This is a genomic window from Kandleria sp. (assembly GCF_017934775.1).
In the GTDB taxonomy this organism is placed as follows: Bacteria; Bacillota_I; Bacilli_A; order Erysipelotrichales; family Coprobacillaceae; genus Kandleria; species Kandleria vitulina.
The window spans coordinates 1-57,671 of sequence record NZ_JAGBIX010000097.1 but is presented as its reverse complement, the minus strand read 5'-3'; the positions used below and the strand labels follow the sequence as shown (position 1 = coordinate 57,671).

Sequence of the window (57,671 nt, the reverse complement as noted above, 5' to 3'; positions counted from 1 at the left end):
CTTCTCTGAATCAAAGAGCTGTTCAGCCAACGCTTTTGCAATTTCAGTCTTACCTACACCAGTAGGACCAAGGAATAGGAATGAACCAATTGGTCTTGCTTCATCATTGATACCAGCTCTGCTTCTTAAGATTGCATCAGTAACCTTAGAGATTGCTTCATCCTGTCCAATGACACGCTGTCTTAAGACATCTTCAAGATGAAGAAGCTTTTCTTTTTCAGAAGCCATCAATTTAGAAACAGGAATATTTGTCCATCTTGCAATAACTTCTGAGACAGTATCTACTGTTACTTTTTCTTGTAGTAAAGCATCATCATTTTCTTTTTTCTGTAAAGAGGCAATTTCCTTTTCAATAGCAGGAAGCTTTTCATATTTAATACGTGAAGCTTCTTCTAGATAACCTTGTGTCTCTGCCTGAGACATCTCTGTTTCAAGTCTTTGTTTTTGACTCTTTAACTCTTTAATACGATCAAGACCTGATTTCTCTACTTTCCATTTATCAGTCAAGCCTTTGATCTTTTCATCAAGAGACGCTATCTTCTCTTTAATTTCAGCTAAACGATGTCTTGTATCATCATTCTGATCTTCTTTTTCAATAGAAATACGTTCCATTTCTAGACGATTCTTATCTCTTGTAATGGAATCAAGTTCTTCTGGTAAAGAATCAATATCCATTCGAATAGAAGCACATGCTTCATCAATTAAATCAATCGCCTTATCTGGAAGATAACGATCAGTGATATAACGATCACTTAGATGAGCAGCCGCAATAATCGCATTATCGGTAATTTGTACCCCATGATGAGATTCAAATGGTTCCTTTAAACCACGCAATATTGCGATAGTATCATCTAAATCAGGTTCATGAACCATGACATTCTGGAAACGACGTTCCAAGGCTGCATCTTTTTCAATATACTGACGATATTCATCCAATGTTGTGGCACCAATACAATGTAGTTCACCACGAGCAAGCATTGGCTTTAACAAGTTAGCCGCATCCATTGCCCCATCTGTTTTACCAGCTCCGACAAGCTGATGAATTTCATCAATAAAGAGGATAATATTTCCTTCTGCCTTCTTAATTTCCTTAAGAACAGCTTTTAAACGTTCCTCAAATTCACCACGGTACTTTGCACCAGCTACAAGTGAACCTAAATCAAGTTCAAACAATGTTTTTCCTGCTAATGTTTCAGGAACATCATTCTTGAAGATACGCCATGCCAAACCTTCTACAATGGCAGTCTTACCAACCCCAGGTTCACCAATAAGAATTGGGTTGTTCTTTGTTTTACGAGAAAGAATCTGAATAACACGTCTGATTTCTTCATCTCGACCAATAACTGGATCAAGCTTACCTTCTCTTACATCCTTGATAAGATCTCTACCATATTTCTCTAATACTTCATAGTTATTTTCCGGATTAGGTGAATCTACCTTCTGTCCACCTCTCATTTCCTTGATGACCTTTTCAACTTCTTTTTCATTTAAACCAAACTTCTGAATCAATGATTTAATATCAGTTGAATTTGTATGGAAAAGTGCCAGAATGATATGTTCAATACTTAAATATTCATCACCATAAGATGACATGATCTTATTTGCTTCTCCAAAAAGATTATTAAGATCATAGCTCATACGCAGATCATTTTCACTAACGTGATTAACAGAAGGCTTCATATTAATACGATTATTAAGTTCGTCCATAACCTGATCTACAGGTTTATTAAGCTTCGTCAATACACGATAGAAAATACCCGAACTATCCTGCAATGCACTATATAAAACATGCGGTACATCGATGACCTGCTGAGAAAGATTCATCGCCATGTTAGCAGCATTGCTGATGGCAGTTCTTACTGCTTCTGTCATTTTTTCATTCATATCTATCACTCCTTTTAGCACTCTATATCTCTTTGTGCTAAATACAGTATAACATTATTTTTAGCACTGTCAATATAGAAGTGCTAAAAATAAGAGTGAAAAAAATACAGATGTTCCATCTGCATTTTTAGAGTTCTTTGATAATACGTTTTACCGGTAGACCAATGACAGTATCAATGTCCCCTTCGATATGATCCACAAACTTTGATGCTTCTCCTTGAATCGCATAAGCACCTGCTTTGCCTTTCCATTCATCATGGGAAAGATAGTCATCAATTTCATCTTGAATATCTTTAAAATACACCGCTGTTTCATCAATAAAGGAAATAATCATATCTTCCTTAAAGATTGTAACTGAAGTAAAGACAATCTGCTTATCATTTGATAATGATAATAAGATTCTTCTCGCTTCCTCTTTATCACTTGCTTTACCGATAATCTCATCATTATGAAAGACTGTCGTATCCGCACTGATCACGATGTCTTTAGGATATTTCTTATGAATAGGTTCACCTTTATCATAAGATAATTTCATCAGTCTGCTTTTTAGTGGCAGACTCTCATCTAGAACCTCATCTATGCAAGAGGCATCGACCATAAAGTCGATGCCTTCTCTTTTTAAAAGTTCTTTTCTTCTAGGAGAGCTGCTCGCAAGAATAATCTTACTCATCAGCTGCTTCTTCTTTCTTTTCTTCTTTTTTAACTGGACGAGGCATTAAGGCTTTCTTTGAAACATTGACACCCTTGTCAGTGATCTTTGTAACCTTAACTTTTACAATGTCACCTAACTTGATAACATCAGATACTTTTTCAGTACGATCCCATGCAACATCTTTTACATGTAAGAAACCGTTTGTTCCTGGGAATAATTCAATGAAGGCATATTTGTCTTCTACTCTGACTGCCTTACCATCATAGATTTCACCAACATTAGCTTTTCTAGTGATATCTTCAATCATCTTGACAGCCTTATCGATAGCTTCCTGGCTATAATGATAGATTGTTACTAAACCTTCATCATCGATATCAATCTTGACATCATCACATTTTTCAATGATATCATTGATTGTTTCTCCACCTTTACCGATAACATCTTTGATCTGGTCAACTTCAATACGCATAGTTGCATATTTTGGAGCATATGGAGATAAATGATCTCTTGGTGCAGGAATAGCTTCCAAGATAACATCCATGATTTCAGCTCTTGCCTTCTTAGCCTGAGCTAATGCTTCTTCTAAGATTTCTTTAGTGATACCATCGATCTTGATATCCATCTGTAAAGCACAGATACCTTTTGATGTACCAGCAACCTTAAAGTCCATATCACCTAAATGATCTTCCATACCCTGGATATCAGTTAAGATTGTATAGTTGTCACCCTTAGTGACAAGTCCCATAGCGATACCAGCAACTGGGCTCTTGATTGGTACACCAGCAGCCATCAATGCCATAGTAGAGGCACAGATTGAAGCCTGAGATGATGAACCATTAGATTCCAATACTTCTGCAACCGCTCTGATTGTATATGGGAATTCTTCTTCAGAAGGCATAACCTGACGTAATGCTCTTTCTCCTAAGTAACCATGACCGATTTCACGACGTCCTGGTGCCCCCATTCTTCCTGTTTCACCTACTGAATAAGGTGGGAAGTTGTAATGATGCATCCATCTTTTTTCTGTTTCATTTCCAAGACCATCGATCTTCTGGATTTCACTTAATGCACCTAATGTCACAACTGACATAACCTGTGTTTCACCACGAGTAAACAATGCGGAACCATGTACTCTTGGCAATAAATCAACCTGTGCATTTAAAGGTCTGATTTCATCAAGCTTACGACCATCTGGTCTAACTTTATCTTCAGTAATTAAACGTCTTACTTCTTCTTTTTCAAGATCATCTAAGACCATCTTTACCTGCTTGATTGTACTATCATGTTCTGCGATATCCGCATATTCTTTTTCTTCATAAGAAGCAACAACTTCTTCTTTTAATGCATCAATTGCGCCATATCTTTCAAGCTTACCTGGAATAGAGATAGCTGCTTTCATACGATCATTGGCAATTTCTGTTACATCATGAACAATTGTTTCATCCAATGTGAATAGAGGAATTTCCATCTTTTCTTTACCGCATGCTGCAACGATTTCTTCTTCAAAAGCAATTAATTTCTTAATTTCTTCATGACCAAATAAAATCGCATTTAACATTGTTTCTTCAGAAACTTCCTTAGAATCTGCTTCTACCATGTTAATCGCAAATTTTGTACCAGCAACTTCAAGGTTCAATTCGCTCTTTTCCATTAATTCAGGACCAGCATTGATTGTGTATTCACCATCAATTAAGCCCACATTAACACCAGCGATTGGACCATTAAAAGGAATATCAGACACTGATAATGCAATAGATGCACCAAGCATAGCTGCCATTTCTGGGCTCGCATTAGGATCTACTGACATAACAGTATTGACAACCTGTACTTCATTTCTAAACCCATCAGCGAACAATGGTCTGATTGGTCTATCAATCATACGTGCTGTTAATGTACCATGTTCACTTGGTCTACCTTCTCTTTTTAAGAATCCGCCAGGAATTTTTCCGACAGAATACATTTTTTCTTCATAAGTTACAGTTAATGGGAAAAAGTCTACATCTTTAGGTGTATTACCTGCACAAGCTGTAGAAAGGACTACTGTATCATCGTATCTGACAAGACAGCTTCCATTAGCCTGTTTTGCTAATTCACCTACTTCAACAGTAAGCGTTTTTCCATGAAATTCTGTACTAAATACTTGTTTCGCCATTTTCTCACCTCTACTATCCTCACCCCATGGTGATGGATTTCCACAAAATTAATTTACATTTATTAGAAAAATAGGAACATTGGATCTCCAATGTTCCTATTTTAATAATTATCTTCTTAAACCTAACTTGTCAACTAATGTTGTATATCTATCAAGGTCTTCACCTTTAAGATATTTTAACATATCTCTTCTACGTCCGATTTTCTTTAATAAACCACGGTTACCGTGTTTATCCTTTGGATGCTGTTTGAAGTGACCGTTTAATTTATTGATATCTGCAGTCAATAAAGCGATCTGTACTTCTGCTGAACCAGTATCTCCTTCTTTTCTTCCGTATTCTTTGATAATTGCAGTTCTTTCTTCTTTAGTTAACATGAATATGTCCTCCTTAATAATTATTACTTAGCTATTTCCAAGAACCGCGCTTGGAGGTGCGTGAATCCTAGCAATAGCCGCACTTGTAATTATATAGAATATTTCGTTATTGTCAATGTTTTTTTAATTTGTTCTTCATCCTTTTTAAGCTGAAGCTTGAGTTCTTCAATATTAGAAAAAGTCTTTTCATCTCTTATAAATTTTATAAATTCAACCTTAATTGTTTTACCATAAAGATCTTCATCTAAATCAAAGATATGCACTTCCAATAGATCATTAGAAAGTTCATTGAAAGTAGGATTGATTCCCACATTGCCCATTCCGTAATAAACGCGATCATTGAGTTTAACTCTTACGCCATAGACACCTCTTCTTATTACATAATAACTATCAAAATCAACATTGGCCGTAGGATAGCCTATCGTTCTTCCTCTCTTCTTGCCATGTACTACTTCTCCCCTGATTGAAAACGGTCTTGTCAAAAGACGATTCGCTTCTTCGACATTCCCACTTGTAAGCAGTTCTTTAATAAGCGTAGAAGATACTTTTCTCTTCTCATCATACATGATCGGTGCAATAACTGAGACTTCAAAATGCTGGTGGGATAATGATGAAACATCTCCCTTGTTCTTATGTCCAAAATGAAAATCAAATCCTACGACAAGATGATCCACATGTTTAAGATACTGATCAATAAAAGCCTGTGGTGAAAGCTTCGCTACATCCATTGTAAAGCGAATCACAAACAATGTATCAATCCCCATATCTGCTAATAGTTCAATACGATCATTAGAGGAAATCAATGACTGACATTTTTCATTCTTTAATAATGATAAAGGATGACGATCAAAAGTCATGATTGCACTTTTTAAGTGTTTCTCATCCGCAATCTTTTTCACTTCATCAACTAAAGCAAGATGACCTTGATGCAAGCCATCAAAAAAACCTAATGCCAGTGCATAATGTTCATCAGTAAGATACTCTTTATCAAGATATATGACATTCATTAAAAAAGACCTCTCATGCTTTTAAGATTTCCTTTTCCATCTGGACCATAGATTGCTAAAAGGGCACCGCTTTTTGAATAGACGGCAACCTGATGATCAATATCGCTCTTAATCTTTTTTCCAGTTGTGACAATACTATCATCTTCTACGACTATCTTATCAAAAGAAGAGAATGCCTCTTCTAATGAGATGATCTTGTATTCTCCCTGTTCTAACTCTGACAGCGTGATACAATCATCAATTCTAAAAGCACCTGATTGTGTACGGATCAGCTTTTTCATATGTCCAGGATAACCCAATGCTTTAGCAAGATCGACACAAAGAGAACGAATATAAGTTCCTTTTGAACATTTGACACGGAAGGTAATTTCATGTCCTTCTTCTTTAAGAAGTTCAATTTCCTTGATGTCTATATCACGCGGTTCAACTTCAATCTTCTTGCCTTCTCTTGCATATTCATAAAGCTTCTTCCCATTGACCTTAATAGCAGAATACATTGGTGGGACCTGCTTTTGTTTACCGATAAAAGAAGAAAGTACTTCTTCTAGATGATGATATCCTGTAAACTCTTTTTCACTAGTGACATCACCGCTTGCATCATAAGTTGTAGTTGAAGTTCCTAAACTCATTGTCGCAATATATTCCTTCTCATCAGCAGTTAAAAACTGCAAGGCTTTTGTAGCTTTATTGATACAAAGAACCAGTACACCTGTTGCATCTGGATCCAATGTACCCGCATGACCGACTTTTTTTGTATGCATGATTTTTCTTACCCGATTAACAACATCGTGGCTTGTCATGCCTGCTTCTTTATTAATAAGTAGAATTCCATTTTCCATTTTTTATCACCGGTGTCATTCTATCATAATCTTTCATTAAACAAAAGAAAGAAACCCTAAGGTTTCTTACTTGTGATTAATAACGAAATATTTTTTCTTTCCTCTACGGATAACTGTTGCTTTTTCGCCATAAGCGTTAGCTTTCGCTACTACAAATTTTTCATCAGTGACTTTTTCTCCATTGACCATCACTGATCCACCTTTTACAAACTGACGTGCTTCTCTGTTTGATGAAGCAGCTCCCACTTTTACTAAGGCATTTAAGATCATTAAGTCTTCATCTACTTCTACTGTTGGTACACCATTGAAGCATTCTTTTACCTGATCATAAGTTAAATCTTTAATTTGTCCGCTAAATAGCATCTGTGAAATAGCAACGGCTTCTTCATAGGCTTCTTCTCCATGAAGGAAAGTGATAACTTCTTTAGCAAGTGCTTTATGCGCTTCTCTTTTATGTGGTTCTTTCTTATGACTTTCTTCTAATGCTTCAATTTCTTCTTTTGATAAGAATGTTAAGAATTTAAGGTAATCAATAACCTTTTCATCTTCACTGTTAATAAAGAACTGATACATTTCATATGGTGAAGTCTTTTCACGATCAAGCCAGATTGCTTTTCCTTCAGACTTACCGAATTTAGTACCATCACTCTTAGTCAATAATGGCATAGTGAATCCTAATAATTCACTACCATCTTTCTTTCTTGCAAGTTCAATACCAGCAGTGATATTACCCCACTGATCCTGTCCTGCAACCTGCATATCTACGCCTCTTTCTTTATGTAATACGTAGAAGTCCATAGCCTGTAAGATCATATATGAGAATTCTGCATATGTGATTCCTTCATCTAGACGTCTTTTGATGATATCTTTATTTAACATGTAGCTGACATTGAAATATTTACCATAATCTCTTAAGAAATCAATGAAGTTCATATCTTTGTACCAGTCATAGTTGTTAACAACTTCGAAGCCAAAGATATCTTCAGCCTGTTTTTTTAGACAGTTGAAGTTATGTTCTACCTGTTCATAAGTGATCATTGGTCTTTCAGCAGTTGGCTTAGGATCACCAATTAATCCAGTTCCTCCTCCAACAAGAAGAATAGGATGATGTCCTGCATCCTTAAGTCTCTTACTAATCAAGAATGATGAGAAATGACCAATATGAAGACTATCTCCAGTTGGATCAGTTCCAATATAGAATGTTAATCCGCCATTGTTTAATTTGTCTTTAAGTTCTGGAGAAGAAACATCCTTGATTAAGCCTCTCCACACTAACTCTTCATAAATACCCATGTTGTTCCTCCTGTATATAAATAAAAAGAGAATTCCTCCTAAAGGACGAATTCTCGCGGTACCACCTTTATTTGTACATCTGTACACTCTCTTAGTTGATAACGAAGTCTCTCTCCGTCTAAGCTTTGCACTTAGCTGCTCCAAAGTGTATTCATCATATCTCCTGGCTTATTTGCACCACCCATAAGCTCTCTTGTTCATTCAATATGACTACTTGTCTTTTTCATCGCTTGCATTTATCTTATAGCACAAAAAAGCTGTTGTCAAATAGATTTATTGATATTTATACCAATCTCCCGTGTGATATAGATTGGTCTTCGCATCTACCTGTTCACTTGTCACCTTTGAAAAAACAATCATCTGTGAAGAATATAATCCCGAATATCCTGAATAGATATAACAGATGATACAAGCTAACGCAAAGAAGATAATGCCTGTACCACTAAATACTTCTACCGATAAGAAAAGTGGTGATAGGAAGGAATTGGTTGCCGCCCCAAAGACACCGATCATTCCAATGGCTGCCCCAAACTGTGGTGGAATCTGTAATAATGTAGAGGCAAAACATCCAAATGTTGCGCCGATAAAGAAAGTAGGAACAACTTCTCCACCTTTATATCCCGCTTCAAGTGTGATGGCTGTAAATAAGATTTTCCAGATGAATGCAACAGGGGAAGCTTCTCCTTTAAGAAGCGCCTTGCTGATGACATCCATTCCTGCCCCATTATAGTCTCTTGTATTTAACAATAAAGAAAGCAAGACAATGATACATCCACCTACCAGTGCTCTGACATAAGCATTCTTTAGATATTTTCTCATTAAATAATTAAAGAAAGATAAGCTCTTAACAAATAATACTGAAACTATTGCACAAAGCATCGCCAAGATCGCAATCTTAATGATCATGATGGAATCAAGTGAAGGAACTCCCACATTGAATCTCACTGGTGCTACACCACAATGATAAGAGATTGAAGAAGAGACAAGAGAAGCAATCAAGGCAGGAAAGATTGTTAAATAAGGAATCTCTCCGACATTGATAACCATAGTCCCAAAAGCTGTCGCTGCCACCGGTGTACCAAACAGTGCTGCAAAGAACGAAGACATACCTACACGTGTAATCATGCCCACCTTTCTTTTCTCCAGCTTAAAACATTTTCCAATAGTATTGCCAATATCTCCACCAATCTGTAAAGCAGCTCCCTCTCGTCCAGCCGATCCGCCAAACAGATGGGTAATGATTGTACTCACGAAAATAGCAGGAATTAGCAAGACAGGAAGGAAGTTTCCTTCTCTTGCGGCCGCAATAATATCATTCGTACCTCTTCCCGCTACATCTAAACGATGATAGATCCAGACAATCACCGGCCCTGCCAAAGGCAGGAAATAAAGAATAAACCCGTGATTCATACGATATGATGTCGCATAATTGATACCTAATGCAAAAGCTGTACCAACAATACCACATATACATCCTACAAACAGTCCAATCAAAATCCATTCAGCACCTGATTTTATGTACCAGATGATTCTTTTTATTAAATTACATATTTCTTCATACATAACATTTCCTCTTTTCCAGGACATATATTATCACTAATAAAACAAAAAAAGAAGACAAAGAAATTTGGATAATCTTCCAAACTACGGGAAATATACTTTCTGTTACTTTCAGTGGGACTCTGAAATTGTTTTTCAGTCACGTTCTTTTTTAACCTGCGGGAAAAGTATGTATCATACCGATCCTCAAGAAAGAAATAGTGATAACTCTCTCCAACGAAAGTTTGATTCATCACTCGTCCTACGACAATACGACGGACAAATTCATATTTATTGAGGAATTCAGAAAAGAATACAGACCTGCAGAGATCATTGAGCAGCTCCGCAAAGAAAAGAGTGAATTCAGATAGCACATCCATTTATACATACGTGGAGAGAAGTTGCTACTAAGGTGAAGAACGAACCATGTTGGAGCTCGTAAGAGTCAAGTAGAGAATGGATAAACGAGAAAAGGACTGATATCATCACCGATATCAGTCCAAACCGATAATTTTGATTTTATCTTTCCACTTCCGTGGAAAAGGCATACCCCATCATTCAGAATACAGCGTCATTTGGAACTGTGCCAAAATTTGTCTTTCACTTTATTTATTAATTATTTTTTGAATAATTGTAATTAACCCATAAACAGCTAAAGTAAGAATAATAAACAATACAAGAAAATTCATCTTTATTCCTCCTTCACTTAAACCAATATTTTGAAAATTTTAGTATTTTATTTATTTTCAGTTATTTTTTTAATAATTGTAATTAATCCATAAATAGCTAAAGCAAGAACAATCAATAATATAATAGTAAAAAGCATCTATTTCCCCCTTTACTCAAATGCAGCATGCGTTTTTGTTGTAATGTTATATTCACCTGATTTTGTTTTGAAATCCAATTTTCCCCATGTTTTTAGATAACAAGCATAAACATATGAATATTTATTCGTTTTATCAAAAGTAAAATTTCCTTTTATTTTACTACTAATCGATCCGTTATACACAATACCAAGTGATGGCGTACTACCATTTGAACCAAGTAAACCATAAGCAGTGTGATATGTTTTCCATCTTGCCCACTTCAAATTTGATTTTCCTGAATATACAGTTATCTTTACATTTGTTTTATATGTAGCTCCAGTGAGTTTAGCATATGTTTAAAAAGTACCTTTATACCCGATTTTTACTCCACCCTTATTTTTTGTATTACCAATATTATATTGCTTCCAAGGCACTGTATACCATTGTTAATACTTCTTTTCTTATGAAATCGCACAATTTGTTTCTTTCCGAAGGATTCATTTTGGAAGAACCTCGAATTCTTTTAGTTCATTTTGGAATTGTGAACTTAAATAATTTACAATGTCTTTCCAATGATCAATGAGAATTGTGTAATCATTAATTTTTGATTTAGTATTTTCAATGATATCTTGCTTATTATCTTTAATATACTCTAATATTTCGTCATACTTTTTATCATTGATGCTTAGATAGGTATCATAAAAATCATTGATCATATTCATCAGCAATTGATCGATATCATCTTTCTTGAGTATTTTCTTGTATGCGTCAGAAACCGCTACATCAATATTATTTAAGTCAATCTTTTTATCCATGAGATCTTTTTTCATTTGACTGTTAAAAATCTTCACAAGTCTAGAATAGAGCTTTGCTTTTGTATAGGATGTATAATCAATAGCATTATAGCGATTGTCATTATATTGGTGTAAGACTCTTCTATTGTGGTAAAGTCTTCCTTTTTTTAAGATATCAATATAATCATGATAAATATAATCTGTACCAGAAGTACATACTGCGGGATTTACTGGAATATATTTGAATATGTTTTGATAAGAAAAGTTTCCTGCATCAATATAATCAGACTGCAAAAACGAGAAGAAATCTTTTCCTTCATATTTTTCTTTTGAACCCATTACATATTTATCATTGATATATTTTGTTAATTGTTCATCAGAATAATAAGGCTTTGAAAGACGGAAAAGCTTTTTTAGGATAGAGAAATCTTCAATATCTGAGTAGTCGATGCCCCAATTTCCACAATAGCTGCTTCCTACCATCATGATCTCCTTGTCTTCAAATTGAGAACCCAAAAAGATATTTTCTATTTCTAATGGAGAAGCATCCTTTTGAATAAATGTATCAGAGTCTCTTCTGTGAATATAATCAGCATCAAGTATAATAGCGAGCATACTGATTCTATTCATCATCTTTCCATAGGAAAACTGGTTTCCTATCAATAAGTCAAAGATTCTCTGATCATGTATTACTGTCTTGATGACACAATCAAATTCATCCTGAATGATATGATAGATTCTTAAATCAGGCATTTTTTTCTTGCATTCAAGAATCGCTTCTTCATTGATGTGACGATCCTCTTTGCTTGAACTGTCAAGAATAACATAAGCCCATTCATCTAAATGGGAGATATCCCTTAACTCTTGAACATGATCAATAATGGCATCTTTTGCTTCTAAATGAGTAGGAATGATTAGAATATGCTTCAATTTAAATCATCTCCTTTAATTTGTAAAATTGAATCCTCCTCATATTCAATTTCACCTCTCAAAACTTTAGAGTAAATATTACTTATCTTCTCGGAATAAGTTGAATCTCCTTCGATTAAATAGTGATCAATACTTCTCACAGTTCTTATTAATTTGGCTGTATTACATAGAAAAACTTCTTTTGCAACATATAAATCAGTTCTACTAATTTTTTTCTCAAGAACTGGTTTTCCCGTCATTTCATGCCAAATTTTAATTATTAGTCTTCTGTTCAAACTTTCTAATACATCATCTTCTACTCTTGTTGTAATAAGGTTATCATTTTGATCGATAAGGTTACAGACTTCTGGTTCAGTGACAGCTGCACATGTGCAGCTGTCACTGGAGACTAGAATTATGTTTACTGCAGAGATGCAGTAAACAAATCAGACAGAAATCAAAAAACAGGAATCAAGAATTTACACAAAATTCTTGACACTATTCATTTCTAATACTCAACAAATTCTATACTATATATTTGTAGATTTCTTATATATATAATATAGTATAATACTAGAAAAGATATCTCAATATTTTTGAAAAGTTATAAAAAATAAAAGACCACCTTTCTCACTTTGCTAGTAGAAACTGCTTTTCATAAGCACGTACTGAATTAGCAATTTGCTTAAATGTAATTGGCCATGACATATTGATGTATTTCATCACCTTTTTCATGATGTTCTTCCCTGAATAGCGGTGATTTGTTCTCCATTCCTGTTCAGCTAAGAATAGCGACAGATCTCTTTTCTTTACGGATCTATAAATGTGATATATATTGGATTGAATATTTCCTGCAAATGTATTTAGCCATCTTAATTTATGGTTTTCATCTGTATAATCTACTACACTGTTTTCTAACTGTGTTAATTTTTCCGATAATCTTCCAAACTAAGAGAAATCGACTTTCTGTTACTTTCAGCGGGATTCTGGAATTGTTTTTCAGACCGCTCTTTTTTAATTTGTGGGCAAGGTATGAGGTAAAATAGTATCATACCAATCCTTCAGAAATAAAAAAGTGATGAATCTTTTCAACCATAGTTTGATTCATCGCTCGTCCTACGACAATACGACAGAAAAATAAATACAACGGACAAATTCATATTTATTGAGGAATTCAGAAAAGAATACAGATCTGCAGGTTCATTGAGCAGCTCCGCAATGGAAAAATTGCCTTCCATCATGGTCTAACATGTACTCATAGACAGAAAAAAGGTGCAATTTTTCATGAAAGACAATCATATCAGTTCAAACGAGGCAGACGCTCTTTAGGAACAGCTTTATCTATTCTTCTCGGAAGAGTAATATGAAGACTGCCCCAAAGGCTCTCATTAAGCTTCAGGCAATGAGAGCTAGTGTCATCAGTTCATTCACTCCGATAGAAGGCGATGAGGAAAGCTATGAGATTGATGACAGTCTGCCAAATCCGCAGAAGGAAATAATCACTGGCTACCCTGATGCCACAAGCCCCCGAAAGAGACGACGTTCTTCCTGGATCCTCAACCAACAAGCAGGGAATGGATAAACGAAAACAAAAAAGGACTGATATCATCACTGATATCAGCCCAAACCGATAAATTCGATTTTATCTTTCCACTTCCGTGGGAAAGGCATACCCCATCAATCAGAATACCCCGTTATTCGGAGCTGTGCCCTTATTTTGTCGTATTTCTTGTAATCATCTGTGTAACAACTGGTACTGCTTTTTGATCGATTTCTTCTTCGTTAAGCATCTTTGTCATCAGACGAATAGCCATAGCTCCCATCTCATAGACAGGAACATGAATTGTTGTTAAGGATGGTCTACTCATGATGGAATAGCTTGTATTCATCATGCCAACAACCTGCATATCATCAGGAATGCTGATACCATTATCCTGTGCAGCGTTAACAACTGCAACAGCTTCTTTATCATATCCAGTTAAGACAACATCATGTTTATGTGTTTTGAAATAATCGATAAAGAATGGATAACTTTCTTCATAATGAGTAGATGTATTAATAACCTGTTTATCTTCATCAAAAGATTTACCAGCATCTTCAAATGCTTTCTTGATACCATCTACAAAATCATCCAATCTCACAAGATTCTGTTGAGGTCTTACAAAAACAATATCTTCCTTGCCTTCAGCAAGATATTTCTTTGCAAGATCATAAGAAACATGACTTGCGTCAACATAGATAGATCCGATCTTATCTTCGTCAACTTTATATCCAACAACAACTGTTGGCAAATTATATTTCTTCATGATTTCAATTTCATGATCGATCTGATCACTATTGAAAAGAACAACACCATCTGCACGAGATTTGATGACTTTTTCCAATACAGCTGCTACTGGATCTCCATCACCGATATCTTCTGTTGTATAGATTGTAATATTGTAATCAAGTGTTCTTCCTGTATCTCCAATACCACCGATCATATCTTTAACATGACCGAAAAGTGCCTGAGGAAAAACAATTGCGATAGTTGTTGTTTTACTTGTAGCTAGACCTCTAGCAATCTGATTAGGCTTAAAGTCCAATCTTCTGATGACTTCCAATACCTTCTCTCTTGTAGCTGGCTTTACGACATTAGAACCGTTGATCACACGTGATACGGTTGCTAATGAAACCCCAGCTTCTTCCGCAACATCATAAATTGTTGTTTTCTTCATACTTCCACACTGCCATTCTATTTAGTTAATTTTATCAATGATTTCATCTAATTCTTCTTCTACATCATCGATTTCATCTTCAATGATGTCAGGATCAGGCAGAACACCGTCTTGAACTTTCTTCTTCACATCATCTAAGCGATCATTTAATTTCTTAGTGACTTCCTCTACACCTGCAACAACCTTTTCATATTGTTCAGAATCTTTCACTTTACTAGCTAAATCCTGTAACTTGCTTTGTAAATCTTCCATTTTTTCTTTTGTTGTTGCTTTAAATTCATCAGAATCAAATTCATCTACAGATTTTTTAACATTATCAATTGTTTCACCAATAATAGCTTCAAGGTCTTCTTTTGTCATACCTTTTACTTTATCGTAAGTCTCTTTAGATTTAACTTTTAAATCTTCTCTTAAATCCTTACCTTTCTTTGGTGCCAACAATAAACCAACGATAGCTCCTAATGAAGCTGCTGTTAAAAACTTTCCTAATTTCATGTTCATACCTCTTTCCTATGTGATCTTATTTTTTCTTAAAAAAAGACTTCAAACCGAGAATTGTTCCCAAAATACCTGGATTCTGGCTTCTTTTTGTAAATACCCTATTTACAAATTCAACAGGGGCATTCATCTGATCCATCTTGTAATTGACATCATCAACAGTCTTATTGACCTTATCAATTGTTACTTCTACTTCTTTCGTTAAGGCACTCACATCTTTTAGAACCTGAGATGACTTCAATAAAAGAATACCAAGACAGATTAAAGCAAACGATCCAGATAAAATGAGAAATGCTAAGCATATATCAAATGCACTCATGTAATTCTCCTCTCTAATATAAATATTATCGCATAGAATTAAAGCGCTTTCAACCCTATCCTTTGGCTTCAATAACTAGTTCTTCAAGTTTATAGATATCCTTACTACTCATAAACACATAAACTGCATTATCATAAGCAGCTAACATCTTGGCATGTTCCTTGTCAGTTTTCACAATCTTCGCTCTAGGAATATACTGTGTAATCTCAGTGACATCAATATCAATTCCTGGTTCAGGATGTGCATTATCTGGGAAATCCAAGAAGAATGGATGATCCGCTAAATCCATTGCAGCTGCAAATCGTTTAGCAAAACGTAATGCTCTAGAGAAACGATCTGGCTGGAATACAGCAATAATCTGTTTACCAGGATATCTTGTTCTTGTTTCTTCAAGTACATACTGTACAGCTGTTGGATGGTGTGCATAATCATCTACGAAGATACAATCACCCTTCTCTTTAACAGTATATCTTCTCTTAACACCTTCAAATGTAGAAAGCTGTTTTTGCATATACTCAGCATCCATTCCTTCAAGATAACCTAAAGTAATAACTGCTAAAGTATCATACAATGTATGCATGCCGTAGAATGGCAATGCAAAATGTCCAAATAATTCTCCATGAGCATAAACATCAAATGATAATCCCTTATCATTGTTAATAACATTCTTAGCCTGGATATCATTATTATCATTTAGACCAAACTTACAAACTGGTTTAGTCCAGTTCATATGTGGAAGATATGGATCATCACCCCAGATGACAGCCATCTTTTTAGCTCTGTTTCCATATTCTTCAAATACTTTCTTATAATCTTCAAATGTCTTGAAATAATCAACATGATCATATTCAACATTGTTAATTAAAGCATAGTCATTATAGTAATGCTTAAAATGATTTCTGAATTCATCAACTTCAGATACAAAATACTTTGCATCTTTAACTGCATATCCAGTACCATCACCGATCAATACATTAGTCTTATCATAATCCTTGAATAAGTGATAGCACATACCTGTAGTCGTTGTTTTACCATGTGTACCGCCAATACCAATTGAAATAAAGTTATTAAAGAAATCCCCAAGGAATTCACAATAGTTCTGACAGATAACATTAGGATTATCCTGAGCAGCAGCCACTTCTGGATTAGAACGATCAAAGTCATTACCAGTAATGACATGCATACCATCTTTAATATTATCCTTATTCCAAGAATAAATAGGAATGCCTCTTCTCTTTAATTCTTCTTCAATAAAAATATATTTGTCAATATCACTACCAGCTACTTCATGACCTAAATCATGAAGAATTTCTGCTAATGATGCCATACCTGAACCTTTAATTCCGACAAAATAGTACATTTTCTTCACCTCTTTGACATTCTAACACATTTTAGTTTAGGAAAACATAAAAAATGAAAGCATCTTTCATAAAATTATTTTTATTTAAAAATCATATGCGCACTTAATGCGAGAAGTTCTCTTAAATAATAGCCTGGCAAAAGCAACAATGGTGTTCTTGAAGCAAGACTGCTGACAACCATACCTTCTCTAAGCGCTATAAGTCTTGCTCTATAAATATGAAAACCACTTGTCACAAGAATAAATGGTCCTGCTAATTGATGCTTATCAATTAACTCTAAAGAATAGCGAATATTCTCTTTCGTATCTTCTGAACGTGTTTCTTCATAAATACGATCTTCATCAATTCCCATCTTGACGAGCTGCTCTTTCATATACTCAGCTTCACTGACATTATCATGTGAATCCACACCACCGCTGACAATCGCTAAAGACTGCGGATGATCAGCTAAGTATGCATAAGCTTTCTTGATACGATTATTTAATGTATCACTGCCCTTCTTGCATCCTAGTACAATAAGTAATCCATCATTGCCTGGCTTCTTTAAGGCATAAATAATCATCATGTAAGTTTCAATAATAAACAAAGCAATAAGAAGCACCAACATAATCTTAATGAAAGCTTGCACAGGACTATTAAACAAGGCATAAAGAATCATTCTTGTATAAGAGCTAAATATCAATGATAAAGCAATAACTATACCTAAGACACTTCCTAAATGAAAGACTTTCTTAACAAAAATAGGCACTACAAACACTAACAATAAAATAATTCCAGCGTATAACATAGCTCCTCCTTAATGAAAAAAGCAAGTTAGACTTGCTTTATTCTAATATCATTAATTCTTTAGGATAATGATTCAAGACTTTACATCCATCCTCTGTTACAAGGACAAGATCTTCAATTCTTACCCCAAATTCACCTGGAAGATAAACCCCTGGTTCAATAGAGAAGATCATACCTGGCTTAATGATTGCATCATTAGCACTAGATACATCCCCTGCTTCATGAGTCAATCGTCCAATAAAATGACCTAAACGATGATTGAATTCTTCCCCATATCCAGCTTCAGAAATAATATCTCTTGCCACCTTATCAATATCAGATAACTTTAGACCAGGCTTAATAGCAGCTTCCGCAGCAAGCTGTGCCTTAAGGACAAGATTATAGACATCTTTCTGTTTCTCTGAAACACTCTTATAGAAGAATGTTCTGGTCATATCAGAACAGTATCCATTGTAGATACATCCCATATCTACGATGATAGAATCGCCTTCTTTAAGACGAGAATCATCACCGACATGATGTGGATCAGCACCATTTTTCCCATATCCAAAGATTGGTTCAAATGAATGGTCGCTTGCACCTAATTCATGATAGATATTTAAAAGAAGACCATCCATTTCTTTTTCTGTATGATTTTCTTTTAATAGCTCTTTAACTCTCGCCATCGCCTGATCGTTGATCTGGCTGGCTTTAATCATGATTTCCTGTTCTTCTTCATCTTTGATGCCTCTTACATAATCCACACATGAAGAACCTAGCACAAACTGTGTGTCAAGTTTCATTAATGGCAATAGCCATCTTGCTGGCATATCTTTATCTACACCAACTTTTTTAGCATCTTTAAGATAGTCTCTAATCATAGCCATCGCATCATCAGTATCACTAAACCATGTGATATCGATTCCAAGATCTTTTTCTACATAGAATAGTTTATTGAAGAATAGTCGATGATTACCATCTTGAGATAAGGCCATTACGTAGACTCTTTCATGTGGATCATTGTAATAGTCAATTAAATAATCAATAGAAGCAGGATCTGTGATCAATAAATGATCACAGCCTTCTTCTTTCATCTGTTCAAGAACTCTATTAATTCTCTTCTGATTCATTCTTTGTCACTTCGATTCCTAATTCATTTAACTGTTCTTCTGAAACAACACCTGGTGCATCAGTTACTGGGTCAGTTGCACTTGTATTTTTAGGGAATGCGATAACATCTCTTAATGATTCGCTTCCTGTAAGCAACATTGCTAAACGGTCTAATCCTAAGGCAAATCCGCCATGAGGTGGTGCTCCGTACTGGAAGGCATCCACGAACCAGCCGAACTGGCTTCTGATTCTTTCTTCAGTGAATCCTAAAGCATTGAAGGCACGATCCTGAAGTTCTTCATCATAGATTCTCTGTGAACCGCCACCTAATTCGAAACCGTTTAATACGATATCATAAGCATCTGCTAAACAGTTGGCAGGATCTGTGTCAATCTTGTCTAGATGTTCTTCAATAGGACGAGTAAATGGATGATGCATAGCATAATAACGTCCTTCTTCTTCTCTATATTCGAACATTGGGAAATGTGTTACCCATAAGAAATCAAATGTTGATGGGTCATAAAGTTTCAACTCTTTACCTAAATGATTTCTGATGGCAGCTAACGCATCACATACAACCATGTAATGAGAATCAGCTACGAATAATAGTAAATCGCCATCATGAGCATCCATCGCTGATAAGATGCGTGTTGCCTGTTCTTCATTAAAGAACTTAGCGATTGGACCAGTTACACCTTCAGCTGTAACTTTCATCCAAGCAAGACCTTTTGCTTTATACTTTTTAGCAATTTCAGTTAAGGCATCAATCTTCTTTCTAGAATAATTTCCAGCCTGTCCTTTCACATTGATCCCTTTAACATGACCATTAGCTTCTAAGGCTGACTTGAAGACTACAAATTCACTATCCGCAACTGTTTCATTCAAGTTTACTAATTTTAAATCAAAACGTGTATCAGGTTTATCAATACCGTATGTTTCCATTGCATCATGCCATGTCATTCTTCTTAATGGAAGTTCAATATCAATACCTTTGACATCTTTCATGACTTTAGCAACAAGACGTTCACCCATATCTAAGATCTGGTCAGTATCCATGAAACTCATTTCTACATCGACCTGAGTAAATTCAGGCTGTCTGTCTGCTCTTAAGTCTTCATCTCTAAAGCATCTTGCAATCTGATAGTATCTTTCAAATCCAGATACCATCAATAACTGCTTAAATAACTGTGGAGACTGTGGCAATGCATAGAATTCTCCATTATGAACACGAGATGGTACCAAGAAATCTCTTGCCCCTTCTGGTGTTGATCTATTTAAATATGGTGTTTCGATTTCAATAAAATCTTCTCCATCCAAGAACTGATGAATTGATTTTACAATCTTAGCACGAGTCATGATTTTATTTTGAAGAACTGGTCTTCTTAAATCAAGATATCTATATTTCATTCTTGTTTCTTCAGAAGCATCAGTTTCATCTGCAACAATGATTGGTGGCTGTTTAGCCTTATTGATCACATTGAAGCTCTTTGCTTCAATTTCAATTTCACCAGTTGGCATATGCGGATTCTTAGAACTACGTTCTACAACTTTACCAGTAACAGAAAGAATGTATTCATTCTTTACGTCCTTAATAGCATCCGCAAATGATTCATCAAAGATAACCTGAGTGATGCCATAACGGTCACGTAGATCCACAAAGGCGATAGCCCCCATGTTTCTCTTCTTGGCAACCCAACCGATCAATGTGACTTCTTTACCTGCATCAGATAAACGAAGTTCACCATTATTGTGTGTTCTTTTCATTCTATAAACCTAAACCTTTCTCTAAATACGATACGATATCTTCAAAAGGAACCTGTTCCTGTTCCTTTGTCTTATTGTCTCTGATATTGACATATTCACCTTTTACTTCATCTTCTCCTAAAAGAAGTGAGTAAGTAGCTTTAAAACGGTCAGCAGACTTGAACTGTCCTTTAAATCCTCTTCCCGCATAATCCATGTCAACACTAAATCCATTAGCTCTAAGCACTGCACTGATCTGCATACCTAAATCTCTTGCTTCTTCTCCAAGTGGCATGATATATGCATCAATACCCTCGTCATCGTCTTCATTGTCATTTAAGGCAATCATCAATCTTTCAAGACCAAATGCAAAACCAACACCTGGTGTAGCTGGACCGCCGATTTCTTCAACTAATCCGTTGTAACGCCCTCCGCCACCAACAGTTGCGCCAGCACCTAGCTTTGGATCATCTGAAATGATTTCAAAGACTGTATGAGAATAATAATCCAATCCTCTTACAAGGTTTGTATCGATGACATAGTCAACTTCTAGATCGTCAAGTAAAGCACAGACCTTATCGAAATGTGCTTTAGCACTTTCTGAAAGATAATCAATTGTCTTAGGTGCAGTCTTCATAGCTTCGTGCTTAGCATCGACCTTGCAGTCTAAGATACGTAATGGGTTCTTTTCAAAACGAGCGTTGCAGTCTTCACATAAGTCAGATAATACTGGTCTAAAATGATCCTGAAGTGCTTTTCTGTAAGCATCTCTTGATTCTTCATCTCCAAGTGAGTTGATATGAAGTGTTACATTTTCTAGACCTAATGCTTTAACGACTGTAATAGTCATCATCATACATTCCACATCAACATATGGAGATTCTACGCCAAGCATTTCTACTCCAAACTGATGGAACTGTCTCTGTCTACCGCTCTGTGGGCGTTCATATCTGAACATTGGTCCCATATAGAATACTTTTGTAAGCTTTTCTGGTAAAGCGTACATCTTGTTTTCTACATAAGCTCTTGCAATGCCAGCTGTTCCTTCTGGTCTTAATGTAATAGAACGTCCTTTTTTATCTTCAAATGTATACATTTCTTTTGTCACAACATCAGTTGTATCACCAACCGCTCTATTGAACAGTTCAGTATGTTCAAAGATTGGTGTTCTCATTTCTTTTACATGGTAGTTTGAAGCAATCGTTCTTAAGATTCTTTCAAGCTTTTCCCATTTTCCTGATGCGTCAGGAAGAATATCCACTGTTCCTCTTGGTGCACTATATTTCATACAAGTCTCCTTTCAAAATAAAAAGACGTCCTTATTCTAAGGACGTCATGTTAGTAACGCGGTACCACCTTAGTTCATGTTTCCATGCGCTTTTTCTCTTAACGCGAGATCACGTGCATTCGCATTCTCCAAAGTGTCCCATAGCTTCTTTTTCATCGTTTCCACCTGCCACGACGTCTCTGTAAAAATTCCACTATTTAATCTTCTTCATAGAATCTGTCAAAATTATAATGCAAGATATTGTAAATTGCAATTAAAAGACAAACGAATTTTCAAATAGCTAGTCTTTGACAGATAGATCAATATTGTCTTCAGCCTTCACCTTAACCTTTGAATACTGTGACAATTCCTGAAGGATAGAAGCTCTTGTCTTTCCTTCAAGATTAATAGAAATATTGCTAGAAGTGATATACCATTCCTGATGATCATAATCATAGTAGGCGTCACCATCTGTCACATATTTTAAAGTCTGTCCATCATTTTCAAATGGCTTAAAGTTCTTTACGCCAAGAACACTGATCAGATGTGTTCCTTCATCATAATAAGGAACAATGGAATACTCTTGTCCATTGATTTTCATCTTTGGATAAGACATATGTGATAACCCATTTTCATAATAGAATGTCGCTTCCTGAAGTGATTCATTATTTAATACGACACCATCTTTTAATGTAGAAGCCACATGAAGAGCATCATGATAAACTTTATAAGCTCTAGAACTGTATTTAAAATGTTTACTTTGATGCTTTGCGCAAGTGCCTACTACTTGATCTCCATTAAAGTAGAAGAAAACTGACCCACCATTTTTACATACGTTTTCATATTTTACAAAGCGTTCTTCTTCCACTGCGACCTTAGCCTCAGGTGCATACTTCTTTACAGCCTTATCAAGATTGGCATAGATGTTTCCCTGACTATCATATTGTTTTTCAATCTTATGAATAAGCTCAAAACATTCATCATAAGGTTTACTGAAAAACTTATCTTTAGCATAAAGACCACCTGCCACAATCAGGGCAACGACAGCTATTATTGATATAAGAGTAATAATTATTTTCTTCATAGATCCTCCTAATGTATAACTCGCTTGATTGTCGCAACACCTTGAATCTTTTTAAGATTATCGATTGTAATCTGTAAGATTTCAGCATTTTCTACAGCGAGAGTCAATCTGATATTAGCATCTAGATCTTTGATGCCAGCATTGATATTCATGATATTAACATTGACCTGGCCTAAACAGGTAACAACATCACTAAGAAGATTAGGACGATCTAAGCCTACGATTTCTAGATCGACATTATATTTCTTATTTTCAAGGTTTGTATAATCCCAGTAGACATCAATAAGACGTCCTTTATCGACATTCTGAACGTTTGGACAATCACTGCGATGAACCTTGATTCCCTGTCCTTTTGAGACAAATCCCACAATGGAATCACCTGGAATTGGTGAGCAGCATTTACTGATCTGCATCTTTAATCCCGTAATATTGCTTATATTGATACCAATGGACTTCTCATTCTTCTTGTTCATGATAGCCGTATTCTGATTCTTCTTAAGCATCTTAGATAAGTTGTCAAAGAAGCTTTTCTTTGTCGGCTGTACTTTTTCAAGAAGCGTTGCTGGCGCCGCCTGACGCTTTCCTAAGATGATAAGCAGATCTTCAAAATTTCTTGCGCCAAATGACCCTAAATAATTCTTATAGGTATCTGGTGCCATGAAGATCTTTTCATCTAAATCACGAAGCTTGATTTCTTCTTTAAGAAGACGTCTACCTTCTTCGATGATTTCCTTCTTCGTTTCAGCATCTCTTTTCATGATATAAGATCTGATCTTATTACGTGCACTCGCTGTTCTGACAAACTTCAGCCAGTCTTCACTTGGACCAGAGTTCTTATTGGTCTTGATTTCACAGATGTTTCCTGTCTTTAGCTTAGTATCAATTGGTACCATGACATTATTGACAAGTGCACCAACCGCATGATGGCCTACTTCAGTATGAATACGATAAGCAAAATCTATTGGTGTAGAACCATTAGGAAGTTCAATAATCTTTCCTTGTGGTGTTAACACGTAGACATTGGCTTCAAAGATATCTCTCTTTAAAGTATCATAATACTCCTGTGCCTTTTCATCCTTGATTTCATCACTCAAGGCAATAAAATCACTAAGCCACTGCAGCTTTTCACCAATTTCCTTCTGTTCTCTGCTTGCCGAATAGTTCTTGCCTTCCTTGTAGCGCCAATGGCTAGCAACCCCACGTTCAGCAAGCTGATCCATTGATTCCGTACGAATCTGGATTTCAAAAATCTGTCCGCCTGCTCCAATGACAGCCGTATGAAGCGACTGATACATATTTGGCTTTGGCATGGCAATATAATCCTTGAATCTTCCTGGAAGTGGACGATATCTTTCATGGATCAATCCTAGTACTTCATAACAATTGACATGGTCATCTAGGATAATACGTAAAGCATTGAGGTCATATAATTCATCAAATCTTTTATGTTTGATGACCATCTTCTTGTAGATGGAATAAATATGCTTCGCTCTACCTTTCATACGATATGAGACATGATGTTCATCAAGTAAAGCCTTGACTTCTTTCATCATCATATCGACATGTTCTTTTCTTTCACTTTTCTTTTGTTCAAGCAGTTCAACTATTTCATGATAAGCTGTTGGATCAAGATAGTAGAGACATAAATCTTCTAGTTCGACACGAATGTCATTGATCCCTAGTCGATGCGCAATTGGCGCATAGACTTCCATTGTTTCTCTTGAAATACGCTGCTGCTTTTCTGGCGGCATAAACTCTAATGTACGCATATTATGGAGACGGTCCGCCAATTTAATAAGGATGACACGGATATCCTTGGCCATAGCGATATAGATCTTACGATGATTTTCCGCATAGATTTCGGATTCATCCATGTATGGCATCTTGTTGATCTTGGTAACCCCTTCTACAAGCGTTGTAATTTCTTCTCCAAAACGTTCAATCATTTCTTCACGAGGAACGTCACAATCTTCCATGACATCATGCAATAGCCCAGCAGCTATTGTGACTGGTCCAGTCTGTAGTGTACATAAGATGTATGCAACCCAGATGAGATGGATAGTATATGGTTCCCCAGAACGTCTTTTTTGTCCATCATGCATGACCATAATGTAGTCATAGGCCTTCTGAATGAGAGCCAACGACTCAGGATTTGTGATATATGTAGAAGCGAGCGCTTTAACATCCTCAAATGTCACCTGATCTTTTGCACCTTTTATTTCCATAACTAGCCAACCTCCTTCTTCTTATGAAAAAAGAGACAATCGTCTCTTTTTATTAGTAAGTTACAATAGAGAACACATCGTAACCTTTTGCTCTTAAATGTTCTGCTGCATTTAAGTCTTTTAATTCTACAACAAATGCAATACCAGCAACGATACCACCCATCTGTTCGATAAGTTCAATTGTTGCTTCGATCGTTCCACCTGTTGCAAGTAAGTCATCAACGATTAAAACTCTCTGTCCTTTTTTAATTGAATCCTTGTGCATATGGATTTCATTTGATCCATATTCCAAGTCATATTTTTTGCTGATTGTTTCTCTAGGTAATTTTCCTGGTTTTCTCACAGGTACAAAACCTGCTCCTAAAGCTATAGCTGCAGGACAACCGAAGAAGAATCCTCTTGCTTCTGGTCCAACAACAACATCTACATTCTTATCCTTTGCATAATTGACAATCACATTGATTGTTTCCTTGAATGCTTCAGAATCCTGTAACATTGGTGTAATATCCCTAAAAATAATACCTTCCTTTGGGAATCCAGGGATAGCAGCTATATATTTTTCTAAATCCATAAAACGTTCCTCCTGTACACTGCACATTATATCAAACTTTATCTATCATGAGAAGTATTATCATGCTTACATGAGAATGTCATCAATGATAAAATTGATACTTTTTTTACCTCTATACTCATTGATACTTAAGCTCCCTACACATGTAATAGGTCCTTTTCGCTTAAGTTCTTCATAGCGCTCACCTTGTGAAAAGTAAAGGCAAGCAAGATCACATCCTGAAAGATGTTTATCTAATCGTAAATGTTTACCTGAAGATAATTGTCTAATATCATCAAATAAAACATCTTTCAAAATAAACTTCGGTGCTTCATTGCCCTGACCAAAAGGCTCTAAAGCATCCAGTGATTCAACGTTGTCGATTGTTAAATCTTCATTTGTTAAAGGGATTACTTCCTGACTTGCTTCAAAACTGCGTCCGACGATTTCTTCTTCTATCGCTTGTTTCAATAAGTCAAAATGATCTTCATCAACACTAAAGCCGCCAGCCATCGCATGACCGCCATATTGTTTCAATAAATCGCTATGAGCTGTAAAGAACTCATAGAGATTAAAGCCTTCCACACCTCGTGCGCTTCCTTTATGGATACCTGTCTTTTCATCATAATTCATGACAAATGAAGGACGATTGTAGTCTCTTGCATATTTTCCTGCGACAAGACCAACGACACCTTCGTGGATGTTGCTTGAACTATAATAAAGGAAATCATCATGAGGAACCTGTAAAGCTTCTTCATAGTACTTATTAGTAAGTGATTGTCTTTTTGAATTGATTGTCCCTGCATTCTTGGCCACTGCCTCTAAGAACATCGGGTCAACCTGTTTTTGAAAATACTTAACAAGATTATTAGGATTCACCATCTCTGGCAATCGTCCAAAAGCATTGATCTTGGGCGCTACACTAAATCCTAATGATGTTGCTGAATACTTCTGATTACCTAAAAGCAGATCCAGCTGAGGATAATGATGGGCTTCCATAAAAGAAAGTCCTCTTTTTACAAGTGAGCGATTTTCATCTAGTAAAGGCATCATATCAGAAACTGTTGTCAATGCAGCCAACGAATATAAATAAGGATCATGATGACCAAGCAATGTAGCTGCAAGCTTATAGGCTACAAAGCCACCACAGATTTCCTTGAATGGATAATCCTGTGAGAGTTTTGTATGCACAATACTCATAGCATCAGGATAGTCATCCTCATCAAAAGTATGATGGTCCGTTATGATGACATCCACTCCTCTATTATTAGCTGCTTCTACTGCATCAAAAGATTTAATGCCATTATCTACCGTAATGATAAGACTATATCCCTTATCTGCCATCTGTTCTACACGTCTGACATTTAAGCCATAGCCATCTTCAAAACGATTAGGAATATGGTATCCTACCTTGACATTCAACTCATGAAAAGCCTGTACCATAATTGCGGTTGCCAATATGCCATCACAATCATAATCACCGTAGATACAGATCTTCTCATGCTGATCAATCGCTTCTCTAATACGTTCCACTGCCATTTCTCCTTCAGAGAAAAGAGAGAAGTCATGATAAGTCAGCTTCGGATTAATTAAAGCACGATAATCCTCTAAATCCATATTCTTGCTTTCAAGCACCTTAGCCAATAATGAATTGACCTTATAATCTCTCATGATATCTTCAGTTTTTGTTAATGCTTCAATCGTATATCTCATAGCTCACCTCAATAAAAAATAACTGCCCAAGCAGTTATTTGAAAATTAGATCATTAAAATCACTTAAATCCTTATTGCGAGCATCCACAATAACTTTCGCTCTTAAGAAATCGAATACGTCAGAGAACTGTAGAGACATAATGTCGTCAACAGCGTCACAGTACTCAATAAATGTTCTGTTTTTCCACTTAACCTCTAAAAGGAATGATTTGATATCATCAGCGTTGACTCTTTGAATCCCTTCATTTTCAAACTCGAAGGCTTTCGTATGTACAATGAAATTAATTTCATAAGGCCAAGCCTTCTTTGTATTGATTCTCATCCGTTTCACATCCTTTAACAATATATCATTATATATGATAATTTTTACTATGAAAAGATATATTATTTAAAAAAAGAAAAAAATGCATTCCTATTGGAATGCATGGAGATAACTGCTTAATAAAGCAAGACCTTCTTCAATAATATGAGGATCTTGCGTAAAGCCAAAACGTAGATGATACTCTTTATCAAAACAGCTTCCCGGTACAAAGAATACCCCGGTCTTTTCCTGAAGATCTTTACAGAGTGTCTTTGAATCAACTGGTAGATGATAATGCAGGAAGCATACTGTTCCATCTTCTGGAATAACACATGTGACAAGGTCTTCTTTTTCTAGCCAAGAAGAAAGAATCTGCTTATTGATTTTAACAATGTCTCGACTTCTCTTTAATATTGGTGAAGTATGTTCAAGAATCTCAGTGGCCATCATATCACTGAAGGCACCTGAAGAAATAATTGTATAGTCTCTTCTAAAATTGATCTTCTTGATCAGTTCCTTATTGGCTTTCACCCAGCCAAGTCTAAGACCTGCAAAACCAAATATTTTGGAAAGTCCGTTAGTGACTATCCCTTTTTCATAAAGATCACAGACACTTGTTGGTGTCTTCTCTGATAATCCCTTGTAGATTTCATCTACCATAATATAACAATCATGCTCTCTTGCTAAATCAATCAGTGATGACATCAGCGCTTCGTCTATGACTGTACCGGTAGGATTATTGGGACTATTGAGAATGATCATCTTTGTTTCTTTTTTTATTGCATCCTTGAAATCATCGATGGTTGGTTTCCACTGGTTTTCTTCTTTCAAGGAAATAAGCGTATAGCTGCATCCCAATGAAGCAGGATAAGTGTAGAACTGCTCATAGGATGGAGTCATGGCGATCACATGATCACCGGGAGAAAGAATGGTATCCATCACATGCTGATTGGCATTGATGGCACCATGGGTAATGGCGATATTGTCTTCATCGCCATTTTTATATAATGAAAGAATAGCTTGTTTAAGATGAGAAGAACCTGTAATAGGTCCATAATCGAGGCATACTTGTCCAATCTTTGAAAGTAGATCTACATCTATAAGCTGGGCAAGCTCATTTATGGTCAAAGCGGATACACAGGTATCCGCTAAGTTAAATTTGCAGTCTTGCTCATGGTCTGTCATCCATGTTTCAACACTGAATTCTTTGAGTTCCATTAATACATGACCTTAGATAAGAAATCCTTGGCACGATCGCTTTCTGGATTTTCATAGAATGTTTTTGCATCAGTATCTTCGATGATTTTACCATCTTCTAAGAATACTACCCTGTTGGCAACAGTTTTCGCAAATCCCATTTCATGAGTAACGACGATCATCGTCATGCCTTCGTTTGCTAATTCTTTCATGACATTCAATACATCCAATACCATTTCTGGATCAAGTGCAGATGTCGGTTCATCAAATAACATCATTTCAGGTTCAAGACAAAGTGCTCTCGCAATAGCGACACGCTGTTTTTGTCCACCCGATAATTTATTAGGATATTCATCCTTCTTTTCTACAAGACCAACGACCTGAAGATATTTCATAGCCACATCTTCAGCTTCCTGCTGGCTCTTGCCTAACACCTTCACTGGTGCTAATGTCAAGTTTTCTAATACTGTCATATTAGGAAACAAATTGAAATGCTGGAATACAAATCCCATCTTTCTTCTAATCTGTGCGAAGTTGCCTGATTTAGGATCAAGCTCTTCTCCATCAATATAGACCTTTCCTGTTTCAGGATGTTCTAGTCCATTAATACATCTGATAAGGGTACTCTTGCCCGATCCCGAAGGACCAATCAGACAGACAATTTCACCTTTTTCTATTTCTAAGGACGCATCATTTACGGCTGTAAAGCCATTGAATGTTTTGGTAATATGATCGACCTTTATCATTGAATTAGTCACTTACTGCTAATCTCCTTTCTGCCATCTTTTCTACTCTTGATAAGATAAGATAAATGACAATATACATAACACCAGCATCAAGATATGGAATCATGATACCTGCTGATCTTGAGCCAAGGACACTAGCTGAAGCTGTCAATTCAATGGCACCAATGTTATAAAGTAGAGAAGAATCCTTGATTAATGTCATAAATTCACTAATCAAAGGAGGAATAATTCTCTTAAAGGCTTGTGGAAGAATAACATATCTCATTGCCTGAAAATAAGATAATCCTAAAGTTTCTGTCGCTTCCCACTGTCCCTTATCGACACCTAAGATCCCAGAACGAATCAATTCTGTCTGGTAGGCACCAGCGTTAAGACACATTGCCACAACACCAAGTGTTGTTGGTTCAAAACGGATCCCTGTAAAAGACAAGGCCTGTGGTAAAGCTACTGCAAAGAAGAGAATCTGTAGCATCATTGGTGTTCCAATGAATACTGTAGTATATAATCCCCCAATGCTCTGTAGCACTTTATGTTTAGAAATTTTAAGTGCTGCCCCAATGATACCTAAGATAGTACCAACGAGAACAACGATGACACCATATATAACTGACCATACAAGCCCAAATAGCATATAGGTCAAGTTATCTAATGTTAAGAATTCAATGAATGCATTCATGTTTTAGCAACCCCATTTACTTTTTAATTCAGTATATTTCTTAGATTTAACAAATTCATCTACAGCTTTGTTGACTTCTTTGATTAAATCTTTTGAGTTCTTGTTTGCGATAATTAAGTTTTCTTCAACTAATAACGCTTCATCATTAACCATTTCTAATGTTTTATTGTTCTTCACATAGTTCTTAGCCACTGCTTCATCAAGAATAACAGCATCCAATCCATTTGATTTAATCATTTCTACAAGCACTTTAGCATCCTTAGATGTCTTAACTGTAGTAGAAGGAGCTTTCTTCTTAATATCATTAGCAACTGTTTCACCAGTAGCAGCAAGCTGAGCACCGATCTTCTTGCCATTTAAATCACTATTTTTCTTGATAGAAGAACCTGCTTTAACTAAAGCAACCTGTTTAGAGTTATTGTACTTATTTGACCAAAGAACATCCCATTCTTTATGTTTAGTAAAACCTGAGATAGCTAAATCAATCTGATTAGACTGAACAGCACCTCTTAATGTATCGAAACTCATCTGTTTCCATTTATAAGTATAATTTCCACCATTCTTGTTCATAATCTTGATAAGCTCTTTTGTCATATCAATATCAAAGCCTTCCATTTCATTCTTTGTATTTAAAGATTCATATGGAGGATAATCTGGAGAAACTCCAATCAATAATTCTTTCTTTCCATTACTCTGTGATGAGCATCCTACAAGTGCGAATGCTACTAGCATGCTTAATGCTAAACTTAATACCTTTTTCATAATCTTTACCTTCTTTCCTTATTTATAAAATCTATTCATTCGACTCTTAACGCCGGTTCATCCCCATTTTTATCATTGAATATCCCCTTTCACATTTATAAACAAAAAACGTCTCCTGCATATGCAAGAGACGTCATTAACGCGGTACCACTCTTCTTGATATTTTACAATATCCACTCATTCCTTAAGGCGGAACACCTTTCATCCTACTTCATTCAGATGAACCTCTCAAAAGTACGCTTCATCAAAAGTTCTGTATCAGTCTCACACCCTCACTGATTCGCTTAGACATCGCTATTGACTACTCTCTTCGTCTACGAGTTTATAAATGATATTACATATTAGTATACATAAACAAAAAGTGAAGTCAACGTTTTTTAAAGAATGAATTCAATTTAGAAGCAAACTTATTGGTAAGAGCAATGGGCTGATTAAGATCCTGCAATGATGCATAGGCATCATCAACTTGTTGCTGCACCTTCTTGATTGACTGCATACGACTTGTCTGTAATTCTTTTTTTAATGCACGAACATCATCTTGTGCCCTAATGAAGACTGTTCCTAAATAAATAAAGAAAAAGCCCCCGATGACACACAGTATTTCTTGAATTAGTTTCATATGATCACTCCTATTACTACCATTCTATCATACTGTCTGAAAAAACGAGAACTTTTTCTTTTATTAAATATATTTATCCCAAGGTTCAGGCTTACCAAAAAGATAACCTTGACATAGATCACAGCCACAATCCTGAAGGAATTCCAGCTGTTCTTCTGTTTCTACACCTTCAGCTAGTGTCTTAAGTCCCATCTTATGAGCCATGGTCATGATTGTTTCAACAATCATCTGTGATTTGCTGTTGATTGAGAAATTCTTCATGAAGTCCATATCCATCTTAATGACATTGAAATCAAATTCCTGCAGAGCATTCAATGAAGAATAACCGCTGCCAAAGTCATCCATCCATACTTCCAAGTTATGGAATCTAAAGAGATCGACCTGACGTTTAAGGAAATCATTACGGTTAAAGGCAATGCTTTCTGTCACTTCAATATGAATGTTTGATTTATCAACCTGATATTGATTTAAAATATCAACAACCTGCGTAATGAGATCAAAGTTTTCAAAGTCGAGACGAGAAAGATTGACAGAAATAGGATAAATCTTCTCACCGCTGGATTTTCTTTTAGAAATAATCTGACAGACTTCCTCTAATGTATGAAGATCTAGTTCATAGACTAAATGCGCATCTTCCAATACACCTACAAATGTTTCAGTAGGAATCATACCATATTGAGGATCAAACCATCTAGAAAGAGCTTCAAAGCCAAACAGCTCCCTATTCTTTGCATTCACCACTGGCTGTAAGTATGTCTTAATATAGCCTTTGTTCAATGCTTCCTTAAAATGACTGACAATGTACTTCTTCTTATGATAATGATCTTTTAAACGAGAAGAATAATAACATTCATATTCCTGATAATTATGTTTAATCTGATCATAAGCCAATTTCGCCTGATCACAGGCATGTGCCGCATCACTTACACGTTCAACTTCTGGTACAAAGATACCTGCCTTAATATCAAGATAAACACTATGCTGAAGATTTTGAATACGTTCATGTAACGTCTTAATGCGTTCATGCGCTAAGCTTTCATCAGTTAGGACGATGAAATGATCTTCAGAAATACGAGCAATAAGACTCTCTTTAAAGATCTCTTCCATCATTCTACCAAATCTTCTAAGCAATGCATCTCCACCAATAAAACCAAATTTTTCATTGTATAGCTTAAAGTTGACAATATCCAAATAAATAAAAGCACCATTAACATTATGAGAAAGCAATGTATCATAAAAATCCAAAGCATTATTACGATAATAATCATAATTTCTTAAATGCGTAAGACGATCAATGCCATCTTCATCCACATCATGATAAGCATGTTTTCCAATAACACTTAACATATCTCTTTTCTTAGAAAGATCATGGATGAAAACATAGAAGACATCACCATGTGTTGTATTATGAGAAAGCTTTCCAAAGTCCTCAACATTCTTGATCTTACCTGATTTTGTCATAATACGATATCGTACATAATCAAATCTGTTCTCATTAGAATTGACCTGTTTCCAGATAAGACGTTCCACTTCTTCAATATCATCCTCGTAGACAAGATTCTTAAATGATCCATGCGTGTAATCCATCAGTTCTTTAAATGACTGACATTCAAAGATATCCAACAGTTCTTTATTGGCAAATAGAATCTCTTCTCTACCTGTTGCCTTATAGACAAGCAAAGCACCTGGAAGACCAGCAGCGATATCTTTTAAATCAAATTTATTTATTGTTTCAGTTAACTTAAAGTCATCACTTGTCTTCTTGTTCTTTTCTTTCTCATCAGTTGCTCTTCTATAAAGAGACTGGAAATCATCCCCTGCTTTTAATAAAGCATAGCCTGCTGTCATACGATAGTAGACATCTTTATATTCTTGTACAACATCAATAATAAAACCGATCTTTTCTTCAATTATTTCTTTGTTTGTCTCTTTAATAAAGACCAGAAACTCATCGGCAGAATGACGACAGATCAGCCCATCTGTAAACTGCTTTTTAAGCTTATTAGCCAGATCAACAAGGACCTCATCTCCCATTTTTAAACCAAAGCGTGTATTGATCACACGGAAATGGTCGATATCAAAGACAATCATTGTTCCTTCTTCTTGCTTATTGATAAGTGTTTCATAATAGAAACGATGATATAAGCCAGTAAGAAGATCATATTTTCTTAAATCAATAGTATGATGATCTTTCGCATCATACATAAAGAAATAGCCATAATGCTTTCTTACAATAGAGATAATATGAAGCATATGCTTCTTATTCTGGATAGAAAGCTCAATATCTAATTCTTTATGCACATTATCACTAGGATTATTCAATAGACTCATCAGTTCATCTTTATTTTTAGAAACATTATTTTCAAGAAACTTAACAGCCTCATAAAAAGACCCTTTACATCCTTCTTCTATATAAGCACAGGCATTTCCACGAAAGATTTCTTCGTAATAATCCTGAGTGAAATCTACTTTAAAAAATAAAGAGTTTTTTAAAAGTTCTTTTATATCATATTGATGTAAAGCTTCTTTTAAATCGCCATATTTACTTATAACATGCTCCATAAGCTTTCCTCCTATAAGTCCATTCTACATTTATAATGTCAAAAATATGTCAAAGTATAAACAACTTTTCTATTTTTGTAATAAATTCGTCATATTTATATCAAAGGTATTTTATGTATCTATATTTTTTAACACTCGAGCATTCTATCAAAACAAATGGAAAAAGGAAAGAAAAACGCAAGCTTTTTTAGCTTGCATCATTCATATAACGACTTAAGAATTGTTTTGTACGCTCTTCTTTAGGATGATTGAAAATCTGATCCGATGTTCCAATTTCACAGACGTATCCTTTGTCCATGAAGCATACGACATCGCTTACCTCTTTAGCGAACTGCATTTCGTGAGTAACGACGACCATAGTCAATCCTTCTTTAGCAAGGGAATTCATGACTTCCAATACATCTCCTACCATTTCTGGATCAAGTGCTGATGTTGGTTCATCAAATAATAGAACATCAGGATCCATACATAAACTTCTCGCAATTGCAACACGCTGTTTTTGTCCACCTGAAAGCGTAGTGACCGATGCCTGAGCAAACTTTTCCATGCCTACTGCTGAAAGATGCTTTAAGGCAATCTGTCTTGCTTCTTCCTTGTTTCTCTTTAATACCTTAATCTGAGCAATCATACAGTTTTCTAAAACGGTCTTATTGGCAAACAAGTTAAATGACTGGAATACCATGCCTACCTTAGAACGATAACTATTGATGTTCATATTTCCATCAAGAATCTTCTTTCCACGATAAGCAATTGTTCCTCCTGTTGGAATCTCTAGAAGGTTGATACATCTTAACAAAGTAGATTTCCCACTTCCTGATGATCCAATAATAGTCATTACCTGTCCTTCATCAATAGAAAGATTAACATCATGTAGAACATCCAAGTTGCCATATGATTTTTTTAAATGCTGAATTTCAATAACATGTTCCATCATCCTACCTCCTATGCACAATTGTCCATAACACTCACCTGATTGGTATGAGTGATTTTCTTTTCAATAAAATGAAGAATAGCTGTTGCCAATGATGTAAGAATCAAGTACATAATGGCCACTAGCATATAGATTTCAGTATATTTCATCGTACTTCCTGCAATACTAGTTGCCTGGAAATACAATTCAGTAACCGCAATCGCATTTAACATACAGCTATCTTTGATATTAACAATAAGCTGATTACCAATTGAAGGGAAACTGTTCTTAATAGCCTGAGGGAAAATGATTGAAAACAAAGTCTGCGCATTGGTCATCCCTAAAGCTTTCGCTCCTTCACTTTGACCAGGATCAATAGATTGAATACCACTTCTGATGATTTCTGCCATATAAGCACCCGTATTGATTGAAATAATGATCATCCCAGCAGTCAATCCATCCCAATTAAGAATTGGCTTTAATAAATAATAAAGGAAGACAGCCTGTACCATCATCGGTGTTCCTCTAAAGATCCATACATAAAGTGATGTGAAGACATGTCCACATTTTTTTAATATCTTTTTAAAAGTAGAATCCAATGGATCAATTTCCATGGAATGAATAGCTCCAATAATTAATCCTAATACTAACCCACAAGCTGTTCCTACAAAAGCAAATGCTAATGTCATGGCTATACCATAAGCAAATAGTGGCCAGCCATCTAATAAAGTCTGCCAAGCAAAATGAAAATCTATACTCATAATATCCTCCTACTGATCCTGATAAAGCGGTGCACGATTAACCGCTTCTTCCATAATTTTTACTCTTTCTTCTTGAGAAATAGAATCTAATGCACGCTGTACATCTTTAAAGAGTTTCGTTTTTCTTGAATTATTCTTTAATCCAATTGATACTGTTGTATCAATATCAAACCCTTTTCCTGGTTTAAATTTAACAATACTTAATTCCTTATTGGCTTTACAGATTCCTGTAGCTACCGGAAGTTCAGCAGTAACACCATCCGCATCACCGGTTCTTAAAGCCATAACCAATTCAGGATAAGTCGCTTTTGGTGTCTGATGCTTTACCCCTTTGATCTGATCAATGATCGTATCATAGTTGGTATTCTTCTGCCCCATCACCTTTGATCCTTTAAACTGATCAACACTATCATAGTGCGCCTGCTTGCTGTTCTTTCTAACAATCATAACCATTTCTGATGAATAATAAGGTGTTGTAAAATCCATTCCTTTTTCACGTTCAGGACTAGCTGTCATTCCGGCGATAATCGCATCGATTTCTCCTGATTCAAGTGCACTAGGAAGACCTTCCCAGCTGATTTTCTTGATGACTAGCTTACGGTGAATCTTTTTAGCAATCTTGCTGGCAATAACGACATCATAGCCATCCGCAATTCCTGCTCCTCCATCTAAATAGACACCGGAACTGCCTCTTTTAATAGCCTGCCAGTTAAACGGCTGATAAGCAGCTTCCATTCCTACAATAAAATTGTCTTCTGTATTTCTTGTTGTCGTACATCCACTTAAAATAAGTGTAGACATCATTAACATGATAAGAACTTTCTTCATAAACTATCCTTTCCGACAAAGAAAAAAAGCTATGCATTATTGCATAGCCTCAATATCAACCTGCAGATAACGCCTCTTCTTGCGAAGGAGTGACCAAAGTATTTCCTTGATCCCCAAGAGACCTGATTACCACCAAGCTCTTTCGGCGATGATTACCTTTTAGACATTTCATCGGATGTCTCCTCCCTGTCCTACTCTGACGCACCGCTGCCTCTATCTCTTTATCATTTTATACGTTTGAATTATACTCCTATATTACCCCTTGTCAAGGATTGTCTACCTGTTTATCACTGTTTATATAAAAAGTACCCTCTTGGAGGGTACTCAATTATTTTGAAGCTTCAATCATTAAACTTGTAATCTTATTTGAGAAGCCTACTGGATCTTCAATTGTAAAGCCTTCAATTAACATGGCTTCATCAAATAGAAGAGAGGCATAGTCTTTGACTTTATCCGCATTCTTCTCATTGACATTTACTAAGGCATTAAATAAATCATGATTTGGGTTGATTTCAAGAATTCTTCCAGCCTTGACATTTTGTCCCTGTGCTTCTGGCATAGCATTAAGCACTTTTTCCATTTCAAATGATACACCTTCACTTGAAGTCAAGCAGACTGGATGTGATTTTAGACGTGAAGATAATCTTACTTCAACAACCTTGTCACCTAATGCTTCCTTGATTGCATCAAGTAGATCTTTATGATCAGTTGTCTTTTGTTCAAGTTCTTTCTTTTCTTCTTCACTTTCAAGGTTTAAATCACCCTGTGTCACATTCTTGAATGTCTTTTCTTTATAATCTCTTAACATTTGAAGACAGAATTCATCAACATTATCTGTTAAGTAAAGAATATCAAATCCTTTATCTTTAACAGCTTCACAAGCTGGCAACATATCGATCTTTTCGACAGTTTCTCCACTCGCAAAATAAATATCTTTCTGATCTTCTTTCATTGCTTCTACATATTCATTAAGAGTGATGTAATCTTTCTTGTTGGCACTGTAGAATAACAATAAATCCTGTAATTTATCTTTAAGCATGCCATAAGAATGATAGATACCAAACTTAATCTGCATACCAAAGTTCTTCCAGAACTTCACATACTCTTCACGATCTTTCTTAAGCATGTCTTCTAGTTCTCTTTGAATACGTTTTTCAATACGATCCGCAATAAGTTTCATGCTGCGGTCATGCTGAAGCATTTCTCTTGAAATATTAAGATTTAAATCCTGTGAATCAACAAGACCTCTTACAAAACGGAAATGTTCTGGTACAAGATCCTTTGCTTTATCCATAATGAAGACACCTCTTGAATAAAGCTGAAGTCCCTTTTCATATTCACTTGAGAAATAGTTCATTGGTACTTGTGAAGGAATAAATAACAATGAATCATATGTGATATTACCTTCTACTCTATTATGCATAACACGCTGAGGATCAGTAAAATCATTAAACTTTGATTTATAGAAATCATTGTATTCTTCTTCAGTAATATCTTTCTTATTACGTTTCCAAAGTGGAACCTGAGAGTTCAATACTTTTACTTCAGTAACATCTTCATATTCATCACTATCTTCTTTCTTTTTAGAAACTGTCATTTCCATCTTAATTGGATAGTGAATATAGTCAGAATATTTCTTGATTAATCTTTCAATTTCATACTGGCTTAAATATTCATCATAGTTTTCTTCTTCAGTATTATCTTTTAAATGAAGAACAATCTTAGTTCCATGATGATCTAAACCTGATTCAAAGATTTCATAGCCATCGCTTGTATCACTTACCCAAGCGTACGCTTTGTCTTCACCATATTTTTTTGAGAAGACTTCTACTTTATCTGCAACCATGAATGCGGAATAGAAGCCAACCCCGAACTGTCCGATAATATCGACATTATCTACACCTTTTTCAAGGGCATTCTTAAATTCATTTGAACCAGAGTTAGCGATTGTACCTAAACGTTCTTCTAGTTCATCATGATCCATACCAATACCATGATCTTCAATGGTAATTGTTCTTTTCTCTTTATCTATTGATAAGAAAATATCCATATCTTCCCTTGAGATACCGTTAATATTTTCCTGTAAAGCCTTATAATATAGTTTATCGCTGGCATCACTTGCATTGGAAACCAATTCTCTTAAGAAAATTTCTTTATGTGTGTAAATGCTATTGATCATTAAATCCAATAATCGTTTTGATTCTGTCTTAAACTGTTTCTTTTCACTCATATTTTAGCACTCCTTTTCTTAATTGCTAAAAACATATTACACCAAAGAATTAGCACTGTCAAATGAAGTCTGCTAAAAACTACTGTAAATCCTCACCGTTGCTTTCAAAGACCTTCTTGATCCAATAGAAAGACTTCTTAGGAATTCTTCTTAAATCCAACAGTTCCTGATCAGTTCTATTAACGTAGACGAAGCCATATCTTTTAGCAATTTCACATGAAGAAGAAGGAATATCTATTGGTCCCCATGTTACATAGCCAAGACATTCAACTCCATCTTTAAACATTGCATCTTTCATAGCCTGAATATGATTGCGATGATAGCTGATACGATAATCATCTTGTACCTGTTCATTGATATCAATAGATTCTCTTGCACCCATTCCATTTTCTAAGATAAATAATGGCTTATGGAAACGAGCATACATATCATTCATGACAATACGTAAACCAGTTGCATCTTTTTCCCAACCCCATTCAGTCGCTTCAAGATGAGGGTTTTTAATGACATGCTTATCAAGAAGTGAAGCATAGTCATGTTCTAGATCTAGTTCTCCACTTGTCAATACATTAGAACGATAATATGAGAACGCTAAATAATCACTTGTATATTGTAAAAGCTCTTCATCCCCTTCTTCAAAATGAGGGAACCATCCACGTTCTTTTAAATAGGCACTGTAGTACTCAGGATAGCGTCCATTAGCTTGTACATCCACAGTCCACATATTCACAAGATTGTTCATTTCCTGTACAAAGAGATTGTTCTGCGGTGTCATGGTAGCTGGATAGAAAGCCGTGATTGTTGTCATGCCTCCCACCTTAGCATCAGGTGCTAATTCTCTTACAGCCTTGACCATCTTACAATGAGCAATCATAACATTATGAGCTACCTGATAGAGATGCTTTTCTTTTGATACCCCTTCAGGAATCTCTTCAGCATTAGAATAAAGAAGATTCATAGCATGAAGATTCTGTTCATTAAAGCTCATCCAATGTTTCACACGATCACCGAATCGAGAAATACATACTCGTGCATAGCGTTCAAATAGATCTACAACTTTTCTAGATGCAAAACCGTTATATTCTTTTACAAGATGATAAGGCATATCAAAGTGTACCAATGTGATCATTGGTGTAATGCCATTTTCAATTAATTCATCAATAAGACGATTATAGAAAGCAACACCTTCTTCATTAACTTCATCATCCCCATTAGGAATAATACGACTCCAGCAGATTGAAAAACGATAGAAGTTAAAGCCCATTTCTTTCATTAAAGCAATATCTTCACTGTAGCGATGATAGGCATCAATAGCAACTTTCCAATCAGCATGTCCTTCCGGTGTTGGTCTTACATCATAGATGGAAACCCCTTTTCCACCTTCATCATAAGCACCTTCAGTTTGAAAAGAAGATACACTTCCTCCCCAATAAAAATCTTTAGGTAATTGTTTCATCTTAGTTGTCCTCCTTATGTCCACTTCATTTTATGCATACGCTTTCATCAAAGTAAATAGCAACACTCTCCTTTATAATATCGTTTCATTCTTTTTCATATGATTGTTCTTTTTATGAAACATTATTTCATGATATAATGTGATTGGTGAAACATAATGAATCTATTAACACAATTAGAACTAAAAATGCATTTTACTGAGTCAGAGAATATCCTGGCTCAATATATTCTTGAACATGGTGAAGAGGTCGTAAAGATGTCCATTCACACCTTTGCGAAAAAGACTTATTCTTCCCCTGCTACAATTGTAAGACTTGCCAAGAAATGTGGGTTATCAGGATTTAATGATCTAAAGATCACTCTGGCCAAGGAGCTGTCTCTTCATACATCAAAAGAGATTGATCCCAACTTTCCTTTTGATAAAGATGATGATTTTAATACCATCATCAATAATCTTACCTTACTGCATAAAGAAACCATCGATGATAGTGCCGCCCTGCTTGATCAAAAGACATTAAGTCAATGTGTAAAGCTATTAGATAAAGCAGACAGCATTGATCTATATGGACTAGGAAACTCTCTGTTGGTGGCACAATCTTTTGCGCATAATATGATGCGCATCGGCAAACAGGTCAACTTTCGTACAATGGCTGGTGAACAGGGCTTTCTTGCAAGAGTAAGCAATCCTAAACATGTGGCCATTATCATTTCCTATTCTGGAGAAACAGATGAGATTATCAGGATTGCGAAAACATTGAAGAAACAAAAGACAAAAATCATTGCGATTACATCCCTTGGGGATAATCAGCTTTCTCATTACAGTGATCTTATTCTTCATATTTCTTCTAAAGAGAAGATCTTTAATAAGATGGCTCCTTTTTCTTCTTTATTATCTATTCAATATATTTGTACGATGCTTTATGCCTGTTTCTTTAGTTTAAATTATAATGAACACAAGGCATTTAAATTGCATTATGATTATGAAGAAGATCTGCGTCATCCTTTCTATTCTCCAATCAATGAAAAATAGTATTTATTGCTTTTTTCTATAATTAATCTATAATAAATTTGTCTACGAGGATTTCATCATGTGGTGACTTACTTAAGCATCAACAGAAATAGGAGTAGGCAAATATATAGAAACGTTGCATCCTTTGTGAGCAACAGTGGAGGAAAATTGAATATGAAAAACACAAAGAACTTAACTTATCTTGCCTTGTTCATTGCGATCGAGGCCCTAATGGTCATGGTACCATTCTTAGGATTCATTCCTATCGGTCCATTAAATGCAACTACTTTGCATATTCCCGTTATTATTGCAGCTATTGTCCTTGGTAGAAAGGAAGGCTGTATCACTGGATTGGTATTTGGATTATTTTCAATGTTAAAAGCAACAATGAATCCATCCGTTGTATCATTTGTCTTTTCACCATTTATCAGTGGGAATATCTTAAGCGCAGTAATCGCTATTTTCCCAAGAGTGATGATTGGTTTTGTAGCTGCTACAATCTACAATCTTCTTAAAGAAAAGAATGATGTCACAGCAATGGCTGTAAGTTCTTTTTTTGGTGCATTTACTAACACAATCCTAGTCTTAGGCGGAATCTACGTCTTCTTTGGTGTAGCTTACGCAAAAGCTATGGGAACAAGTTTCTCTGCCTTACTACCAGCATTCATGACTGTCGTAACTACACAGAGCTTGCTTGAAGCAGTCGTTGGTACAGTTATTGCAGTAGCTGTCAGCAAGGCCTTATTAAAAGTAAAGCGAGGATAAAATATGAAAAAGAAACTGATTATTGGAATTACAGGATCAATTGCGGCGTTTAAATCAGTTCAGCTCATCAGTGATCTTTCTAAAGAAAATTATGAAATTGATGTCTTGATGACACCTTCTGCCGCCAAATTCGTCACACCCTTGTCTATTCAGGCATTAACAAAAAGAAAAGTCTACATTGACGTATTTGATGACGATCCTGGAACAATCACTCACGTTGACATCGTTAAGAATGCAGATGCCTTTATCGTCGTACCTGCATCCGCTACAACGATGGCAAAATTAGCTTATGGCATTGCCGATAATATGTTAACAGCAGCATTTCTAGCTGCCACTTGCCCAAAGCTAATCGCCCCTGCGATGAACGTACATATGTACGAAAACAGCGCAACTCAAAGAAATATTGATACACTTAAAAATGATGGTGTTCTATTCATAGAACCCGGTACAGGTCTATTAGCCTGCGGTGATGTCGGTAAAGGCAAACTTGCAGACTATAATAGCATCAAATTGATGATTGAATACGCATTGCATTCTCATCCACTTAAAGGCAAGCGTGTTCTCATCAGTGCTGGTCCAACAAGAGAATCCATGGATCCAGTACGTTTTATTTCAAATCATTCAACAGGAAAAATGGGATATGCGATTGCCCGCGCTGCTTTCCTTCTTGGCGCTGACGTCACATTAGCCCATGGCCCTGTTAGCCTTAAGGATATTCCAGGTGTTACAATGAAACCTTTCGTAAGTGCCAATGATCTATTTGAACTTATGAAAGAAGAAAGCAAAAAGGCAGATTATATTATCATGTCAGCAGCAGTCGGAGACTATCGTCCACAAGATATCGCGAAAGAAAAGATCAAGAAGAACGACGATTGTCTACATGTCGAATTTATCAAAAATCCCGACATCCTTTCCTACCTCTGTGCTAACCGCACAAATCAGCAGATCATTTGCGGCTTTGCCATGGAGACAAATGATCTGATTGCACACGCTAAAGAGAAACTGCTTCGCAAGAATGCAGATATGATTGTCGCTAATTCCTTGCGCACCAAGGGTGCTGGATTCGCGACAGACACTAATGTCGCTACGCTTATTACAAAAGAAAATACTGAAGATTTACCAATGATGTCAAAAGAGGATCTGGGATTAGTGATTCTTGATCGCCTGATGTCACTTAAGGAGGATTAAAGCCATGCTGCTAGTTGTAGATATTGGAAATACAAATATCACAATGGGATTCTATAAAGATGACCAGCTTATTAATAATTATCGTCTTAACACACGTTTTTCACGTACATCTGATGAATATGGTGTTATGCTTTCTGCATTTATGAATGCCAACAACTACAAAGCTGAAGATATTCAGGATGTTATCATCAGTTCTGTAGTTCCTAAGGTCAATTACTCATTCTCAAGTTCTATCATTAAATACCTGAACATCCATCCTACTTTTGTAGGTCCAGGTGTGAAGACTGGTATTTCTGTTAAGATTGAACATCCTTCATCATTAGGTGCTGATCGACTTGTCGATGCAGCTGGCGCCTACTATACATATGGTGGACCTTGCATCGTTATTGATTTTGGTACTGCCACAACATATGATGTTGTTTCAGAAAAAGGAGAATTCCTTGGTGGAGCTACTAGTGCTGGTATTGGTATTACAGCTAACGCACTTTCTTCAATGGCTGCTCAGTTACCTGAAATTGAAATCAGTACACCTGACTCTGTCATTGGAAAAAATACTGTAAAATCAATGCAGGCTGGTATTGTCTTTGGTTATATTGGTCAGGTCGAATATATTGTAAAGAAGATTAAAGAAGAGTATGGAGAAAACCTTAAAGTCATCTCTACTGGTGGATTAGGTAAAATCCTCTATCATCAGACGTCATGTATTGATGTCTATGATCGTGAGCTTACTTTTAAGGGTCTTAAGATCATTTACGATAAAAATAAAAAGAAAATCAAAAATCCCGCATAACGCGGGATTTTTACTATAAAAAAACACTTCCGAAGAAGTGTAATGTACTAATGGAGCCACATGCCGGAATCGAACCGGCATCCTCTGCATGGCAAGCAGATATAATAGCCGTTATACGAATGCGGCGTCTTTCGAGTACATGACTACTATATCAGCATTGCCGTAACTTGTCAAAGAATATTTTAAATTTTTTTGTCGTTTATACGCTTGATGCTTTCATTCATTTTTTTAGCAAGATTTCTATTGTAGAAATAGAAGATCAAGGCAATCATTCCAGCTACACAAACCTGTAAAGCGATAGCTGCTACTGATGCAATAATACCTGCTTTAACAGGAATCCAGCCTACCATAAAGGAAGCAATTAACATGACTGTATATCCAATTCCTAAATGAAAGACAGCCTGAATAGCGACTGGGAGATTTTCTTTTTCATAGATAAATGAAGGAAGACCAAAACCAAGACCAATAAATAATGTCGCTAATACCATCTTAGAAAAGCTATACTGTCTTAAGATGAAGTTTCCTTTGTAGATCACATCAAAGATAACGCCTGTTATACAGAATATAACTGCTGCAATGCCAATAGAGATCAGTGTACTTACTAATAATTTTTTCATATGGGTTCCTCCTATAATCCTAAGTATTTCTTTAAATGAGGAAGATACTTCCTTGAGATATAATCTGATTTTCCATTCTTTAGTTTTAAAAGAAGCGTACCATTAAATCCTGCTTCTACACATTCAAGATAAGAAAGATTAATGACTGTCTGCTTTGAGATCTGCATAAAACCACTTCCTAATAGTTCAATGATTTCATACAGGCGTTTTTTTGAAGAATATTTTTCATGAAGCGTATAGATGACTGTCTTCCCCTCTTCTATTGTGATCATATAAATCTCTTCAGGTTTTAGAATATGCATTCTTTCATTTTTATATGTGACAATGGGCGTATCACTTTTTGATAGTGAATCTACCAGTTGTAAGATTTCATCATTGACCACATCAGTGTAGATAATCGCATATGGTGGATTGTGTTTCTTTGAGACTTCTATATTTACTTTCATTGTCCTTCTCCTTTCAATTTACATGTTAATAAGTATTTTTCTTTTTGTCTTATTTTTAAAGCTAAGATGCTTATTTTTAAAGGTAAGATGCATTTATATAATAAAAAAACACTTCCGAAGAAGTGTAATGTACTAATGGAGCCACATGCCGGAATCGAACCGGCATCCTCTGCATGGCAAGCAGATATAATAGCCGTTATACGAATGCGGCGTCTTTTGAGTACATGGATAATATACCAGTAATGTGACTATTTGTCAACAAAAAATAGAAAGTTTTTTATGCAAAAAAGAAGAAGGGTTTCCCCTTCTTCTTTATCCTTCATAGCTGCTAAATTCTCTAAGATGATCAAAATAGAAATCCATCTGTTCTCTGAATTCTTTCCATAAGGCATTCTCTTTTTCTCTGCCACATGAACCAATTTTTTTCCATTCTGACTGTAAGTCACGCATACGCTGTGTGACTTCTCTAGAGTAGTCTAAACCATGTGCTAGTCTTTTAGCTTCATCGATGAGTTTCTTTTTTTCTGAGGCATTCTGTTTATGTTTAGCATCTAGCTGATCAAAGTATGTCTGACGATTTTTATAGAAAGTCTGACGAGCATCATTGAAGCGTGCCCATAAATCATCATTATCCTTACCAGCATAACCTGCCTGTTTCCATTGTTCCATCAGATCATAATAGAAGTTTCCTGTCTGCTTCCATTCTGTTGAATCTTTCTTTTCTTGTGCTAATGCGATCAATTCTTCTTTCTTGCGTTTTGCATCTTCAATGGCTGGCTGTAAGGCATTCCAATGTTCTTCTTTACGTTTATAGAAGATATCAAAATATTTACGGAATTCTTTCCATAGCTTATTATCTAACTCATTGCCTGCAGATCCTGCCTGCTTCCATTCTTCTAATAACGCATTGAGCTGGGCTGTAGCCTGTGAAAAATCATCACTTGAGGATACTTCCTCTGCCTTTTGAATAAGCGCAGACTTGATTTTCTTATTATCGTCGTGATGTGCTCTTAAGCGCTCAAAAAAAGTAGCCTGTGCTTCCTGGAATGCTTTCCAGAACTCATCTTCAATAGCAAGATGCCAATACTTGACTTCTTTCCATTTTGCCATAAGTTCCTTGAAGCCATTGACTCCCTTTCCCCATTCTTCAGTTATAGAATAGTCTTTTGCTTCCTGAATGAGTTTCTGTTTTGTTTTTACTGAAGATGTAAAATCATCACGATCATCGATTTCTACTTCTCCACCTTCATAAGGTGCTCTTTTCCAATAGAGGACATGATAGTAGTCTCCTTCATGTAAAGCAAGCCATGTTCCATGTTCTGCTTCATTAGGAGAAATAGGCTGATTGAATGCATTTCTTGCACCATATCTAACCTGTACTTTTTCAAGTCCTGTTAATTCATCATTGTTTTTTTCTACAATTGCTTCAGTGTCTCTAAATGTTTCAATATTCTTTGTTCGTTTCATAATAATCCTTTCCTCTATGTTTATATTATACTACAGAACAGAAATATCATACAAACATACATTTTTATTTTTCTTCCAAATCACAAAAATATAACCAAGATAATACATATCGTATTATAATGGAAATGAGGTGACTCTTATGCAAAGATATATCATGGCATTAGATGCCGGTACAACGAGCAATAGATGTATTCTTTTTAATGAAAAAGGAAAAATCTGTGCGCTTAGCAAAAAAGAATTTACACAATATTTTCCTAAACCAGGATGGGTTGAGCATGACGCAAATGAAATATGGTCATCCCAGTATGCGGTAGCACGCGAGGCAATGAAACAGCTTAATGCAAAAGGCAGTCAGATTGCCGGTATTGGTATTACCAATCAGCGAGAAACAACGATTGTATGGGATCGTACAACCGGTGAACCAATCTATAGAGCTATCGTATGGCAATGTCGAAGAACGTCTGATTATTGTAAAGAGCTTAAAGAAAAAGGCCATACTGACATGATCAAAGAAAAAACTGGTCTTATTATTGACCCATACTTCTCTGCCACAAAAATCCATTGGATACTAGAAAATGTGCCTGAAGCACGTAAGAAGGCTAATGAAGGCAACTTGCTATTTGGTACAGTGGATACATGGCTGATCTGGAAACTTACTGGCGGAAAGGTACATGTCACTGACTATTCCAATGCTTCTCGTACCATGCTTTTTAATATTCATACATTAAAATGGGATCAGGATATTCTTAACCTCCTTGATATTCCAGCATCCATGTTACCAGAAGTACGTCCTTCAAGCTATATATATGCACAAACGGACTACCATCTCTTCGATGGTTCTATTACCATCGCTGGCGCTGCTGGTGATCAGCAGGCAGCCCTTTTTGGACAGACATGCTTCAATGCTGGAGATGTGAAGAACACTTATGGTACAGGATGTTTTATGTTAATGAATACTGGTGATACTCCTGTCTCATCTGATCACGGATTATTGACGACCATCGCCTGGGGAATTGATGGTAAGGTTCAATATGCATTAGAAGGTTCTGTCTACATGGCAGGAGCAGCTATTCAATGGCTAAGAGATGAACTAAAGCTCATTGATACGTCTTATGACTCAGAATATTTTGCGACAAAAGTCGAGGATACCAATGGATGCTATGTGGTTCCATCATTTACTGGACTAGGAGCACCGTACTGGAATCCTTATGCTAGAGGAATTATTACCGGTCTAACCCGTGGTACAAACAAGTGTCATATTATTCGTGCCACATTGGAATCCATCGCTTATCAGGTCAATGATGTCCTTGAGGCAATGGTACTTGATTCCAAAATTGATCTGCGTTCACTAAAAGTCGATGGTGGCGCCTGCCTCAATGACTTCATGATGCAGTTCCAATCAGACATCTGTCTTGCCCCTGTACAAAGACCAGCATGTGTTGAAACAACAGCCATGGGAGCGGCCTATCTCGCCGGTCTTGCAGTAGGCTACTGGCGTTCAATGGATGATATTTGTGCGCAATATCATATTGAACATACCTTCACTCCTAACAAGAATGAAGAAAAAAGAACAAGAAGACTAAAAGGATGGAAAAAAGCTGTTAAGGCTGCCATCATCTTAACGGAAGATAACTAAAAAAGTGGAAGGATTTCTCCTTCCACTTTTAAAATATAGAATTACAGTTTTTTTGTTAATTATTTATTTAAAGGTTTTTTCCATAATGATAATACAATTGCACCAACAACTGAACCAATAGCGATAGATGCTAAGTACATTGGCCAGTTACCGATTGTAGCAATTACGAAGATTCCACCATGTGGAGCTCTTAATGTACAGTTGAATAACATTGATAAGCCACCAGCGATAGCTGAACCTAATACACATGAAGGAATAACTCTGATTGGGTCATTAGCTGCAAATGGAATTGCACCTTCTGAGATGAATGATAATCCCATGATGTAGTTAACTAAACCAGCATTACGATCTTCTTCTGACCATCTGTCTTTGAAGAATGTAGTTGATAAAGCGATAACTAATGGAGGAACCATACCACCAGCCATTACAGCTGCCATTAATGTATAGTTTTTAGAAGCTAACATACCAGTTGCAGTAACATAAGCAGCCTTGTTGAAAGGACCACCCATATCGATGGACATCATACCACCAGCTACGATACCAAGTAAGATACCATATTTACCTAAACCATTTAAGAATGAAGTTAATCCACTGTTGATTACACCCATGATTGGGTTAACAGCTGAAGCGAATACACCCATTAATGCAACACCTAATAAAGGATAAAGCAAGATAGGTTTAATACCATCCAATGATTTTGGAAGACCAGCGAATACTTTCTTTAATAGAAGAATAATCCAGCCAGCAACGAAACCATATAATAATGCACCTAAGAATCCAGGAGTAGCTGCAACCTTAGCAGCACTTGGATCTAAGAAAGTAGCACCTGATTTAGCTAATAAACCACCAACGATACCAACAGCAAGACCTGGTCTGTCAGCAATAGACATTGCGATGAAACCAGATAAGATTGGAAGCATCATACCGAATGATACACCACCGATAGCGTTGAACCATGCAGCAAGTGGAGTTGATGAACCAAAGTTTGCACCAGCGTTCTTATCATCGAATAAGAATGCTAAAGCGATTAAGATACCACCAGCAACAACGAATGGTAACATATGAGATACACCATTCATTAAGTGTTTATAGAAGCCCTGAGCAGCGTTAGCGCCACCAGCTGCAGGTGCAGCCCCTGCTTCTGCGTGATAGATTGGTGCTTCACCATTTCTGATCTTATTGATTAAGTCTTCAGGATGACGAATACCTTCAGTAACTGAAACTGATAATAAAGGTTTACCATCAAAACGAGCCATTTCTACATTCTTATCAGCAGCGATGATAATACCATCAGCAGCTGCGATTTCTTCTGCAGTTAAGGCATTTCCAATACCTTCAGAACCATTTGTTTCAGCTTTTAGAGGATAACCCATAGCTTCCCCTGCTTTAGTTAAGTTTTCAGCTGCCATGAATGTATGTGCGATACCTGTTGGACATGCAGTAACAGCTAAAACCTTATACTGTCCTTCGTGTACTTTTGCAGCTTCTGCTGCTTCTTCAGCATCTTTAATTGCTTCTCTTTCATCGATAATATGAAGGAATTCTTCAGCTGACTGTGCGTTCATCAACTTTTCTCTGAATGCTTCATCCATTAATAATGCTGATAATTTTGCTAATGCCTGAAGATGAGTATTTCCACCATCTTCTGGAGCAGCGATCATAAAGAATAATTTAGCTGGCTGACCATCTAATGATTCATAATCAACACCAGCAGGTACAGTCATTGCTGCTAATCCGGCAGTCTTGACTGCTGCAACCTGTGCGTGAGGAATAGCGATTCCTTCACCAATACCAGTTGAAGTTAAGCTTTCACGTGCAAGAATTCCTTTTTTATAGTCCTCCTTGCTTGAAATTTTCCCAGTGGCATCCATTAAATCCACTAACTTGTCAATGGCTTCATCTTTAGAATTGACATTAACATTAAGTGCGATGCCCTTGAGATCTAACAATTCAGTAATTTTCATTATTATTTCTCTCCCTTTAATTGTCTTAAATTTTCATAAATGAAGTCTTTAGTTGCAAGAGAATCACTGAATGCAGTCGCACCTCCACATGCAGTACCTAATTCTAATGCTTCCATGTAGTCTCCATTTCTGAGATAACCGGCAATAAATCCTGCAACCATACTGTCACCAGCACCAACAGAATTCTTTACCTTGCCTTTGCATACACCAATACGGTGAGTGCCACCATGTTCATCTACTAGTAATGATCCATCTCCTGCCAATGAGATCAATACATTTCTAGCGCCTTCTTCCTGAAGCTTTTTAGCATAGAAGATTAAGTCTTCTTCACTTTCAAGCTTCACGTTAAAGATTTCTTCAATTTCATGATTGTTAGGTTTAATTAAGAATGGCTTATATTTAAGAACATTCATTAATAGATCACCTGTTGCATCAACTACAGAGAAGATATTCTTATCCTGCAGTCTATGAAGAATAGTTTCATAAATACCTGAACTAATTGATTTAGGAATACTTCCAGATAATACAAGTACATCTGACTTATCCATCTGATCAAGCTGCTTAAATAGCTTTTCAAGATCTTCCTTTGTAATTTTAGGACCAATACCGTTGATTTCACTTTCTTCATCACTTCTCAATTTAACATTGATACGTGACATACCTTCCTTAACTTTAATGAAATCAGCGTTGATACCCATTTCTTCTCTAGCAAGTCTAGCAATTTCATCACCAGTAAATCCAGCAACGAATCCTAATGCCTTAGAATCATACCCTAATTCCTTTAAAATAAATGATACGTTAAGTCCTTTCCCACCGCAGAAGATATGTTCTTCATTCACTCTATTGACAACGCCTGTCTTAAAATGATCAACACTAATAACATAATCTAGTGCGGGGTTAAATGTAATTGTGTAAATTATTTTCAAGCACCCCTCTCATATGAAATTTTATTACAACTTCATTATACTAACTACAGTTTTATCCGTCAATAATTACAGAACGAAAAAAAAAATTGGTCTATAAATCGTGAAAAACACGTGTTTTTTCACACGTGTTTTAGCGTTTATCGAAAGCAAATATGTCTTCACATTTAGCAATCTTGGAATGTGAGTTTTCAATCGCTGTCGTAAGGAACAAAAAGATGATTTCTATCACCGTTGTAGCGGATACTCGTGAAAAACAGAACTCATCAAGAAAAAGTTTTTCACGCGTTGCTGTAGTGATATGATAGTCCACACTTTCCCCAATTGCAGAATGACTATTATTAGTAATACCAATTGTAGTTGCTCCATTCTCCTTAGCAATCTTAACAGCCTCATAAACCTTATCTGATTCACCGGAGTTACTGATAGCAATCAATACATCACCTTCTCCTAATGTAAAACAATAAGAAAGCTGCGTTTCCCATATTGTCCCGGCAGTTGTTGGGATACCTAACTCATTGAACTTAAAAGCCGCATCGATAGCTACGGGAATCGTATTCCCTACTGCGACTATCTGTACATGTCTGGCTTTTTCTAATGTCTTAAGAATCACATGAAATGTTTCAATGTCAATCTGATTGACCGTCTGTTTTAGTTCTTCAATTTTATTTGCAAGAATATTCTGTAAAGATTGGCCGATGTTATCAAGGGAGATATCATTAGAAATACTGCCTTCACCATAGGTTTCTACCATTTCTTTTGCTAATCCAATTTTAAGCTGATGAAATCCTTTTAAGCCTACTTTTCGACAAAAGCGTGAAACAGAGGCGACACTGACATCACTTGCTTTTGCAAGTTCTGAGACTGTCATATCTACTACAAGCTTATGATTGTTTAATATATATTTGGCAATCTTTTTCTCTGCATCAAATAATTGATCATAAATAATGGAAATGCGATCCATTACTGTCTGTGCTTCATTCATAATATATCCTCCATGAAATTCTTTTTCATATAATAATATATCATGAAAATATAAATGATAACATAATGATTTTCATGATACGAAAATTCATAAGTATCACCTGAAAATATTGTATATTGAATATGTATGGAGGATTCAAAAATGAAACATATTCAACTGAAATACAATTTATTGCAGATTGCTTTCTGGATGGCAAGCTGTACCATCCTGGGATATATTGCAGTCTTTTTAAAATATAAGGGATTAAGCAATACTGAAATCGGTATTGTATCAGGAATATCCTGTCTTATGAATATGATTCTTGGTCCTTATCTTTCTACAATGTGTGTAAAGTCAGCTTCTCTTTCTTCTAGAAAGATGCTTACTCTATTATTTATATGTGTTGGTCTTATGTTTGTATCTATTACATTTATACCATTGCCTAAGATCATAATTATGTTGGTTTATATACTTGTCTACTCTCTCAATGTTTCCTGTGTACCATTCCTATCGATGCTTTGCATGGATCTTATTCGTACAGGATCATATTTGAATTTTGGCTTGTCACGTGGACTTGGCTCCGTTGCTTACGCTTCTACAGCGATGCTTTCAGGATTTCTTATTGATCTATTTAATCCGGTTGTTCTTAGCATTATCTACAGTCTATCTTCTGTGGTATTCCTAGTTATACTTTTTACTTTCCCTACTGTGAAAGATAAAGGTGTCATCAATGAAAAAAGCAGTATTGGTTCTATTATCTTTAAATATAAGCTTTTCTTCTTTTTGCTTTTAGGATTTACTTTTACATTTGCGGCTTCCACTGCTCTTTCTACTTATCTTATTGATATCGTGAAGAACCTTGGAGGAAATAATTCATTCTATGGCATTGCGATTTTCTTTATGGCTGCAAGTGAGATGCCAATCATGGCTATTACACCTAGACTTATGAAGAGGTTCAACAGTGTTCTCTTGATTGCTATTGCGGCTTTCTTTTATATAGTAAGAAACTATACGATTGCGTTAGCGGGTAATCTTCCTATCTTATTAATAGGGATGGCTTGTCAGTCATTGTCTTATGCGTTAACAACTGGTGTGATCACCTACTATGTGACTTATCATCTTGAAGAAAAAGATCATATGATGGGACAGACTCTCATCGCTGTGATGACTTCTGGTCTCGGCAGCATGATTGGCAATGTGCTTGGTGGTGTCATTAGTGATCGTTATGGGTTATCATCCATGCTGATGTTTGCTCGTATTATTACTCTTGTAGGAGCTATCATTATCTTTGTAGCAGCCGCTACAAAAGGAAAAGCACTCTTTAAAAAAGATAACCACTATAACTAATAAAGGCATCCTTAGGGATGCCTTTATTATGCTCTGTTTGTTTTTTCAATAATCTTTTTTAAGAATCTTAATTCTTTAGTTACATCTTTATAATGATCAAGTTTCCATTCCCAGTTAGGAGAACCAATTGTACCTGGCACATTGAAACGACATTCTCCTGGTAGACCTAATAGATCCCATATTGGAATGATGACCATCTTGCTTGTTTGATCCATGCAGTAATGAATAGCCTTGCGATAGAACTTACGTTCTCTGTATTTTCTTAATTGTTCATTGATTAAGGTTAAGTCTTCTTCTGTAAGTTCATCATGCCATCCCATGATGGTGTCATTATCATGTGTTCCTGTATAGACAACAACTTTATCAAAGTCAAACTTGTCATGATGATGGAACATGTAGACAAACATTCCTGGGAATGTGTAATGATCTCTTAACTCATAGACTTCGTCTCTTAATTCACCAAGATCTTCTGCAAGGATGCGACAATCTGGATACTTGTTAAATAGTGTATCAAATAGCTTATAGCCAGGTGCTTCTACCCATTCACCAACAACTGCTGTTTCTTCTTCCTCAGGAATTTTCCAATAAGTGTCAAATCCTCTAAAATGGTCAATACGTACAATATCGTAAAGCTTGCACGCATATGAAATACGGTTAAGCCAGAATGTAAATCCATCCTGTTCCATATAGTCCCAATTATAGATAGGATTGCCCCAGCGCTGTCCTGTCTTGGAAAAATAATCTGGTGGTACACCAGCCACAAATGAAGGTGTGCCATCTTCTTCTAATAGGAAGTTTTCCTGATTAAGCCATACATCTGCACTATCTAGTCCCACATAGATAGGCATATCGCCAATGATTTCTATACCGTTCTTATTGGCATATTCTTTTAATGCATACCACTGTTTATTAAAGTAGTACTGCAAGAATTCCTGATAGAGAACTTCGTCTTTGACTTCTTCTACATCAATACCCTTTTCTTTTGGGTAAAGCTTGTAGTGATCTTCCCATTCTCTCCACTCTTTTCCTTCATTTTTTAATTTAAATACTCTAAATAATGCGTAGCCATATAACCATTCCTGTTCTTTTTCAAATCTACGCAATGCTTCAAAATCTGTAAAGCGTTCAAAGGCTTTACGATAAAGTGATTCTTTATATGTTCTGACTTGAGTATAATCTACTTTATTTAAAGAAAACACTTCTTCTTTTACTTCATCTTTATTTAGAAGACCTTCCTTTATAAACGCTTCTAGATCAAGATAAAGCTCATCTCCCGCATAGCTTGAATAAGGCTGATAGGGAGAATTCCCATAGGATAATGGATTAAGGGGTAAAATCTGCCAAACGGATACGTTGGCATTTTTAAGCTTATCTACAAATGTATAAGCACATGATCCAAAATCACCTACTCCTTTTCCTGGCAATGAGGAAATGGGACATAAAATTCCTGCCTGTCTCATAAATACTTTTCTCCTTTTACCATACTGACTTCCGTCTTTTCTATTATATCATAGTCATATCTTTTTAAAAAAATAATTTCTTTATGAGTTTGAAAATAATCTTTTTTCTTATTAATGCAAAAATTAACTCTAATTTTGTAGAAAATATAAAAATATAATTTATTTTTCATCATTTAACGAAAAAAGCTATTGCAACGCTATTTTAATAGGTATAAAATGAGTGATAGAAAAAAGGGGGACGCTTTACATGGAAATCAGATTTGAGAAAGCAAAAACATTAAAAGAAAAGCCTGATCAGAGCGCACTAGGCTTTGGTAAATATTATACAGATCACATGCTAATTGTTGACTGGGATAAAGACCAGGGAGGATGGCATGATGCAAGAATCGTACCTTATGGACCATTACAGCTTGAACCATCTACAATGGTATTACACTATGCTCAGGAAACATTTGAAGGATTAAAGGCTTATCGTAATCCTAAAGGTGAAGTACAGTTATTTAGACCTGAAATGAATGCAAAACGTATGCAAGAATCTAATAAACGTCTTTGTATGCCTTATTTAGAAGTAGAAGACTTCATTCAGTGTGTTGAAACACTTGTTAAAACTGAACAGGATTGGATTCCTACTGCACCAGAAACATCATTATATATCCGTCCATTTATGTTTGCGACTGAACCTGGTGTTGGTGTTCATCCTGCAACTTCATATAAATTCATTATTATCTTAACACCAGTTGGAAACTACTATCCAGAAGGTGTTGCTCCAGTTAAGATCTGGATTGAAGATGAATACGTAAGAGCTGTTAAGGGTGGTACTGGTTTCACTAAATGTGGTGGTAACTATGCTGGTTCATTAAAAGCTCAGGAAAAAGCTGAAGCTCATGGATATACTCAGGTTTTATGGCTTGATGGTAATGAAAAGAAATATGTTGAAGAAGTTGGATCTATGAACATCATGTTCTTAATCAATGATACAGTTGTTACTGCTCCAATTGAAGGAACAGTTCTTCCTGGTGTTACAAGAGATTCAATGTTAACTCTTTTAAGAGATTGGGGATATAAAGTTGAAGAACGTCATTTAGACGTTGAAGACTTAATGGAAGCTGCTCGTACTGGTGCTTTAAAAGAAGCTTGGGGTACAGGTACTGCTGCTGTTATTTCTCCAGTTGGTCAGCTTTGCTATAAAGGTGAAGAATGCAAGATCAATAACTTCGAAACTGGTGAATTAACTCAGAAACTTTATGATACTCTTACTGGTATTCAGTGGGGTAAACTTGAAGACAAGTTCAATTGGACTCGTATCGTTAAATAAAAGCCAGAAGTCAATCGACTTCTGGTTTTTGTTTACAGATAAATACTGCTTAAATACATGAACTATTATCGTGTATTTTTTTGTTTCATAAGCTTCGTTATTAAGTTTGCATAAGATGAAACATGATTAAGACTGAAATCACCATGAGCATAGCGATACATGATAATCATCTGACTCTTCTTGATTGTATGGTGGATATGCGTACAAGATGGAATATAGTTCTTCTCTTTGCTGCCGACTTCGACATAGACTTTTGCTTTCGTACTAGCAATAGTCTCTTTTAATACATAATGACGCATTGCTTCATTGATTTTAATGAAGTCTTCCTTATCAATCTTTGAAGATTCTTTGTACTGCTTCTTTTGTTTTCTGTTTAAATGATAATTATGTAAAGACAAACGATAGCTAAGCTGATCTTTTGGCTTAGTGACAAAAGATTTCTCTTTCATAACATCAGCACTTTCAATGATTGCATATTGACAGATATCATCTTTTATTGACAGCATTTCACATAAGATCTGTCCACCTAATGATAAGCCACCAATAAGTGCAAGCTGTCCATCATAGTGATTATTGATATCTTCTATAATCTTCTTTGCAATATGTTCTATGGAAATAAAGTGTTCCTTGCTTCCTTGATGACCATCAAGTAATGGCAAGAGAATATGATAACGATCTTTTAGCTGATCAATAATGAGATCATAGTTCCATGCTGAAAGAAATTCTCCATGTATTAGCATTATGGTAGGATTGGATGTATCACCATATTCTTTATAGTTCATCAAATAATTCATATTTGCCCACCTTTCTTTTTTATTGTATGCTACTTGAGTGAACTACTCCGACTTAATGCTACGCATTTGAAGTCGGAGCTTCCTGCTTCAACCATTACTGCATTGGCTACGATGATACGCAACTCAATGTCTTACACAATGTCCACAGGCGTATAAGTTAGGGCTATTCCATCCCTACTGTATATTTAATGTTTAAGCTACTGCAAAAGATTCGTTTAGTATACGTAATCCCTCATGTAAGATATTAATAGCAGCGTTCTGGTCACGGCTTATTGTAAGACCGCAATCACATTTCATTGTGCGAATTGTGAGATTTTTCATCTCAGGATGTATCTTT

The 57,671-nt window shown here is 35.9% G+C and carries 50 protein-coding genes, 2 tRNA genes, 1 riboswitch and 3 other annotated features (1 of these 56 running past the window's edge); of the genes, 7 read left to right on the top strand and 45 right to left on the bottom strand.

Translation table 11 applies throughout. From position 1 onward, the window contains the following. From J6L95_RS10660 to J6L95_RS10490, 35 genes are all read right to left on the bottom strand, one after another. A protein-coding gene (locus J6L95_RS10660; RefSeq protein WP_074685201.1) for an ATP-dependent Clp protease ATP-binding subunit crosses the window boundary here: on the bottom strand, positions 1–1,884 show its 5' portion. It extends 687 nt beyond the left edge of the window; only the first 1,884 of its 2,571 coding nucleotides appear in the window; it begins with the start codon at positions 1,882–1,884; the stop codon falls past the left edge of the window. A 127-nt stretch (positions 1,885–2,011) separates the two neighbouring features. Beyond that, positions 2,012–2,554, bottom strand: coding sequence for a Maf family protein (locus tag J6L95_RS10655; RefSeq protein ID WP_287459118.1), 543 nt, complete (start codon positions 2,552–2,554; stop codon positions 2,012–2,014). Continuing rightward, on the bottom strand, positions 2,547–4,688 hold the full coding sequence (gene pnp / locus J6L95_RS10650) for a polyribonucleotide nucleotidyltransferase (RefSeq protein WP_029070314.1): 2,142 nt from the start codon (positions 4,686–4,688) through the stop codon (positions 2,547–2,549). Before pnp ends, J6L95_RS10655 begins: the two co-directional genes overlap by 8 nt. 108 nt (positions 4,689–4,796) lie before the next feature. Further along, complete coding sequence (rpsO, locus tag J6L95_RS10645; RefSeq protein WP_029070313.1) at positions 4,797–5,063, bottom strand: 30S ribosomal protein S15; 267 nt, start codon at positions 5,061–5,063, stop codon at positions 4,797–4,799. A gap of 89 nt (positions 5,064–5,152) precedes the next feature. After that, positions 5,153–6,070 carry a riboflavin biosynthesis protein RibF gene (gene ribF, locus J6L95_RS10640; RefSeq protein WP_287459117.1) on the bottom strand — a complete coding sequence of 306 codons (918 nt, stop codon included), beginning with the start codon at positions 6,068–6,070 and terminating at the stop codon, positions 5,153–5,155. After that, complete coding sequence (gene truB, locus J6L95_RS10635) at positions 6,070–6,909, bottom strand: tRNA pseudouridine(55) synthase TruB (RefSeq protein WP_031588708.1); 840 nt, start codon at positions 6,907–6,909, stop codon at positions 6,070–6,072. Before truB ends, ribF begins: the two co-directional genes overlap by 1 nt. 66 nt (positions 6,910–6,975) lie before the next feature. Further along, positions 6,976–8,202, bottom strand: a complete 1,227-nt coding sequence (gene tyrS, locus J6L95_RS10630) for a tyrosine--tRNA ligase (RefSeq protein ID WP_029070310.1) — start codon at positions 8,200–8,202, stop codon at positions 6,976–6,978. 38 nt (positions 8,203–8,240) lie between these two features. Beyond that, positions 8,241–8,438, bottom strand: a binding site (T-box leader). A gap of 37 nt (positions 8,439–8,475) precedes the next feature. After that, the gene (locus tag J6L95_RS10625) at positions 8,476–9,765 is read right to left on the bottom strand and encodes a chloride channel protein (RefSeq protein ID WP_287459116.1); all 1,290 of its coding nucleotides are present in this window, start codon (positions 9,763–9,765) and stop codon (positions 8,476–8,478) included. A gap of 814 nt (positions 9,766–10,579) precedes the next feature. After that, complete coding sequence (locus tag J6L95_RS10620) at positions 10,580–10,831, bottom strand: hypothetical protein (RefSeq protein ID WP_287459115.1); 252 nt, start codon at positions 10,829–10,831, stop codon at positions 10,580–10,582. A 213-nt stretch (positions 10,832–11,044) separates the two neighbouring features. After that, positions 11,045–12,271: a DUF6271 family protein gene (locus tag J6L95_RS10615; protein WP_287459114.1), complete on the bottom strand. Its 1,227-nt coding sequence runs from the start codon at positions 12,269–12,271 to the stop codon at positions 11,045–11,047. Continuing rightward, complete coding sequence (locus tag J6L95_RS10610) at positions 12,268–12,666, bottom strand: aminotransferase class IV (RefSeq protein ID WP_287459127.1); 399 nt, start codon at positions 12,664–12,666, stop codon at positions 12,268–12,270. The genes J6L95_RS10615 and J6L95_RS10610 overlap by 4 nt, the downstream gene beginning before the upstream one ends. Positions 12,667–13,962: 1,296 nt before the next feature. Then, positions 13,963–14,967, bottom strand: a complete 1,005-nt coding sequence (locus J6L95_RS10605) for a LacI family DNA-binding transcriptional regulator (RefSeq protein WP_287459113.1) — start codon at positions 14,965–14,967, stop codon at positions 13,963–13,965. Positions 14,968–14,988: 21 nt separating this feature from the next. Beyond that, positions 14,989–15,462 (bottom strand): YtxH domain-containing protein, encoded by a 474-nt coding sequence (locus J6L95_RS10600; RefSeq protein WP_287459112.1) that lies wholly within the window; start codon positions 15,460–15,462, stop codon positions 14,989–14,991. A 25-nt stretch (positions 15,463–15,487) separates the two neighbouring features. Next, the gene (locus J6L95_RS10595) at positions 15,488–15,784 is read right to left on the bottom strand and encodes a DUF948 domain-containing protein (RefSeq protein WP_029070307.1); all 297 of its coding nucleotides are present in this window, start codon (positions 15,782–15,784) and stop codon (positions 15,488–15,490) included. 55 nt (positions 15,785–15,839) lie between these two features. After that, a complete protein-coding gene (locus J6L95_RS10590) occupies positions 15,840–17,144 on the bottom strand; it encodes a UDP-N-acetylmuramate--L-alanine ligase (RefSeq protein WP_029070306.1) in 1,305 nt (434 codons plus the stop codon). An 80-nt stretch (positions 17,145–17,224) separates the two neighbouring features. Further along, the gene (locus J6L95_RS10585; RefSeq protein WP_287459110.1) at positions 17,225–17,932 is read right to left on the bottom strand and encodes a YdcF family protein; all 708 of its coding nucleotides are present in this window, start codon (positions 17,930–17,932) and stop codon (positions 17,225–17,227) included. 37 nt (positions 17,933–17,969) lie between these two features. Next, the gene (locus tag J6L95_RS10580; RefSeq protein WP_029072236.1) at positions 17,970–19,040 is read right to left on the bottom strand and encodes a M24 family metallopeptidase; all 1,071 of its coding nucleotides are present in this window, start codon (positions 19,038–19,040) and stop codon (positions 17,970–17,972) included. Further along, positions 19,021–20,784, bottom strand: a complete 1,764-nt coding sequence (gene aspS / locus J6L95_RS10575) for an aspartate--tRNA ligase (RefSeq protein WP_029070303.1) — start codon at positions 20,782–20,784, stop codon at positions 19,021–19,023. Before aspS ends, J6L95_RS10580 begins: the two co-directional genes overlap by 20 nt. Before the next feature lies 1 nt (position 20,785). Continuing rightward, positions 20,786–22,051 carry a histidine--tRNA ligase gene (gene hisS / locus J6L95_RS10570; protein WP_287459109.1) on the bottom strand — a complete coding sequence of 422 codons (1,266 nt, stop codon included), beginning with the start codon at positions 22,049–22,051 and terminating at the stop codon, positions 20,786–20,788. Positions 22,052–22,086: 35 nt separating this feature from the next. Further along, positions 22,087–22,271 (bottom strand) — a binding site (T-box leader). 60 nt (positions 22,272–22,331) lie between these two features. Beyond that, positions 22,332–23,114: a hypothetical protein gene (locus J6L95_RS10565; protein WP_287459108.1), complete on the bottom strand. Its 783-nt coding sequence runs from the start codon at positions 23,112–23,114 to the stop codon at positions 22,332–22,334. An 8-nt stretch (positions 23,115–23,122) separates the two neighbouring features. Further along, complete coding sequence (locus tag J6L95_RS10560) at positions 23,123–25,339, bottom strand: RelA/SpoT family protein (protein ID WP_029070300.1); 2,217 nt, start codon at positions 25,337–25,339, stop codon at positions 23,123–23,125. A 52-nt stretch (positions 25,340–25,391) separates the two neighbouring features. Then, positions 25,392–25,910, bottom strand: a complete 519-nt coding sequence (locus J6L95_RS10555) for an adenine phosphoribosyltransferase (protein WP_287459107.1) — start codon at positions 25,908–25,910, stop codon at positions 25,392–25,394. A gap of 66 nt (positions 25,911–25,976) precedes the next feature. After that, the gene (recJ, locus tag J6L95_RS10550; RefSeq protein WP_287459106.1) at positions 25,977–27,602 is read right to left on the bottom strand and encodes a single-stranded-DNA-specific exonuclease RecJ; all 1,626 of its coding nucleotides are present in this window, start codon (positions 27,600–27,602) and stop codon (positions 25,977–25,979) included. Between the two features lie 34 nt (positions 27,603–27,636). After that, positions 27,637–27,924: a post-transcriptional regulator gene (locus J6L95_RS10545; RefSeq protein ID WP_029070297.1), complete on the bottom strand. Its 288-nt coding sequence runs from the start codon at positions 27,922–27,924 to the stop codon at positions 27,637–27,639. Between the two features lie 90 nt (positions 27,925–28,014). Continuing rightward, on the bottom strand, positions 28,015–29,121 hold the full coding sequence (locus J6L95_RS10540) for an aminotransferase class I/II-fold pyridoxal phosphate-dependent enzyme (RefSeq protein WP_287459105.1): 1,107 nt from the start codon (positions 29,119–29,121) through the stop codon (positions 28,015–28,017). Continuing rightward, positions 29,121–29,846, bottom strand: a complete 726-nt coding sequence (locus tag J6L95_RS10535; RefSeq protein WP_074624234.1) for an amino acid ABC transporter ATP-binding protein — start codon at positions 29,844–29,846, stop codon at positions 29,121–29,123. Before J6L95_RS10535 ends, J6L95_RS10540 begins: the two co-directional genes overlap by 1 nt. Before the next feature lie 4 nt (positions 29,847–29,850). Next, entirely contained in the window at positions 29,851–30,522 is a 672-nt protein-coding gene (locus J6L95_RS10530) for an amino acid ABC transporter permease (protein WP_287459103.1), read from the bottom strand. 3 nt (positions 30,523–30,525) lie between these two features. Next, positions 30,526–31,284, bottom strand: coding sequence for a transporter substrate-binding domain-containing protein (locus J6L95_RS10525; protein ID WP_029070293.1), 759 nt, complete (start codon positions 31,282–31,284; stop codon positions 30,526–30,528). Positions 31,285–31,407: 123 nt separating this feature from the next. Beyond that, positions 31,408–31,610, bottom strand: a binding site (T-box leader). Positions 31,611–31,651: 41 nt separating this feature from the next. Beyond that, entirely contained in the window at positions 31,652–31,903 is a 252-nt protein-coding gene (locus tag J6L95_RS10520) for a hypothetical protein (RefSeq protein ID WP_287459102.1), read from the bottom strand. A gap of 63 nt (positions 31,904–31,966) precedes the next feature. Beyond that, the gene (locus J6L95_RS10515; RefSeq protein WP_287459101.1) at positions 31,967–34,465 is read right to left on the bottom strand and encodes an EAL domain-containing protein; all 2,499 of its coding nucleotides are present in this window, start codon (positions 34,463–34,465) and stop codon (positions 31,967–31,969) included. 187 nt (positions 34,466–34,652) lie between these two features. Next, positions 34,653–35,399, bottom strand: a complete 747-nt coding sequence (locus tag J6L95_RS10510; protein ID WP_035876460.1) for an amino acid ABC transporter ATP-binding protein — start codon at positions 35,397–35,399, stop codon at positions 34,653–34,655. An 8-nt stretch (positions 35,400–35,407) separates the two neighbouring features. Beyond that, positions 35,408–36,136: an amino acid ABC transporter permease gene (locus J6L95_RS10505; protein ID WP_074624211.1), complete on the bottom strand. Its 729-nt coding sequence runs from the start codon at positions 36,134–36,136 to the stop codon at positions 35,408–35,410. A 9-nt stretch (positions 36,137–36,145) separates the two neighbouring features. Further along, positions 36,146–36,964: a transporter substrate-binding domain-containing protein gene (locus tag J6L95_RS10500; protein ID WP_029072229.1), complete on the bottom strand. Its 819-nt coding sequence runs from the start codon at positions 36,962–36,964 to the stop codon at positions 36,146–36,148. A 59-nt stretch (positions 36,965–37,023) separates the two neighbouring features. Beyond that, a riboswitch (Lysine riboswitch) is annotated at positions 37,024–37,188 on the bottom strand. A 104-nt stretch (positions 37,189–37,292) separates the two neighbouring features. Then, the gene (htpG, locus tag J6L95_RS10495) at positions 37,293–39,194 is read right to left on the bottom strand and encodes a molecular chaperone HtpG (protein WP_029070288.1); all 1,902 of its coding nucleotides are present in this window, start codon (positions 39,192–39,194) and stop codon (positions 37,293–37,295) included. A gap of 79 nt (positions 39,195–39,273) precedes the next feature. Then, positions 39,274–40,650, bottom strand: a complete 1,377-nt coding sequence (locus J6L95_RS10490) for a glycoside hydrolase family 1 protein (RefSeq protein ID WP_029072228.1) — start codon at positions 40,648–40,650, stop codon at positions 39,274–39,276. 156 nt (positions 40,651–40,806) lie between these two features. Between J6L95_RS10490 and J6L95_RS10485 the strand changes: the two genes are divergently transcribed. From J6L95_RS10485 to J6L95_RS10470, 4 genes are all read left to right on the top strand, one after another. Beyond that, complete coding sequence (locus J6L95_RS10485; RefSeq protein ID WP_074685247.1) at positions 40,807–41,679, top strand: MurR/RpiR family transcriptional regulator; 873 nt, start codon at positions 40,807–40,809, stop codon at positions 41,677–41,679. A gap of 153 nt (positions 41,680–41,832) precedes the next feature. After that, positions 41,833–42,423 carry an ECF transporter S component gene (locus J6L95_RS10480; protein WP_353806830.1) on the top strand — a complete coding sequence of 197 codons (591 nt, stop codon included), beginning with the start codon at positions 41,833–41,835 and terminating at the stop codon, positions 42,421–42,423. A gap of 3 nt (positions 42,424–42,426) precedes the next feature. Next, the gene (gene coaBC, locus J6L95_RS10475) at positions 42,427–43,611 is read left to right on the top strand and encodes a bifunctional phosphopantothenoylcysteine decarboxylase/phosphopantothenate--cysteine ligase CoaBC (protein WP_287459098.1); all 1,185 of its coding nucleotides are present in this window, start codon (positions 42,427–42,429) and stop codon (positions 43,609–43,611) included. Between the two features lie 4 nt (positions 43,612–43,615). Then, positions 43,616–44,401: a type III pantothenate kinase gene (locus tag J6L95_RS10470; protein ID WP_031588693.1), complete on the top strand. Its 786-nt coding sequence runs from the start codon at positions 43,616–43,618 to the stop codon at positions 44,399–44,401. A gap of 51 nt (positions 44,402–44,452) precedes the next feature. On the opposite strand, the gene J6L95_RS10465 is transcribed toward J6L95_RS10470, so the two are convergent. From J6L95_RS10465 to J6L95_RS10445, 5 genes are all read right to left on the bottom strand, one after another. Next, a tRNA-Gly gene (locus tag J6L95_RS10465) sits at positions 44,453–44,527 on the bottom strand. Between the two features lie 56 nt (positions 44,528–44,583). Beyond that, the gene (locus tag J6L95_RS10460; protein WP_287459097.1) at positions 44,584–45,018 is read right to left on the bottom strand and encodes a DUF3021 domain-containing protein; all 435 of its coding nucleotides are present in this window, start codon (positions 45,016–45,018) and stop codon (positions 44,584–44,586) included. A gap of 11 nt (positions 45,019–45,029) precedes the next feature. Beyond that, positions 45,030–45,464 carry a LytTR family DNA-binding domain-containing protein gene (locus J6L95_RS10455; RefSeq protein ID WP_287459095.1) on the bottom strand — a complete coding sequence of 145 codons (435 nt, stop codon included), beginning with the start codon at positions 45,462–45,464 and terminating at the stop codon, positions 45,030–45,032. 136 nt (positions 45,465–45,600) lie between these two features. Beyond that, a tRNA-Gly gene (locus J6L95_RS10450) sits at positions 45,601–45,675 on the bottom strand. A gap of 101 nt (positions 45,676–45,776) precedes the next feature. Beyond that, positions 45,777–46,931: a DUF349 domain-containing protein gene (locus tag J6L95_RS10445; protein WP_287459094.1), complete on the bottom strand. Its 1,155-nt coding sequence runs from the start codon at positions 46,929–46,931 to the stop codon at positions 45,777–45,779. A gap of 139 nt (positions 46,932–47,070) precedes the next feature. Between J6L95_RS10445 and glpK the strand changes: the two genes are divergently transcribed. Then, a complete protein-coding gene (glpK, locus tag J6L95_RS10440) occupies positions 47,071–48,567 on the top strand; it encodes a glycerol kinase GlpK (RefSeq protein ID WP_287459093.1) in 1,497 nt (498 codons plus the stop codon). Between the two features lie 59 nt (positions 48,568–48,626). Here the strand turns inward: glpK and J6L95_RS10435 are convergent, their stop codons facing one another. From J6L95_RS10435 to J6L95_RS10425, 3 genes are all read right to left on the bottom strand, one after another. After that, positions 48,627–50,531 carry a PTS fructose transporter subunit IIABC gene (locus tag J6L95_RS10435; RefSeq protein WP_287459091.1) on the bottom strand — a complete coding sequence of 635 codons (1,905 nt, stop codon included), beginning with the start codon at positions 50,529–50,531 and terminating at the stop codon, positions 48,627–48,629. A 2-nt stretch (positions 50,532–50,533) separates the two neighbouring features. Further along, on the bottom strand, positions 50,534–51,457 hold the full coding sequence (gene pfkB, locus J6L95_RS10430; protein WP_434221062.1) for a 1-phosphofructokinase: 924 nt from the start codon (positions 51,455–51,457) through the stop codon (positions 50,534–50,536). Positions 51,458–51,587: 130 nt separating this feature from the next. Then, the gene (locus J6L95_RS10425; RefSeq protein WP_287459090.1) at positions 51,588–52,439 is read right to left on the bottom strand and encodes a MurR/RpiR family transcriptional regulator; all 852 of its coding nucleotides are present in this window, start codon (positions 52,437–52,439) and stop codon (positions 51,588–51,590) included. 141 nt (positions 52,440–52,580) lie between these two features. On the opposite strand from J6L95_RS10425, the gene J6L95_RS10420 reads away from it, so the two are divergent. After that, complete coding sequence (locus J6L95_RS10420) at positions 52,581–53,765, top strand: MFS transporter (protein WP_287459088.1); 1,185 nt, start codon at positions 52,581–52,583, stop codon at positions 53,763–53,765. Between the two features lie 26 nt (positions 53,766–53,791). Here the strand turns inward: J6L95_RS10420 and malQ are convergent, their stop codons facing one another. After that, positions 53,792–55,225 carry a 4-alpha-glucanotransferase gene (gene malQ, locus J6L95_RS10415; protein WP_287459087.1) on the bottom strand — a complete coding sequence of 478 codons (1,434 nt, stop codon included), beginning with the start codon at positions 55,223–55,225 and terminating at the stop codon, positions 53,792–53,794. 247 nt (positions 55,226–55,472) lie between these two features. Here malQ and J6L95_RS10410 point away from each other — a divergent pair, with 247 nt between their 5' ends. After that, positions 55,473–56,540, top strand: a complete 1,068-nt coding sequence (locus J6L95_RS10410) for a branched-chain amino acid aminotransferase (protein ID WP_287459086.1) — start codon at positions 55,473–55,475, stop codon at positions 56,538–56,540. A 65-nt stretch (positions 56,541–56,605) separates the two neighbouring features. Here J6L95_RS10410 and J6L95_RS10405 read toward each other — a convergent pair whose 3' ends face one another. Beyond that, positions 56,606–57,334, bottom strand: coding sequence for an alpha/beta fold hydrolase (locus J6L95_RS10405; RefSeq protein WP_287459085.1), 729 nt, complete (start codon positions 57,332–57,334; stop codon positions 56,606–56,608). Between the last annotated feature and the right edge of the window lie 337 nt (positions 57,335–57,671).

Coding starts and splice junctions, on each gene's coding strand:
- J6L95_RS10655 (WP_287459118.1), bottom strand. CDS start 2,554: ATGAGTAAGATTATTCTTGCGAGCAGCTCTCCTAGAAGAAAAGAACTT.
- pnp (WP_029070314.1), bottom strand. CDS start 4,688: ATGGCGAAACAAGTATTTAGTACAGAATTTCATGGAAAAACGCTTACT.
- rpsO (WP_029070313.1), bottom strand. CDS start 5,063: ATGTTAACTAAAGAAGAAAGAACTGCAATTATCAAAGAATACGGAAGA.
- ribF (WP_287459117.1), bottom strand. CDS start 6,070: ATGAATGTCATATATCTTGATAAAGAGTATCTTACTGATGAACATTAT.
- truB (WP_031588708.1), bottom strand. CDS start 6,909: ATGGAAAATGGAATTCTACTTATTAATAAAGAAGCAGGCATGACAAGC.
- tyrS (WP_029070310.1), bottom strand. CDS start 8,202: ATGGGTATTTATGAAGAGTTAGTGTGGAGAGGCTTAATCAAGGATGTT.
- J6L95_RS10625 (WP_287459116.1), bottom strand. CDS start 9,765: ATGTATGAAGAAATATGTAATTTAATAAAAAGAATCATCTGGTACATA.
- J6L95_RS10605 (WP_287459113.1), bottom strand. CDS start 14,967: ATGAAGAAAACAACAATTTATGATGTTGCGGAAGAAGCTGGGGTTTCA.
- J6L95_RS10600 (WP_287459112.1), bottom strand. CDS start 15,462: ATGAAATTAGGAAAGTTTTTAACAGCAGCTTCATTAGGAGCTATCGTT.
- J6L95_RS10595 (WP_029070307.1), bottom strand. CDS start 15,784: ATGAGTGCATTTGATATATGCTTAGCATTTCTCATTTTATCTGGATCG.
- J6L95_RS10590 (WP_029070306.1), bottom strand. CDS start 17,144: ATGTACTATTTTGTCGGAATTAAAGGTTCAGGTATGGCATCATTAGCA.
- J6L95_RS10585 (WP_287459110.1), bottom strand. CDS start 17,932: ATGTTATACGCTGGAATTATTTTATTGTTAGTGTTTGTAGTGCCTATT.
- J6L95_RS10580 (WP_029072236.1), bottom strand. CDS start 19,040: ATGAATCAGAAGAGAATTAATAGAGTTCTTGAACAGATGAAAGAAGAA.
- aspS (WP_029070303.1), bottom strand. CDS start 20,784: ATGAAAAGAACACACAATAATGGTGAACTTCGTTTATCTGATGCAGGT.
- hisS (WP_287459109.1), bottom strand. CDS start 22,051: ATGAAATATAGTGCACCAAGAGGAACAGTGGATATTCTTCCTGACGCA.
- J6L95_RS10565 (WP_287459108.1), bottom strand. CDS start 23,114: ATGAAGAAAATAATTATTACTCTTATATCAATAATAGCTGTCGTTGCC.
- J6L95_RS10560 (WP_029070300.1), bottom strand. CDS start 25,339: ATGGAAATAAAAGGTGCAAAAGATCAGGTGACATTTGAGGATGTTAAA.
- J6L95_RS10555 (WP_287459107.1), bottom strand. CDS start 25,910: ATGGATTTAGAAAAATATATAGCTGCTATCCCTGGATTCCCAAAGGAA.
- recJ (WP_287459106.1), bottom strand. CDS start 27,602: ATGAGATATACGATTGAAGCATTAACAAAAACTGAAGATATCATGAGA.
- J6L95_RS10545 (WP_029070297.1), bottom strand. CDS start 27,924: ATGAGAATCAATACAAAGAAGGCTTGGCCTTATGAAATTAATTTCATT.
- J6L95_RS10540 (WP_287459105.1), bottom strand. CDS start 29,121: ATGGAACTCAAAGAATTCAGTGTTGAAACATGGATGACAGACCATGAG.
- J6L95_RS10535 (WP_074624234.1), bottom strand. CDS start 29,846: ATGATAAAGGTCGATCATATTACCAAAACATTCAATGGCTTTACAGCC.
- J6L95_RS10530 (WP_287459103.1), bottom strand. CDS start 30,522: ATGAATGCATTCATTGAATTCTTAACATTAGATAACTTGACCTATATG.
- J6L95_RS10525 (WP_029070293.1), bottom strand. CDS start 31,284: ATGAAAAAGGTATTAAGTTTAGCATTAAGCATGCTAGTAGCATTCGCA.
- J6L95_RS10520 (WP_287459102.1), bottom strand. CDS start 31,903: ATGAAACTAATTCAAGAAATACTGTGTGTCATCGGGGGCTTTTTCTTT.
- J6L95_RS10515 (WP_287459101.1), bottom strand. CDS start 34,465: ATGGAGCATGTTATAAGTAAATATGGCGATTTAAAAGAAGCTTTACAT.
- J6L95_RS10510 (WP_035876460.1), bottom strand. CDS start 35,399: ATGATGGAACATGTTATTGAAATTCAGCATTTAAAAAAATCATATGGC.
- J6L95_RS10505 (WP_074624211.1), bottom strand. CDS start 36,136: ATGAGTATAGATTTTCATTTTGCTTGGCAGACTTTATTAGATGGCTGG.
- J6L95_RS10500 (WP_029072229.1), bottom strand. CDS start 36,964: ATGAAGAAAGTTCTTATCATGTTAATGATGTCTACACTTATTTTAAGT.
- htpG (WP_029070288.1), bottom strand. CDS start 39,194: ATGAGTGAAAAGAAACAGTTTAAGACAGAATCAAAACGATTATTGGAT.
- J6L95_RS10490 (WP_029072228.1), bottom strand. CDS start 40,650: ATGAAACAATTACCTAAAGATTTTTATTGGGGAGGAAGTGTATCTTCT.
- J6L95_RS10485 (WP_074685247.1), top strand. CDS start 40,807: ATGAATCTATTAACACAATTAGAACTAAAAATGCATTTTACTGAGTCA.
- J6L95_RS10480 (WP_353806830.1), top strand. CDS start 41,833: ATGAAAAACACAAAGAACTTAACTTATCTTGCCTTGTTCATTGCGATC.
- coaBC (WP_287459098.1), top strand. CDS start 42,427: ATGAAAAAGAAACTGATTATTGGAATTACAGGATCAATTGCGGCGTTT.
- J6L95_RS10470 (WP_031588693.1), top strand. CDS start 43,616: ATGCTGCTAGTTGTAGATATTGGAAATACAAATATCACAATGGGATTC.
- J6L95_RS10460 (WP_287459097.1), bottom strand. CDS start 45,018: ATGAAAAAATTATTAGTAAGTACACTGATCTCTATTGGCATTGCAGCA.
- J6L95_RS10455 (WP_287459095.1), bottom strand. CDS start 45,464: ATGAAAGTAAATATAGAAGTCTCAAAGAAACACAATCCACCATATGCG.
- J6L95_RS10445 (WP_287459094.1), bottom strand. CDS start 46,931: ATGAAACGAACAAAGAATATTGAAACATTTAGAGACACTGAAGCAATT.
- glpK (WP_287459093.1), top strand. CDS start 47,071: ATGCAAAGATATATCATGGCATTAGATGCCGGTACAACGAGCAATAGA.
- J6L95_RS10435 (WP_287459091.1), bottom strand. CDS start 50,531: ATGAAAATTACTGAATTGTTAGATCTCAAGGGCATCGCACTTAATGTT.
- J6L95_RS10425 (WP_287459090.1), bottom strand. CDS start 52,439: ATGAATGAAGCACAGACAGTAATGGATCGCATTTCCATTATTTATGAT.
- J6L95_RS10420 (WP_287459088.1), top strand. CDS start 52,581: ATGAAACATATTCAACTGAAATACAATTTATTGCAGATTGCTTTCTGG.
- malQ (WP_287459087.1), bottom strand. CDS start 55,225: ATGAGACAGGCAGGAATTTTATGTCCCATTTCCTCATTGCCAGGAAAA.
- J6L95_RS10410 (WP_287459086.1), top strand. CDS start 55,473: ATGGAAATCAGATTTGAGAAAGCAAAAACATTAAAAGAAAAGCCTGAT.
- J6L95_RS10405 (WP_287459085.1), bottom strand. CDS start 57,334: ATGAATTATTTGATGAACTATAAAGAATATGGTGATACATCCAATCCT.